Here is a 56616-nt window from a genome sequence, read left to right on the forward strand (position 1 = left end):
CCTTCTATTAGACATGGATATATCGAAAGAACATCGGGAAAGAGTTGAATTAAAAAGATGCATAGCTGCTTATTATGCTGGATTGCATAAAGCATCAAAAAAATATGCAAATCAGTTGTTAGTTGAACATCCTGAAGTAGAGTTATATAAAAATAATTTAAGATTAATGGAAGCTTATTTGAATAAAGAATATGATTATTGCCTATTTATATGTCCGAATACGTATGGTAGTTTCATAGATGTTGTACGAGCTTTGAAATGGCGATTGGAGCAGGAGGGAAATACCGTTATTCTATCAGAAACAATATTAGAAAATGCAAAGAAAACGATTGTTTTCGGAGCGCATACATATGCATTTAACCCGAATGCCCTTCCGAAAGACGCAATAATTTATAATTTAGAGCAGCTATATGAAGGAAGTCCTTATGCACATCCGCTTTATTTAATATTATTAAAAGATAGGGAGATTTGGGATTACAGTAAACAAAATATAGAATGGTTAATACAAAAAGGGGTAGGAAAAGAGATTAAACATGTAGGAATGAACTACGCCCCAACTTTGGAAATAAAGAAAGATGCATTTGAAGATGAAATTTCTGAAGATATTGATATCCTGTTTATAGGTGCTCTTAATCTGAGACGGCAAGTTATTTTCGATCAATTAAAAGTAGTTGCTCCACATTTAAATATTGTTTTTAAAAATAACGCATGGGGAATTGTTAGAAATGAGTTGATTGCAAGGTCTAAAATAATATTAAATATCCATTTTTATTTATCAGGAATTCTTGAAACACCCCGGGTTTCTTATGCTGTTGCAAATAAGAAGTTTATTATTTCGGAAAATAGTAATCCAGAGGACGAGATAGAGTGGCCTGGAATTGTATTCACACCATACGAAAAAATTGTAGAAAACGTAATGAAATATATAGAATTGCCAGAAGAGCGAACAAAATTAGCTGAAAAAGCGTTTAATCATTTTGAAGCTAAAGAAAGCATACTTACACTAAATCATAAAGGTGAAAAAAACTAATTTTGTGAGGCTCATACGAAAGTATGAGTTCTTTTTTATTTCTCATACTATTTTATGAAAGTTTTTCCCTCTTTTTACTGTGTTTTGTATAGAAATTTCTGATAATATATAAGTATAACTTGAAAACAAAGGGGAGAAATAATTATGAAACTAGTCGTAATTAACGGTACACCAAGAAAATTTGGAAGAACGCGTGTTATTGCAAGATATATCGCAGAGCAATTTGAAGGGGAGTTATATGATTTAGCAGTAGAGGAATTGCCTTTATATAACGGAGAAGAATCACAACGTGAATTAGAAGCAGTAAAAAAATTAAAAGCTTTAGTGAAAGCAGCAGACGGTGTAGTACTATGTACACCAGAATATCATAATGCGATGAGCGGAGCGCTGAAAAATTCGTTAGATTACTTAAGTAGCAGTGAATTCATCCATAAACCGGTGGCATTACTAGCGGTTGCAGGAGGCGGTAAAGGAGGAATTAACGCATTAAATAGTATGCGCACTGTTGCTAGAGGTGTTTACGCAAATGCAATCCCAAAACAAGTTGTGCTTGATGGATTACATGTACAAGACGGTGAACTTGGAGAAGATGCAAAACCATTAATTCATGATTTAGTTAAAGAATTAAAAGCATATATGGGCGTATATAAAGAGGTGAAAAAACAACTAGGAGTTGAGTGATATGTCATCTCTTTATAAAGATTCTCGTTTGTATTACATTCTAGGGGCCAATAGTTTATCTGCTATTGGTTCCGGGATTGTAATGATAACGATCCCATGGTTGTTAATTAAAGAGAGTGGAGGAGAGACAACATTCGGTTATGTTTCGATCATTTCAACTCTTATTATGTTTTTATTAACACCGTTTATCGGGCAAAGTATTGATCGTTTTTCAAGAAAATCTTTATTGTTATGTAACGAAGGTATCGGGATAGCCGTTATAGGAATGATGGCTATATGGGGATTTGCTGGGCAACCTTATCATTCTATTCACTATATTCATATTTATATAGCAGGGTCATTCTACTATCTATTATTTTATCCTACAATATTTGCGTTCAACCAAGAGATATTTCAAGCAGAACATTATAAAAGTTTAAGTGGAACGATGGAAATACAAGGACAGTTAACACAAGTTATTTCAGGAGCGGCTGCTAGCTTTCTAATTGAGATCATTTCTTTGAAATGGATCTTGTTAGTAGATATGTTAACTTTTGCAGGAGCATTCTTCCTTTTCTTATGTATACCGTACGTAAAGAAAAAAGAAGTAAAAAGGAAAGTAACATTTAAGAAGCAATTGTTCGAAGGAATTCACTTTATGAAAAAACGTCCCAAGTTCTTTTGGTTTTTACTTGCGACTTATATGCCGTTTATCGGTGTCATGATGGCAAATTATTTAATCCCGGTATATATTTCAGATATACTAAAAGCCAGTGCCTCTGTATACGCAATAGAAGGTATGATGTACGGTGTCGGAGCGGTTCTTGCAGGAATAAGTATTCCAATTATGATGAAATATATAAAGACAGAAGTTTCAATCGTCATGACGATGCTCATATATGTAATTTCAATTACCGCAATGATTATTGAACCGTCCATTATGTTATTATATGGAATTGCCATTTTTCATGCAATTGGAAACGCTGGTACAAGAGTGGCGAGAAATGTATTGATGATGGAGGAAATCCCAAATGAAGTAATGGGCCGTGTAGATAGCTTATTTCGCTTAATTGGTACAGGAATACGAATTGTATTATTAATGCTTTTTACAGCCGGTGTATCTAAAGCTGGGGTAATGCTCCCGTTTTACGTATTAAGCTGTATATTGATTCTTTCATTAGGAATCGCTATTTATTATGTGCTATCACAACGTAAAGTAGGGACGAGTGTTCCTAATAAATCAATCGTTTAAAAAGTACTTCTGCCTTCCTTTCTTTTTTTATATAATAAAAAGAAAGGGAGTGCAAACTTATTTATGAACAAATGGATCTTGCTTATAATCTTATTACTACCGCCGCTATACATCATTTATATAACGTTTCGAATGAATAAAGTTGCTCGTGAAAAATTGAGTAATCACTCTCCATACGTTCTTATATTAGGTGCAAAGTTATTTGGAGATAGACCGTCTTTATCACTCCAAAACCGTTTAGGTGTAGCGTTGGAGTATTTATATTCTCATCCTGAGGTGAAAGTAATTGTTTCAGGTGGTCAAGGGGAAGATGAAGATATACCGGAAGCTCACAGTATGAGAAACTATTTAATGGTACACGGTATAGATGAGAGTCGTATTTTTATGGAAGATCGCTCTACAAATACGTATGAAAATTTAAAGTTTAGTATGGATTTATTTGATGTAAAACATGCGGTAGTTGTAAGTAATACGTATCATTTATATCGAACGAAAATAATTGCAAAGCGTTTAGGCATGAAGATGGAGGCATTAGCTGCTGAAACACCGAGACGTTCTAAGAAAAAAATGTATGTGCGTGAATATGTTGCTATTATGAAAACAGTATTATTCGACCGTTAGAGCTCAAATATGAGCTCTTTTTTTATAGAATAATGCGTATCATTTGAAAAGAGTTCCATATTCCATCAAAATAAAGGAAACAACAATAAAGGAGTTGTGTTTGTGATTCAGTTTAATCATGTGTCAAAATCGTATGAAGATGGCGCAAAAGCAGTGGATTCATTGCATATAGAAATTAAAAAGGGAGAATTTTTTGTTCTCATTGGTCCGAGTGGTTGCGGGAAAACAACGACAATGAAGATGATTAATCGTTTAATTGAAACGACGGAAGGGTCAATTTTAATCGATGGAAAAGATATTCAACAATATAATATAAACGAACTGCGTTGGAATATTGGGTATGTGTTGCAACAGATTGCTCTGTTTCCACATATGACAATTGCCGAAAATATTGCAGTTGTCCCTGAAATGAGAAAATGGAGCAAAAAGAAAATACAAGAGCGTGTCGATGAACTGCTACATATGGTTGGATTAGATCCGGATGTATATCGCGACCGTATGCCCGATGAATTGTCAGGAGGGCAAAAGCAGCGTGTTGGTGTTGTTAGGGCATTAGCTGCTAATCCCAAAATCGTTCTTATGGATGAACCATTTAGTGCGTTAGATCCATTAAGCAGGGAACAACTCCAGAAGGATATTGTACAATTGCAAAAAAAGATTCAAAAAACGATAGTGTTTGTAACTCATGATATGCAAGAGGCATTATCACTGGGTGATCGCATTTGTATTATGAGAGAAGGAAAAGTTGTTCAATTAGATACACCAGAAGGTATTATACATAATCCGAAAAATGAGTTTGTAGAGGAGTTCATTGGAAATCGCGGACGCCCTTGGTATGAGGGGAAGCATGTAGAAGATATATTGCCGCTAGACAATAGCATACGAGTAGAAGGGAATGCTTTATCTTTAAATTCTCCTTTACAAGAAGCACTAGTTCGCTTACAAGTTGAAGAGTCAGTGTCAGTTGAAGAAAACGGTGAATATGTTGGTGCGTTAACAAGCCGCCATATAGTAAATTACATAGTTGAACAAATGAAGGAGAGAGGCTAAACAGTGACTGACTTTATTCAAACGTTCCAAGAACGAAAAGTAGAATTGCTAAGTGCGTTAAGTGAGCATTTACAAATATCGCTTATTTCATTATTTTTTGCGGTAATCATTGCGGTTCCGCTTGGTATTTTATTAACGAGAAAAGAACGAATGGCTGAATTTATAATAGGGATTTCTGCTGTTATGCAGACAGTGCCATCACTTGCTTTACTTGGACTATTAATTCCATTAGTAGGAATCGGAAAACTACCAGCTATTATCGCATTAGTTGTGTATGCACTATTACCTATTCTACGAAATACATATACAGGAATACGGGAATTAGATGAATCTCTTATAGAAGCGGCGAGAGCTATAGGGATGAATAGCTGGAGAAGATTATGGAAGGTAGAGCTTCCTCTTGCATTGCCAATTATTATGGCTGGAATTCGTACAGCGATGGTCTTAATTGTCGGAACGGCTACATTAGCAGCTTTAATAGGTGCTGGTGGACTCGGTAAGCTCATACTACTCGGTATCGACCGGAATGATCATGCACTTATCATTTTAGGGGCCTTACCAGCTGCGTTACTCGCTTTATTCTTTGATATAGTACTTCGTATGCTTGAAAGTCCAAAACGCTCTCCTAAGCGTGTTATATTGACGATATGTATCGTAATCGTAGTTGTCGTTTCACCATTTCTTTGGAATACACAAAAGAAAGATATTGTTATTGCCGGTAAACTAGGATCTGAACCAGAAATTTTAATTCAAATGTATAAGCAGCTAATTGAACAGGATACAGATTTACACGTAGAATTAAAACCAGGTCTTGGGAAAACAGCATTTGTATTTGAAGCGTTAAAGTCAGGAGAAGTAGATATATACCCTGAATTTTCGGGAACAGCTTTATCTACTTTTGTGAAAGAAGAACCGAAAAGTACAAATCGTGATAAAGTATATGAACAGGCTCGCATCGGAATGGAAAAGAAGTATAATATGGTTATGTTGAAGCCGATGGAGTATAACAATACATACGCACTAGCAATGCCGAAAAAAATGGCAGATCAATATAATATAAACACAATCTCTGATTTAGGAAATATTGCACAGGATGCGAAAGCGGGATTTACATTAGAATTTGCTGATCGTGAAGATGGTTATAAAGGCATGCAAAAATTATATGATTATAAGTTTTCAAATGTTAAAACGATGGAACCGAAATTACGTTATAGTGCAATTCAATCGGGTGATGTGAACGTAATCGATGCATATTCAACTGATAGTGAATTGGAGCAATATGGACTTAAAGTACTAAAAGATGATAAAGGATTATTCCCGCCTTATCAAGGAGCACCATTATTAAGAAAAGAGACGTTACAGAAATATCCGGAACTTGAAAATGTATTGAATAAATTAGCTGGAAAGATTACAGATGAAGAAATGCGAAAAATGAATTATGAAGTAAATGTGAATGGAAAAAGTAGTGAAGAAGTAGCGAAACAATTTTTACAAAAAGAGAATTTAATCCGTTAATTTTACAAGAAATATACAATTTTATTTGTTTGAAATGACCGTTCATTACAAAATGAGCGGTTTTTTTGTGCATACTTATACATTTTTTCAAAAAAGTATTCCATTTTTCTTCATTTTCTTTTAGAATAAGTAATGTTTTCCTGAAAAAATATAAGAGAAACGTCTATTAGAGAAAAAGGTGACTTTAATAGTTGAACGAACATAACACCTAGAATGACAGATGGGGTGGTACAAATAGAAAAGAAGTTAGGATTTTTTCCGTTAATCGCATTAGTAGTTGGAACGATGGTTGGTGGTGGTGTTTTCAGTTTACCGCATGATTTAGCAGTAGGAGCAAATAGTGGTGCAACGATAATTGGTTGGTGTATTACAGCGATGGGAATGATTCCACTTGCGCTCGTATATCAAACGTTAGCAAGACATAAACCGGAGCTTGAGGGCGGAATTTATAGTTATGCACGAGCTGGATTCGGTGAATATATTGGTTTTAACAGTGCGTGGGGCTACTGGCTGGCAGGAATTTTAGGAAATGTCGCAACAATTATGTTATTGTTTAGCACATTAGGTTATTTTTTCCCAATTTTTAAAGGAGGAAATAATATTGCTTCCATCGTTGGTGCCTCCCTTTTATTATGGACACTTCATTTTCTTATTTTATTTGGAATTCGTGAAGCTTCCATTATGAATGTTATCGCAACAATTGGGAAATTAGTTCCGATACTATTATTTATTGTTGTGATGGTAACAGCATTTCGCTGGGATACATTTACACATGACTTTTGGGGAGAAGGAACAATCTCAGTTTCCTCTGTACTTGGTCAAGTGAAAAATACAATGCTTGTAACTCTTTGGGTATTCATTGGGGTTGAAGGAGCAGTTGTATTATCAGGAAGAGCTAAAAATAGCAGAGACGTTGGAAAAGCGACAGTACTTGGATTAATTTTAGTTATGTCTATTTATATTTTAATTTCTGTACTATCAATGGGAGCCATGACGAGAAATGAACTTTCTGTATTAGAAACTCCTTCAATGGGACATGTATTAGAACATGTTGTTGGACCATGGGGGGCAGTTGCGATTAACATCGGATTAGTTGCTTCACTTGTAGGCACATTAATTGGTTGGCTTTTACTTGTTTCTGAAATTTCTCACGTAGCAGGAAAAGACGGAGTGTTTCCGAAAGTCTTTACGAAAACAAATAAGAAGCAAACGCCGCATATGGCATTATGGATTTCAAATGTCGTTGCCCAAATTATATTTATAATCGTTCTGTTCTCAGAATCGACATATCAAATTATGTATTTTATTGCGTCAACATCAATTTTATTACCGTATTTATTATCAGCCCTATTTCAATTGAAATTAGTCATTACGAAAGAGCTGAAAGCTGCGAGAGTAAAAAATGGCTTGTTAGCTTTAATTGCTTCTGTATATTCTGTATGGCTAATATATGCAGCTGGTTTAAAGAATTTATTGCTTGTTTCAATCGTATATGGTATTGGGATTATTGTGTACATGTTTGCAAGAAAAGAACAAGGGAATCGTTGTTTTACAGGTAAAGAGAGATATGTTATGTGGGGAATTGTTCTTGCAGCTATCACATCACTTTATATGCTAGTGACAGGAAATATAAAAATGTAAAAGTCCTTTTAATTTAAAGGGCTTTTTTCTTTGGTTAGAGAATATTTAATACATAAGATATTCAGGAGGGATGAAAATGGAAGAAAAAGAACAGTTGTCTAGAATTATGGATTTAGCTAGTGATTTAAGGAAAGTACTAGTGCAAGAGTCTTTTTTTAATCATCATCCTGAACTACGCGGAGTGATTGAAAATTTAGCGAGTTCTGTAGAGAATTTGGCGGAGTTGCAGCAAAATAAAGATGAAAATGCCGAAGATCGATTACGGTACGTGCTTGCTAAAATGAAAATTGCTCATAATGCCATTTTACAAGAAAAAAAAGCATTTCCTTCTCATTAATATACGTTTTATTTTTGAACCTGACGGATGACGTTAGGTTTTTTATTTCTAATTTTGGTAGTAGTTCATACACTAAGAATAGTATGAAAAAAGAAGGTGACTACGGTGAAATTACATAAAGCTCTTCATCCAAGTTTTATAAAGCGAATGTATTATATGAGGTTTATTGGGAAGTTTGCAAAAGCGGAGGGAGAGAAAAACGGGGAGAATTTCTATGTACAATGCCTTTCGCCAATACCATTAACGTTACAAGAGCTATTTACAACTGAAAACTATTTGTTTGAAGGATTATGCAGCAATAAAAAGAATAAAAAAATCTTTTCAGATTTAAAGAAGCGAAGATTAGAAAAGCAATTGGTAATGTTTCGTCTTTATTATGATAGAGGAAATTTATTTCTGGAGTTAATATGCACAGAAGAGCCGCGAGAAATAGCAACTGCATATAAACTGATTCCAACACCAAAAGTATCTAATTATAGAAAAGGTGAGTCTTTGGAACGAAAGCTTAGCAATGGTTATTTATCATTTCTTATGCCGAAATTACCAAAAGACTTTGAGTCTCCTGAATTATTATGGCATGAAGGAAGGCTATACGGAAATTTATCATTAAAATCATCAATAAGTTCAATTGCGTATTTTGAGCAAAGAAAAGAATGTAAATATATTGAAATAAATGATTGGAGGAAACATGTAGAAATAGCAGTAGAAGATCATTTATATTTTGTAAGTGAGAATGTGTATGAGCAATTAAAAAAACGAATTGCTGAAGAAGGTAAGCTAGTTGAAGTAGAAGATATAAAAGTACAAAAGGAGGATTGGGAATGGGATGAGCGTGAATCCTCTTTTTTACAGTATGTACAAAGCGTAGTTCGTAATAAAAGGTTATATTTGGATGAAACGGATATTTATAATTTTCATATTAGTGTTAAAACAAATTTGTTAACGATTCTTGGTGGTATACCAGGTGTTGGGAAATCGCGCTTTGTGCAAGCTTATGCAGAGGCACTTGGCTTACATTATGGTGAAGAATTAGTTTGGATTCCTATTTTACCATCGTATCAAGAACCACATGATTTACTCGGATATCTTCATCCGAGCGGTACTTTTATTGAAAGCGAAACGAAGTTAGTTCGGACGTTATTGAAAGCGAAAGAAAATCCAAATCAATTATATATAGTTGTGTTTGATGAAATGAACATGTCACATATTGAGCTTTGGTTTACTCCATTTTTATCTGTTCTTCAACTTGAGAAGAAAAATCGTATTTTGAATTTATATGAGAAAGTACCGGAAATAGAAAATGCAATTCCGCCTACAGTTGAAATTGGGGAGAACGTTATTTTTGTTGGTACTGTAAATTTTGACGAAACGACGAAAGAGCTCTCTGATCGATTATTAGATCGAACAAATTTGATTACACTACAAAAGATTCCATTTTGTGAGATGAGTTTAGAAAAGGAGAAAGTTGTACAGCAACCATCGCTGAAAGTAACGACGGGAGACTTTCGAATAAATTGGTTTAGGAATAAAGAAATGACCGAGGTGTTTTCTGAAGAGGAATTGGAGTTATTGGATAAGTTACATGATGTTTTATCATCACACGATGCATCAAAAGGGATTTCTTTTCGATGTGCAAGTGCAATTGCTTCGTATTTGCAAAATATACCGTTCCAAAATAATCAATCTTATATGATTAGCAGAGAAGAAGGCTTTGATTTGCAAATAAAGCAACGTGTATTAACAAAATTAAGGGGGACAGAAATGACGATTGGCCCTCTGCTTTCTGAAGAGGCGAAAAGAGGAGCAACATTAATACCGCTTTTACAGTCTTCGCTTGCAAATCGTGTATCAACATTCGAGCATTCTTTAGCGTATATAAGGCAAAAGCGTAGAGAACTGGAGTTGTATGGATATGCAAAATGAGGAGCGTTATGAAACAGCAATTGTCGATACGAAAGAAACGCTCCCGTTTGTATTAAAGCTAATCATTGGAACGGAGGGGAAAGGAGATTTTATCCTTTTAAATCGGCTTTGTACGTCTACTACAGCATTAGTTCAATGTATTTATAAAGTACAAGAATTAAAACCACTAAGATTACATTTCCATTATCAAAATCCGATGGATATTACATTCATATGGAATAAAGTATATGAGGGACAAAAGAATATAAAAGAGTCACAATATGATTTAAATGAAAAAAAACAAAGAGTATTATTGTATGAACATGGAAAAACTGAATTTTTTTATCCGTGGCGCTGTGGCTTATATCATTTTGAAGTGCGCATAGAAGACAAAACGTATTATGGTGCGTTTCAAGTCGTTCCTAAAAATTTTTTTGATGACCAATTTGGAATGATTCAAAATTATGTGAAATCAATTTTGAATGAGTTGATTTTAGATAGAAGTTATTATAAAAAAACTTTTTCAGCACTTAGTGATATTGAGGATTCTTCTTACTTAGTATTACTAAGGAAGTTGCCGCAAAAAATGAAAAAAATAAAACAAATTTTTACGAGAGTAGAATCGAATGCGAAGTTTGTTCACGAATATGAATGGGAAATGGAGGAACGGAGGACGACGAGAAAAAGTGCCATTATGGCAGAAAGAAAACTTTATACGAAATATTATAATCGCAAATTTATAGAACAAAAAAATAGTAAAGAAAATGCATTTCTTAAATTTAAAACGATGCTATTCTATAATTATTTACTTGAAGCAGAAATTTTTTTACGTAAAACTATTGAAATACTAGAAGGAGCAAAGAAAAAAAAATTAGACGAATTTCAATCTGTTAAAACAATTATGAAAACGATTGAACGAAATGGATCAGTGACAGATAGGGAAAAACAAAAATATAAAAATATACATTTGTTGAAAGAAGCAGATTTACGAAAAAGTTCTGTGAAAATACAAGAATATAAAATCTTAGCACATATCGTACATGGAAGCGTGCAATACTTTCAAAATTTGTTGTATTCTTCATTTTGGAGGGAAGTTTCTGAAACAGCCAATATTAATTCTCACTCTTTATCTATACCACATCAACAATTAATCCATCATTTAGAATTGGTACCACAACATACTGGGCAATCTCCATCTTTATTATTCGTATATAAGCCAACATTTCTAGTGTATGAGTATTACGCTTTTTTTATCGTTATTTCTATATTAGAACAAATCGGATTTGAATATAAGAATCCTATCCGTGAACAAATACAAGAACATTTTTATTTAGATGGATTACAAGATGGAACGACAGTTGTTTTACATCAAGATGAGATAAAGGTGCACGTCGCGTTTAATGATTTAATTGAAACACACCCACTTATTGCATTAAGTAAGGGAAGTAATTTTTATAATGGAGAGGACACAAAAAAGCCAGATATTCGTTTAGATTGTTATGTAAAGGAAGAAGAGAAGTATGTATACAAATCATCTATTATTGTCGAAGTGAAATATAGTCCTATGTACAATATTTTTCAGCCTGTCGGTAATACAAAAGCAGCGGAGCAAATGTATAAGTACTGGTCTATTAAATATGTAGAAGAACAGAATGGAAAACAAATTTTTCAGAGAAGTGCGATTTATGAAGTGATTTGTGTATATCCAGGTAGCCATATGCACAGTAAAAAAATTGAATCTGGTTGTGGAGTATTTTTACAACTATATCCATATAAAACGAAACAAGGAGAAGAGAAATTGGCTGGGAAGCATGGGATGATTCAAATTTTTGAGAAATGGTTAAAAAGTAATAAAATGTAAAAGAAATCCTTTTTTTAAAAGGATTTCTTTAGGTTAAGAAGAATTATATGTAGTACGGAAAGACATGTGAGACGGTTCGAACTTAAAAATTATCAGCATCTTTCAACTGAGGAATTGAATCTATTTATGTGTGCGATAGTACGTGGAAGTAAGAAATGATGCATGTGAGATAAAAGGTTATTAGTAGGAATTTAATTCATTTTGCAGAATATAATAAGACGTAAATATTTTTAGTTGCATACGAAGATTTGTTCTTATATGATATATAGTGAAAGCGTTATCAAAAACAGAGCGGCGATGGGAAAGGCGGGTAAATATGTTCCAGCGTGTTCAAACAAAGGAAGAACATTTTTGGTTCGAGCAACTGTGGGGAGATTTTTGTGAAGAAAGAAACTTAATGTTTGTAGAACGTAATTTAAATCCATCACGATTTTTATTAATAGAAGATGAACATCATATTGGTACTGTAGAATGTATTAAGTATACGGTACCTGAACAATCAAATTCTGAGTTTTTCTATCCGTTTTCTAAAAATGATTTAGTGAAAGATTTGAAAAATGTATATGAAATAGGAAAGTTAAGCATTGCGAAAACGTCTCGGGGGAGAGGGCATTTCAAAAGGTTAACAGCTATTTTATTTATGCATGCGTTAGAGACGAAAGCTGAATGGTATATTGCAGCAGTTACAAAAAGAATGTATATGTATTTACTTACACTCGGTTTTCCAATTGAACCGATTGATAATCCATTCCAGTTTCATGATAATTTACAAGGTGTACCAGTACGAATTCATGCTCGAAAAGGGGCTACACATTTGTATTCTTTGAAAGAATTCCGTGATATTATTCAAGGGAATGCTCATGCACAGGCACTTATTGCAGAATACAGTAAAAATATTATGTTAACAAAATAAAACTATATGAATATGTATAGTTTTAAGAAGGGTGTCTAATCACGGACATCTTTCTTTATACAAAAAAGTAGACCCTTATTCTTGTAATAAGGGTCTACAAGGTTATAGTCCAAATATACTAAAAATCATTTTACGACGCTTTGGTTTCTTTTCTCTTACATATGTTGGTTTTGCATCAGGAGTAATATATATTGGTTCTTCTTTCTTTAGGGCACCTTCTAGATTTTGAATTCGCTCTAACATTTCCTCCATTTCGCGGCGATGTTGTAATAGTTGGTATGTAACGACATCATTTGCTTTATCTTGCATTTGCTCTTCCATTCGATCTAGTCTTTTCGTAATTGTGTTTAGTTGAGCTGCTAATTGCTCAAAATCATTTGACGATGTTAATTGAGTAGGTGGAGTGTTGTGATATTGATCCGCTTGAGAACGATGAAATTCTAACATTTGATCTAAATCACCTTGTGTGAAAATAAAATGACCATATTTATTTTTTCCTATCGTAAGATTTAATTGTTGTGCAATCCGGACGACAGCCTTTGGGCTAACACCTAATTTCTTTGCGATAAATGGTGTTTTATATTCCAAAATAATCCCTCCTATATATATCCTGTTGAATGATTTCGAGTTATATAGTAAGTTCCCTTCAGGAGTGACAAAAGAAGTGTGGAATCGGCAAAGAAAGTGTTTTTTCACGAAATTTAGCTGTTTAGCATATACGATTTACATAAATTTATTTTTTATTTATCGAAAAATTGAAATTATTATAGTTTGACGGTGATAAGCTAATTAGATTATCATAATTATAAATATCTTTTTTATGTATGCATATAATATATAAAAAGGTGGTTGCTAATGTAGAATTTTATTAGAGTATAAGAATGCTTACTTCACTTGAATAAATTTAAGTAGGAGGTGGCTTCCTTGCTTACATTGTAAGTAAGGAAAAGTATTTGGACATATATAGTATAAGTATAGTGATTGTTTTAATTGCTTTAACGGCATTTTTCGTTGCAGCAGAATTTGCAATTGTTAAAGTGAGGAGTTCTCGAATTGATTATTTAATTGCAGAGGGAAATAATCACGCAATATCTGTCAAAACAGTCATTACAAACTTAGACGAATACTTATCAGCTTGTCAGTTAGGAATAACCGTAACAGCTCTTGGGATTGGGTGGTCCGGTAAACCTGCGCTTAAGCATATGTTTTTTGCGAATTGGAACATCCCTACTCAACTCGCAGACATTTTTGCTGTAACTTTAGTATTTTTGTTTATCACTTTTTTTCATGTAGTAGTAGGAGAGTTGGCTCCAAAAACATTCGCGATTCAAAAAGCAGAACAAGTGAGTTTTTTTGTTGCTAAGCCGCTTATTTTGTTTTATCGTATTGCATTTCCATTCATTTGGCTTTTAAATGGATCAGCTCGGTTAATTACGAAGTTTTTTGGGTTGAAGCCACCAAAAGGACATGACGAAGTGCATTCAGAAGAGGAATTGCGATTATTAGTTTCAGAAAGTTACAAAAATGGTGAAATTAATCAATCTGAATATAAATATGTAAATAAAATTTTTGAATTTGATGATCGTATTGCGAAAGAAATAATGGTACCACGAACCGAGATGAATATTTTAAACAAAGAAATGCCTGCTGAAGAGGCTTTACAAAAAATGTCTCATGAAAAATATACGAGGTATCCGGTTGTTGATGGCGATAAGGACCATGTAATAGGTTTTGTGAATTTTAAAGATATTTTTACAGATTTTGTGAAGCATCGAGCTGTTAATGAAAAGACAGTAGAGCAATATGTTAGGCCAATTATTCTAGTTATTGAATCAATCCCAATACATGATTTGTTTTTAAAAATGCAAAGAGAAAGAACACATATCGCCATATTAATTGATGAATATGGTGGTACATCAGGCCTTGTTACCGTTGAAGATATTTTAGAAGAAATTGTAGGGGATATTCAAGATGAGTTCGATACTGATGAACAGCCGGAAATCCAACAAGTTAGTGAGACGAAAACAATTTTAGAGGGAAAAGTACTTGTTAATGAAGTTAATGCATTATTAGGTCTGACTATTGACGATGATGATGTCGATACGATCGGTGGTTGGATCCTAACAAAAAATATTGAGATTTCCGAAGGTGACACCATTGAAATTGAAAATTATAAGTTTTGTGTGAAAGAATTAGATGGACACTATATTAAGAGGTTAGAAGTAACGAAACAGTCAGAACCGATCGTTATTGTAGGAGATGAAAAAAAGATTTCACTACAAGAACAAATTAGTTCGTAAACTCTGCTTTGTAGCAGAGTTTTTTTTGAGCAAAATGTTTTTTGGTAAATTTGGGCTATGATACAATTATATAAGTCAGACCTTTCACTAGGTGAAATAAACGCAATATATTATTGTATGCAAATATTCGGAAGGAGAACCATTATGAAAAAGAATTTATATATAAATGGAGAATGGAAATCAGTAGGGACGTATAAACCGTTGTATGCACCATATTCTGAAGAAACATTAGCGGAAATTGCGCAAGGAACAGAAGAGGATGTTAAGGAAGCGATTACTTCAGCTAAAAATGCAATGAAAGAAATGAAAAAATTATCAGCATACGATCGCGCAACTATTTTAGAAAAGGTTGCACAAAAAATGGATGAGAGAAGAGAAGAGTTTGCAGAGATTATTGCAAAAGAAGCTGCAAAACCGATTCGTGCTGCAAGGGGAGAGGTAGATCGCACTGTTCAAACATATAAGTTTGCAGCAGAAGAAGCAAAGCGTATATATGGTGAGACATTACCATTAGACGCTGCACCAGGTGCAGACGGGCGTATTGCATATACAATCCGAAAGTCAATAGGGGTTATCGGTGCTATTACACCATTTAATTTCCCGCTAAATTTAGTAGCGCATAAAGTAGGTCCTGCAATTGCTGCTGGAAATACAATTGTGTTAAAGCCAGCTGATCAAACGCCATTATCGTCTTACGCATTAGTTGAATTATTTGAAGAAGCAGGATTACCAAATGGTGCCTTCAACATTATATCTGGACCAGGCTCAATTGTAGGAGAAGCAATAGTAAAGAGCGATGATGTCGCTTCTATTACTTTTACAGGAAGCCCAAAAGTTGGAATTGGTATTAAGGAAAAGGCTGGATTAAAGCGAGTGACGTTAGAATTAGGGTCAAACGCTGCAGTTATTATTGATGAAGACGTGGAGTTAATGGATGAGATTATTGAACGTGTAAAATGGGGAGCTTTTGTTAACAATGGACAGGTTTGTATTTCGGTACAACGTGTATTTGTACATGAAAAGAAAATGGATGAATTTCTTACGAAGTTAAAAAAAGCGATGGAAACGGTAGTTGTAGGTGATCCGCTCAATGAAGATACAGATGTATCTGCTCTCATTTCGAAAAAAGATGTAGAGCGAATTGAATTATGGGTGCAAGAAGCTATAAAGGAAGGAGCAAATGTTTTATACGGTGGTAAAAAGCGTGATGCAAGGATATTTGAACCAACGGTATTAACAAATGTTCCAGAACATGTGTCTGTACAGTGTCAAGAAGTATTCGGCCCACTTATGACTGTAAATACATTTAAAGAATTTGATGAGGCTTTAGAGCAAGTAAATAATTCGCGCTACGGTCTACAAGCTGGTTTATTTACAAATAATTTATCTAAAGCAATGCATGCCATTGATGAATTAGAAGTCGGTGGTGTCATGATTAATGATATTCCAACGTTCAGAGTAGATCATATGCCTTATGGTGGTGTGAAAGAGAGTGGTACGGGACGTGAAGGAATTAAATATGCAATAGAAGAAATGACAGAAATGAAATTAGTTTGTATTAAAAAATAAAGTAAAAGGTACACTTGATGAAACAAGTGTACCTTTTATATTACTTCATTTCTTGTTTGAAAATATCATCTTCAACATAAATTTGTTCTTTATCTACAGCAGTGCTATGAGATAGTACTAAACCGATTGGTGTTTCTGTGCCTTTATTTTGAACAATTGTAAAAGGAACATTTTTTTCATTTGCTAATTTAATGTATTTTGATAAATGTGGGTAAGCAATGCTACCATTTAGAAATAGTTGTAATGATTGAGAAGTACGCATAATGCTACCCGTTACTTCTGTATACACATTACTTTGCATTACTTGACCGATTGTTAAAGCGACTTCTACGCGCTCACGTAATGTAGTTAAGTACATATTACGTTCTTCTGGTTTGTTTTGCTTTTGGCCATAAATGCCCTCTTGAAGATAGTCTTCCACATTTTTATTTACCATATTTTTCACACCTTTCACTTCCTATTGTACGCAAGAATTAAAAAGGATGCAAAAAAAGTCGTTTTGAATGCGAAAAAATTAAAAAAGTGGAAGGAAAAAGGGATATATGAATACAAAGTATTAAATAAGGAAGGAAAAATAAATTTTATCAACAGAAATTAACAAAATGTGACAATAATCTATTAACGAATTGTATTTTTTGTGTTAATATTCAAAATATAAAGGGTATTCGTCGTATGGAAATGGAGGGAATGGAGGTTTTTCCAATCGATAAGGATATTAAAGAAGTATTTTGTTCGCACTTGAAAAACAACAGGCACCAATTCGTAGAGAACTGGAAAAACAAAATGATAATTTCCGAAAAAGATCCATTTAAACACGAAGTAGTTCAAAATGGAGAGAATTTATTAGAGTTAATTATCGAACTTATTATGGAAGATAAAGACATTAATTATCTTCAGCCATTATGTGAGAAAATTGCCATTGAGCGTGCAGGGGCAGATGCGAATATTGGAGATTTTGTCTACAATACAAATGTAGGAAGAAATGAACTTTTTGAAGCAATGTGCGAATTGGATGTAAGCGCTCGTGAACTGAAACCGATTATGGCCAAAATACATACTTGTTTTGACAAATTAATTTATTATACCGTTTTAAAATACTCAGAAATTATATCGAGAAATTTGGAAGAAAAACAGCAATATATAAATGAAACACATAAAGAAAGGCTTACGATTTTAGGGCAAATGTCGGCTAGTTTTGTGCATGAATTTCGTAATCCACTAACTTCAATTATGGGATTTGTAAAGTTATTGAAGACGGATCATCCTAATCTATCGTATTTAGATATTATTTCGCATGAATTAGATCAATTAAATTTTAGGATTTCGCAATTTTTACTTGTATCGAAAAAAGAAATGTGGAATGAATCTGAACGATTTTGGCTTAATGACTTGTTTCAAGATATTATACAGTTCTTGTATCCGAGTTTAGTGAATGCAAATGTTTCAATTGAAAAGAATTTGCCGTACCCAATTCCGCTCGTTGGCTATCGGAGTGAAGTGAGACAAGTATTTTTAAATATTTTAATGAACTCGATTGATGCTCTTGAATCAATGAAAGAAGAGCGGAAAATTATCATTGATGTATTTGAAGAGGATACAACTATTCGCATTGTTATAAAAAATAATGGGCCTATGATTCCAGCAGAAAATGTAGAAACCATTTTTGAGCCATTTGTAACTACTAAAAAGCTAGGAACTGGTATTGGACTTTTCGTATGTAAACAAATAGTAGAAAAACATAACGGATCCATATTGTGTCGTTCGAATAATGATTGGACAGAATTTCAAATTGCCTTTCAGAAATAAACAGTCTACACCATACGAATGGTGTAGACTGTTTTAATTTGTAAGCATAACGGTCTCTAACTTTGGATCCTCAGTTGAATAACCTACTATTGAAATTGTGTAAATTGTATTTGGTTCAACTTTGAATTTCGGTATGGTTAAAAGTACTTTTTTTGTATCAGCAAGTGAAACTTCAATATCCGCTGTACCGGGGCTAACTTGTAAAAAATCTGTTATTTGTTTAAAGAGTACATTTTCAAATAAATGATCACTATCTTTTAAATCTACATTTACAACTGGGGTGTCTGGGGAAAGATGTGCAAACCGTATTTTTGCTTGACCAGATGGTAAATGAGTATTATCAAGAATAGGTTGTAATTGGAGATGATTATCGCTATTGATCGCTGCAAGGGTATAAGTGTGATTCCCCATTATTGGTACTAATGCTGAGAATATTGGAGTTTCGTTTCCGACAGGGACAATATCAATACGGTATTTTCCTTGCACTAAAGATAAATAAGGACTGAATTGTTTAAAAGAAATATTTTTAATCACCTTTTGTCCGTTTACTATAATATCAACGGCTGGTGTATGGGGAGCTGAGTGGAAAATTCTCATATGTGACGGTAAAGTCGCTTCTTGTGAATCTCTTTTTTCATATGCCTGTACAAGTTTTGTAATCGCATCATAGTATTTCATATATAGTTCTACATACTTTTTAGGATTGCGGTATTGATAGTAACGGGCGAGCTGTTCGTAACGTGTAGCCTCTTGTCCATATTTTTCAATTTCAGATTGAACCATGAACATTCCTCCTTTATCATCATTACAATTATATGCGGAGCGGGAAATGGGTTATGCGAAAAACTTGCTTTTCTAAATGAGAAAAGTTAAACTGGGGATTTTTTTATTTATAGGCAAACACACATACAAAGTGATAATTGTCCTACATAATTTATAAAGGAAAGGTAGTTTGACTTTGATGGAAGGAGTGGCACCTTGGAGGTGGATATCCCGATAGTTATGGAGGATTTCGTGCTTTAGGCTGTAGTACGAATTATGGATTTGCACTATGAGTATTTCTATAAATGTTAGTAATTGTTGTTGGATAAGGTAATAACGGATAAAAGAGCGTCGTGCCGAACTGATTAATGTGGTTAATCGGTTCTTTTTTTATTGTACTAAACAGCTGATATTAAATGTTTAAGTAAGAGTGGTTGTTATCTATGTGGCTAAGTGTATTGTCGAATTTTGTTTGAAAATATGCAATATAAAGTAATGGAATAGGAAGGAGAATAACAGGAGTTCCGTCGAAGTTTACACAATGTCAGCAAATGAGGGAAGCTGACATTATATTAAGAGAATAGTTGTTTAGTTGTTTATTTTATATAGGGGAGGGAAATGAAAGCGTATAGGCAAGGGTTGGTCTTTGATTTAAGTTCTGAATTTTCTGTTTTACACTAATATTTAGCACTCATTTGTATATTTTATAATAGTTTTTTGATATGTTCACTGCTTTTGCAGAGAATTCTTTTTTTATGAAAGAAACGTCAATTTTCTTCATATATATATACAAATTGGAGAAATGGGGGAGCGCTATGCGCGATTACTTAATTAAGCCACTTGTTGGTCAGCCGTATCCAATGATCTCACATGGAAAAGGTGTGTACTTATATGATCAAAATGGAAATAAATATTTTGATGGTTCGTCAGGAGCGATTACGGCAGGTATCGGACATGGCGTAGCAGAGATTGCGGAGGTAATTAAAAAGCAGGCAGAGGAAATTGCTTTCGTTTATAGATCACAGTTTACGAGTGAACCAGCTGAAAAGTTGGCGAAGAAGTTAAGTGACTTAAGTGTAGGCGATTTAAACTGGAGCTTTTTTGTAAATAGTGGTACGGAAGCGAATGAAACAGCTATGAAAATCGCAATTCAGCATTTTCAGGAGCGTGGTATTCAAGGGAAACATAAAATTTTGTCACGGTGGATGAGCTATCACGGTATTACAATGGGAGCTTTATCTATGTCTGGGCACCCGCTGCGCAGACAACGTTTCGTGTCTATTTTGGAAGATTACCCAACTGTTCCAGCTCCATATTGTTTTAGATGTCCTGTCCAAAAGGTGTATCCAACTTGTCAGCTTTCTTGTGCGACTGAACTAGAAAGAGCAATTGATCGAATTGGTGCAGAGCATATTGCAGCTTTTATCGCTGAACCGATTATCGGAGCAGCTGGGGGCGCGGTTGTCCCACCGAAAGAATATTATAAAGTAATTAAAGATATTTGTAGTCATTACGATATTTTATTTATTGCAGATGAAGTAATGACTGGGCTCGGTCGTACTGGTGCATGGTTTGCGATGGAGCACTGGGGTGTAGAGCCGGATATTATGACGCTTGGTAAGGGATTAGGAGCGGGTTATACACCGATGGCAGCGACAATTGTAAGTGACCGCGTTATGGAGCCGATTTTACGAGGATCACGTTCTGTTATGAGCGGGCATACGCTAAGTGCAAATCCATTGTCTGCGGCGACAGCTTTAGCTGTTATTGAATATATGGAGAAACATAATCTACCTGAAAAAACAGCGGAAAAGGGAGAATATTTAATAAAAGGGTTACAGAAAGTTCAGCAACAATCGACAATCATTGCCGATGTGCGCGGAAAAGGGTTGCTGATTGGAATAGAATTGCAACCGTTTACAAAGGCGTCGGAGCTCATTTCAGTTGCAGCTAAAAATGGACTTCTCTTATACCAAGCTGTTTCAGGGCAAGCAGGAAAAGAGGATAGTGCACTGCTTGTGGCACCACCAATGACAACTACATATTCCGAATTAGATGAATTACTTTCAATTTTTGCAAAGAGTGTGGAAGAGATGATGCAAAAAGGAGGGCATAGTATCGCATGACAACTATTACAAATACATTTGGTAAATTAAAAGAAATAGAGGAAGTAATTTCTTTGTTCCATGATGATATGACATTAATGTTTGGGGGATTTGGAGGGATCGGATCCCCTCCATCTTTAATCCAGGCTATTTTAGAAAAAGGAGTTACGAATTTAAAATTAATAGGAAATGATACTGGATTTCCCGATGTAGGAATCGGTCGTCTTGTTACGAATGAAAGAGTTAAATCTTTAGTTACTTCTCATATTGGATCAAATCCAAATGCGGGAAGACAGTTAAATGAAGGAAGATTACAAATTGAGTTTTCTCCACAAGGAACTTTAGCAGAGCGCATTCGTGCCGGCGGCGTAGGGCTTGGTGGTATATTAGTCGATGTTGGTGTTGATACGATTGTAGAAGAAGGCAAACGCACAGTTAAAATGAATGGAAAGACATATTTAGTTGAAACAGCATTAACAGCTGAAGTTGCAATTGTATATGCGAAAAAAGCGGACCCGTTTGGCAATCTTGTATTTGATAAAAGCGCTCGTAATATGAATCCTCATGTAGCCATGGCTGGGGATATAACGATTGTAGAAGCAGAAGAAATTGTTCCACTTGGAAGTTTAGATCCAGAGGAAATTGTCGTTCCAGGTGTATTCGTAAATTATATCGTGCCATCGGAAGGAGTGAATTGGAAATGGGTATGGGCGTAGAAGTGAGAGATAAGATTGCAAGACGTGCAGCGAAAGAAATTCAAAATGGCATGATTGTAAATTTAGGTATTGGGATTCCATCGCTTGTACCGAATCATTTACCAAAAGATATGAATGTTATGTTTCATGCAGAAAACGGCATTGTAGGTATGGGACCAACGCCTAGTAAAGGGAATGAAGATGAGAATTTATGTAACGCAGCGGGTTTACCAACGTCTCTTATTACAGGAGCGAGTTATTTCGATAGCTGCACAGCATTTGGTATGATTCGAAAAGGCTTACTTGATGTAACGATTCTTGGCTCATTACAAGTAAGTGAAAATGGTGATTTAGCGAACTGGATTGTACCAGGAAAACGTGTTCCAGGTATTGGGGGAGCAATGGATTTAGCACAAAAAGCGAAACGGGTCGTTGTTGTAATGAATCATGTCGATAAATATGGAAATGCAAAAATTGTTTCAGAGTGTACATTGCCATTAACTTCGAAAAAATGTGTAGATTTAATTATTACAGATATGGCTGTTATGGAAGTGACTACGAGTGGACTCGTTTTACAAGAATTAATGGGACCATACACAGTAGAAGATGTAAAACGACATACAGCGGCTGATTTTCATATAAGCTCAAATTTACTAGTAATTGAATGAGGGGAGTTGTAATCTATGGAGCAATTAAAAAAACAAGTTTGTGATTATATTGAGAGTCATGAAGAAGAAAGTGTAAAATTTTTAAAGCGATTAATTCAAGAAAAGAGCGTATCTGGTGATGAAAGTGGTGCGCAGGCAATTGTTATTGAAAAATTGCGTGAGTTAGGTCTAGACCTCGATATTTGGGAGCCTTCGTTTACAAAAATGAAAGATCATCCTTATTTTGTATCACCGCGCACAAGTTTTTCAGACAGCCCGAACATTGTAGCAACTTTAAAAGGTAGTGGTGATGGGAAATCTATGATTTTAAATGGACATATTGATGTTGTACCAGAAGGGGATGTAAATCAGTGGGACCATCATCCTTATAGTGGTGAGAAAATAGGAAATCGTATATATGGCCGTGGAACGACGGATATGAAGGGTGGCAATGTCGCACTTATGCTTGCGATGGAAGCAATTATTGAGTCTCGTATTGAATTAAAAGGCGATATCCATTTTCAAAGTGTTATAGAAGAAGAGAGTGGTGGTGCGGGTACTTTAGCAGCTATTTTACGTGGATATAAGGCAGATGGCGTTATTATTCCAGAGCCAACAAATATGAAGTTTTTCCCGAAACAACAAGGTTCAATGTGGTTTCGCTTACATGTAAAAGGAAAAGCAGCACACGGTGGTACACGTTATGAAGGAGTAAGTGCAATTGAAAAAAGTATGTTTGTTGTAGAGCATTTGAGAAAATTAGAAGAGAAGAGGAATGGTCGAATTACAGATCCGTTATTTAAAGGAATTCCGATTCCAATTCCAATTAATATTGGAAAAATTGAAGGTGGTAGTTGGCCAAGTTCTGTTCCTGATTCGTTAATTTTAGAAGGAAGATGTGGTATTGCGCCGAATGAGACTATAGAGGCAGCAAAAGAAGAATTTGAAAGCTGGATCGGTGAATTAAATGATGTGGACAGTTGGTTTGTGGAAAATCCAGTAGAAGTGGAATGGTTTGGAGCGAGATGGGTCCCTGGTGAGCTAGATGAAGAGCATGAGCTTATTAAGACGCTTCAACATAACTTTGTTGAAATTGAAGGGAACGAACCGATTATAGAAGCATCTCCATGGGGAACAGATGGAGGTTTGTTCACACAAATCGCTAATGTACCAACGATAGTATTTGGCCCAGGAGAGACGAAAGTAGCACACTATCCAAACGAATATATAGAAGTTGATAAAATGATTACTGCCGCAAAAATTATTGCATGTACATTACTAGATTGGTGTGAGGTGAAAAAATGAAATACTATGAATCTTTTAGAGAACAGACGAAGCACTATACAGTAGAAGGAGTTTTAGATTATTTTAATAAACGTATTAGAGTAGACCACTATACAGGGAATGTTGAAAGTATTATACAAACAATTGACGAATTAGCAGAGAAGCATTCTTTCACTAAATGTATTATAAAAGGAAAGGGAGAGCATGTTTCAACATGGCTCTCTTTCGGTTTCTTATTAGAAGCAACAATACCTCACTATTTTCAAGGACACGATGCGTACTTCTTCGTGAAATATCATAATGAGGAAAGACGAAATAGTATTCATTGGACTGAAGAAGATACTATTTTAAGCGGTGTAAAAGCAAAAGAAGTAAAGGGAAAAGAAATCCCAGAGAAGTTTGTGTTAAGAAAAGCGACCGAAGAAGACACAGTAGAATTAGCAACCGTCTTTGGAAAGGTATTTGAAGTTTATCCAACACCTTTAAATGAAGCGAGTTATGTAAAGCAGACGATGAAGGAAGACGATACAATTTACTACGTATATGAATTCGACGGACAAATTATTAGTACAGCGTCTGCTGAAATGAATGTGAAAGAAGGAAATGCAGAATTAACGAATTGTGCTACCTTACCTGAATATCGAAAACATGGGTTTATGAAAAGTTTACTAATTAAGTTAGAGGAAGAGCTCCAAGAAAAATCTATTTTTTGTTCCTATACAATTGCTCGTTCGCTTTCTTTTGGTATGAATGCAGCCTTTCATCAACTAGGCTATACGTACACAGGAAGACTTGCGAATAATTGTTACATTTTTGATAAGTTGGAAGATATGAATATATGGGTAAAAGATTTATCCCGCATTAACGGGCAGTAAGACTCCCACCTCAAAATTCGGAGAATGCGAGGAAGTTAGGTGGGAGATCAACTGCCCGTAAACGCCCGATTGGTGCAACTAATAATCAGTGGGGGATGAATAAAACCCCCACTGATTAAAGTTTCACTCTATCTAATTATAAATAGGTAAAAGAAATATATATAATCATAATAAAAATAATAGAACGGAATCGTCATGCTTATAATCGCACAGAGGGATGCCGAAAATTCGGCATTGAATTTGCTGAATTTTTGGCAAAAGGGGGGATGACATTGCTAGCAGTTTCGACACAGGAAGTCATTGAAGCGATTTTGGGCAGTATAGATGAGGCCATACATGCAGTAGATGAGAATGGGATTACAATCTTTTATAATACAGTTGCCGCAAAACATGATGGATCTAAAATTGAGAATGTGCTAGGAAAGCATTTATTAGAAGCATTCCCGTCATTATCAAGAGAAACAAGTACATTGATGAAAGTATTAAACACAAAAAAGCCAATCGTACATCAAGTTCAACATTACCAAAATTTAAATGGGGAAGACGTTTGTACGGTAAATACGACGTTACCTATTTTGATAGATGGAAATATTGCTGGTGCTGTAGAAATTGCGAAAGATTATTCTACAATTCAAAAGCTTACTGATACGATTGTAGATCTACAATCGAAAATAAAACGATCGACTAGCAAAAAAACGGTGAAAAAGCATGTTGCATTCGAGACAATTGTAACTGATGATTCCCGTTTTAAACAGACGAAAGAGTTAGCACAAAAAGTAGCGCCAACCGATGCGAATGTTTTAATATATGGTGAAACTGGAACGGGGAAAGAGCTATTTGTGCAAGCGATTCATGAAGCTTCTAAACGAAAAAATAAGCCGTTTATTGCACAAAACTGTGCAGCTTTGCCAGAGTCGTTATTAGAGAGTTTGCTGTTTGGCACGACAAAAGGCAGTTATACAGGGGCAATTGAACGGGCTGGATTATTTGAACTTGTGGATGGAGGGACATTATTTTTAGATGAACTTAATTCAATGCCGCTTGATTTACAAGCGAAAATGCTACGTGTATTAGAGGATGGGGTTATTCGCCGCATTGGTGATAATAAGACGAGAAAAGTAGATGTTCGTGTTATTACGGCGATGAATCAGCCACCAGAAGTATGTTTAAGAGAAAATAAAATTCGTACTGATCTATACTATCGATTAAATGTGTTTTCGTTATATATCCCACCGCTTCGCGAAAGAACTGAAGATGTATTGTTATTAGCGTCTTATTTTTTGAAAGAATATAATAAAAGTTATAAAAAAGGAGTACTTCAAATTGATAAGGAAGCAAAGGAAAGATTGCAAGCTTATCAATGGCCCGGAAATGTTCGTGAATTAAAACATACGATAGAACATGCTGTCATTATTGTGGAAGGAAGTTCATTGACAGCTAATTGTTTACCGCGTACATTTCGGAAAGAGAAAACTCCGAAGAAGAAAAGTATATTACCGCTTAGGGAAGCTCTTCATCAAACAGAAAAGGAATTAATAGATCAAGCGTTAATTAAAACGGAAGGGAATATTTTGCAAGCAGCAAAAATGTTAGGAATTCCGCGTCAAACGCTTCAATATAAACTGAGCAAGTACGACAAAACCGCCGAATAATCGGCGGTTTTTGTGTGTTTGCACCAATAAAAGAGCGTTTACATATATAAAAAGTAATGAATATGATATTATATATCGTTTTAGTACAGCACTTAAAAATATTTTTTTCCTTATGTAATAGGGTACTTCTCACATTTACTTATCAAGAATATAAAGTTGGCATAATTATTGCTTATATAAAGGATGAGCGTATAAAAAGGGGGAATAGCAATGTTACATGATGTATACAAACCAAATCGTCACTGGAAGGATATCGAATTATGGAAAGATGTTACAGAAGAGCAATGGAATGATTGGGTTTGGCAATTAACGAATACGATCAAAACTTTAGATGACTTAAAGAAAGTGATTAATTTAACACCTGAAGAAGAAGAAGGTGTTAAAATTTCAACGAAAACGATCCCGTTAAACATTACACCGTACTATGCTTGGCTAATGAATCCTGATGACCCACGCTGTCCGATTCGGATGCAATCAGTACCGATTTCGGAAGAGTTATATAAAACAAAATATGATTTAGAAGATCCTCTTCATGAAGATGAAGATTCACCAGTTCCAGGATTAACGCATCGTTATCCAGACCGCGTTTTATTCTTAGTAACAAATCAATGTTCTATGTATTGTCGTTACTGTACACGCCGTCGCTTTAGTGGACAAATTGGAATGGGTGTACCGAAGAAACAATTAGATGATGCGATTGGTTATATTCGTGAAACACCACAAGTACGAGATGTATTAATCTCTGGTGGTGACGGTCTTCTAATTAACGATAAAATTTTAGAATATGTATTAAAAAATTTACGAGAGATTCCACATGTGGAAATTATTCGTATCGGAACGAGAGCACCGGTTGTATTCCCGCAGCGTATTACAGAGAACTTATGTAATATTATTAAAAAATACCATCCAGTATGGTTAAATACACACTTCAATACTTCAATTGAAATTACAGAAGAATCGAAAAAAGCATGTGAAATGCTTGCAAATGCAGGTGTTCCAATTGGAAACCAAGCGGTAATCTTAGCTGGAATTAATGACAGCGTTCCAATTATGAAAAAACTTATGCATGATTTAGTAAAAATTCGTGTTCGTCCATATTACATTTATCAATGTGATTTATCAGAAGGTATCGGTCATTTCCGTGCTCCAGTTTCTAAAGGTCTTGAAATTATTGAAGGCTTACGTGGACATACATCTGGTTATGCGGTACCAACATTCGTGGTTGATGCACCTGGCGGAGGCGGAAAAATTGCGTTACAGCCAAACTATTTAATTTCACAAAGTGCGGATAAAGTTGTTCTTCGTAACTTTGAAGGTGTTATTACGACGTATCCAGAGCCAGAAAATTATATTCCAGGAAGAGCAGAAGGCTACTTTAAAGAAATTTATCCGACTTATGAAGAGAAACGTTCTGACGTTGGTATTGCAGGTCTAATGAGCGATAAGAAATTTAACCTTGTTCCAGATGACTTACAGCGTATGAATCGTCGTAAAGATTATGAAGATAATGAAACTCATGCATCTTTAAAAGATAAACGTGATAAGCGTGACCAACTAAAAGATAAAAAGTATCAATCGCAAATGGCTAAATTAGAAGAAAACGACAAAAAAACCGAGGGTGATGCAGTATGAATTGTATGTGGTGTGACAGTACAGAAGCGAAAGAAAGCTTGAATACTGTATATTGGGAATTACCAGATGGTACGAAAGCCATTGAAATCCAAGAGACACCATGTATTTCTTGTTCCTCATGTGGTATGGACTATCAATCAGACCATACTGTAAAAGAAATTGAAGATCAGTTATTTTTAATTTATACGAAAGACTTGCCAAAACAACTAACATATGAAGAGTTGATGGGAAGGCCACGATTATTAAAAAGGAATTATTTCGACTTTTAACCAGCTTTTATGCTGGTTTTTTTCTTTTTTGCCTTGTATAATGTACCCAAGTTAGAAAGGTAGGGAATATTTTTGAAAAAGACATTTTACCATTATATGATGAAGCACCGTGCAGCTTTATTTAGAAATGAAATATCAGATTTAGCAGAGGCGATGTATGATGATTTAAGTTTTCCGAAGCAATCTGAAGACTATGATGAAATTAGTTCATACTTAGAGTTAAGTGGAATGCTAGAAAGTATGTCTATATTTGATGAAGCATGGGATTTATACATACAAGAGAGATAACGATATTGAAGTGTTATGTAAATGAAAACATAAGGAATACATTACTTTTAGGAAGTGAAGTATTCTTTATGTTTTTTTATTTATAATACGTCTTTTTGTTAGGACATAAATGATTAATGAAAGCTAGTATAAATACTAGCTTTTTTGAGTTAAATACAAATTCTACTTGTTTATATTTTTTATCGAAAAAATTTCCGAATATAAGCTTCTGTGATAAGCGTTTTTATGTAGGTTGCATATACTGTTATCAAAATCACGACGTCAAAAAAAGGAGAGATATAGATGGCAAGAAAAAAACAACCTAAATATAACGTAGGGGACATAGTCGTGATTACGCTATATGGGACCGTTGGGAAAATTACAAATATGAAGATTTTAGATGGTGTTTATGTATACGAAGTAAATAATCATGATGGATTTTATGTAGAGCAAACTCTGCAGCATGTGACGGAGCAAGAAATGAAAAAGGGCGACACAGAGTGGATTGAATTAAATTATAACTTTACGTTTGGTGATCTCGTGCAAGTAACTGGATATGATAAAGATGTTTTTCGTATTGTTGGTTTTCGTACAGAAGTCTGGAGATATAAAAATGATGCATGGGAAGATACAATATATGAATTGTCACGAATTACTGATGGTGAATGGTTAGAGGCTGATGAGTCAGATTTAACATTACTTGCCAATGCTCAAACGGCAAATGCAATTTTGAAGAAAATGAAACAAGATAAAGCTGGTATGAATAAATTAGATTTAGGAAAATTGAAATCGATTAACAATTCGAAAAAAGTGAGTGTTAAGACGAATCGTCAAGAAATTATTGATGGGTTATTAGATATTTATAATGATTATCAATTATTATTCGATACATTTAAAGATGAAGAATATAAAATTGTAATGGATGTTGTTCATAATTATTTAGTTAAATTGACAGAGAAAAAATAGTTAACTAGAAAGAGAGAATAAATTGAACAACAACATATGCAGTGTAAGGTATGCCTACAACTATTAAAAAAATAAAAAGCCATTTAATAAGAGAGTCTGCCCATTTATCTTCATGCATGAACTCTTCTTTTGTTTGCTCTACTTCATATTGGTATTCCATTATTATTTCCCCCTTTGAATAGCTTGTACTAACATCGTATGCACCTCGTCCACATGATATGACCTATAAAAAAGAAAAACTATTTTTCTAATCTCATATACATAATTTTGAGATTTTTTCATAAAACAGAAATAAAGGAGTGATGCTCATGAAGGAAATTGAAGTCGTAATTGATACGGAAGAGATTGCGGAGTTTTTTTATGAGCAACTAATTGAAAGAGGATACGTTCCAAAAAGAGAAGAAATCGAGGACCTGGCAGATATTACATTTGAGTATTTATTAGAGAAATGCATGATTGATGAAGTATTTGATGAAGAGGAAGATTGAAAGTAACGGCGGGCTCAACTCGTCGTTTTTTACTCTTTACAAACTTGTCACAAATATAGATAAGAATTATTGGTATAATTAAAAAAAATTTTATTCAAGAGGTGAAGGGATGTTCAAAAAAATTGTTGATTCTATATTAGGAAAGAAAAAATATCGTTCGTATTCGAGTAGTGATTATCGCCATGGAGGGCGCTCTTATTCAAGTAGCGACTATAAACGACGTTCGTCTGGTTATGGGCACCATCATTATAAAAGAAAACGCAAAAGCCGTAGCTTCTTTTCAAGTAGCTGATGAAATGGCGTCGTGTACTAGCTTTATTTGATAGACCACTGCGAAAAAATACAATTGTTGCAGAGCGTTATAACATTGAATCAGTAATTGGAATGGGTAGCTATGGGGTTACATACGTCGTTAATGATTTGCAAATAAATAGAAATAAAGTCTTAAAACAATTGAGACAAAGTAAACAAAGATATGAGTCTGGTAGAAAATCATTTGAACAAGAGAAATTGATTTTACAAACATTAAATCATGCGACAATTCCTAGTCTACATGATCATTTCATATGGGAGAAAAAGAACTTTTTTGTGATGGAGTATATGCCAGGTAAGAATTTTGAAGATTATATTTTCCTAGAGGGTCATGTATACAAAGAACGTGAAGTTTTTGAAATTTTATATGAAATATTAGGGATTGTTTCGTATTTTCATAGTAAAGGTATTATTCACCGAGATTTACGCATTCCGAATATATTAATGAAAGAAAATCAAATTAGTATTATTGATTTTGGATTGGCTAAATTTAAAGGTGAAGGTGATGAGCGAGCTACCATTTATGAAGGTGAACAAGCTTTGATGCGAGAAGTTCAGTTTCGTAGCGATTTTTATGCGCTCGGTCATTTCGCGTTATTTTTATTGTATGCTGATTATGAATCTACTGCAAAACATGAAAAACCATGGTTTGAAGAGTTAGTGTTGGAAGAATATAATCGTGAAATACTTATGCGAATGTTACAAATAAAAACGCCGTATTATGAGAATGTACAAGATTTGAAAAAAGATGTAGCTTACGCTTTAGAAAGGATGGAGACCCCATGTTTCAAAAGTTTTTAGCAAGCGTTGGTATTGGTAATGCAAAAGTAGATACTGTTCTTGAAAAAGATGAACATATAGTTGGAGAAGAGATTGTAGGGAAGGTTCATATAACTGGAGGATCAGTTAGCCAACAAATTGAAAGCATTTACTTAACGTTATCGACATCGTATGTACGAGAAGTGGATGATAAAAAAGTGACGACAACATATGATTTAGAGCGAGTTCGTTTAACAGATCCATTTTCTGTAGAACCAAATGAAAAAATAGAAATTCCATTCTCGTTTCCAATGCCAATTGAAGCACCACTTACACTTGGTATGAAAACGGTTTGGGTTCATACGGGTCTTGATATTAAAAGAAGTATTGATCCTAGTGACCGTGATTACATTCAGGTGCTGCCAAATGTACTATTAAATAGTGTTTTAGATAGTGTAAATCAATTAGGTTTTAAAGCGCGTCATATAGAATGTGAAGAATTGCCGTATCGTTTACGTAATCAAGTTCCATTTGCGCAAGAGTTTGAGTTTATTCCAGTCTCAGGTGAGCATTATGGAAAATTAGATGAATTAGAATTATTAATTTTGCCACGTGCTCACAACCGATTAGAAATTATTATGGAAGTAGATAGAAAATCACGTGGACTAGCTGGTTTATTCGCAGAAGCGCTAGATCTTGATGAGAAGGTTATTCGCTTTACAGTAACAAGCGAAGATATTCCGACGATGCAGCAAAAAATTAACAATTATATTTTTTAATAAACTATGCATAAAAAAGAAATGGTGAGGAAAACTAAAACAACCGCTCCATTTTTTTGCATAGTGAGGTTATGTATGTGAAACGATATCGACATTTATACTTGTTAAGTTGTACACTACTCATTTGTTTTGTCGCACTATCACTTTCGTATCATACCGCTTGTATTGAAAAATTTGATAATGTAGTCGCACACTTTATTCAAAGTTTTCGAAACGATTATTTGACAGCCTATTTTACTTGGGTGTCCTTTATCGGTTCAAAAAGAATATATTTCCCGTTACTCATTATACTCGTAATGTATTTTCTTGTTAGAAAAAAAATATTAAGTGCGTTGCTTCTAACAATTAATTATTACGGATCTCGTTATTTGAACAGTATGCTCAAATTATGGTACGAACGAGCAAGACCGGATGTGTCACAGCTTGTTACAGCAACTGGATATAGCTTTCCGAGCGGTCATACGATGAATGCTACTGCCTTTTTAGGATTTATTGCATACGTCACAATTACAGAAGATCGTATTTCATTGCATAAAAAGTTGTTGATTATTTTTATAGCAAGCTTTGTTGTATTATCTATTTCAGTTAGCCGAATTTACCTTGGTGTTCACTATCCATCTGACATACTAGCAGGGTGGGCAGCGGGCGGTAGCTGGCTCGTTTTATGTGTTATATTTCATAAGGCGTTCATTAAAAAAGAACCTATGTCATAATAGGTTCTTTTTGCATGGGCTCCACATGAATGTGAGCATGGTAAATTTCGAATTTTTTTCGAAGCATATCTTCAATATTTTCAGTAATGCAATGGCTTTCGCTAACATCCATTTGAGCATCTACCTCAATTGTAATATCTACATACGTTTGATTCCCATACATACGAGCGCGAATATCTACAATATGTTCTACACCTGAAATATGCCCTACAGCATCAGCATATTCATCCATTTTATCAGGATCAATGCCATCCGTTAGCATATGGGAAGCTTCTACGAAAATTTCCCATGCAGTCTTACAAATAATAAGACCAACAATTAAAGCAGCAATGGGGTCTAAAATAGGCATTTTGAACTGTGATCCGACTATACCTACTACTGTACCAATACTTACGAGTGCATCGGATAAATTATCTTTTGCAGCGGCTTCTAACGACTTACTCTTTGTTTGAATTGCAATCTTTTTCGTATACTTATATACGCCGTACATAACGACAGCAGAAAATAAAGCAGCCCATGCAGCAAGTACATTAGGTGCTGCTTGTTTCGGATTGAAAAACGATTGAATGGCACTAATGACAACTTCTAATCCGACTGTTGCCATAATAAAAGAAGCAACAAGTGATGCGATTTGTTCTGCACGAGAATGCCCATATGGATGATCTGGATCACGAGGCTTACGAGAAATTTTTAGACCGATTAATATAGCTAAAGAAGCACCGATATCCGTTAAGTTATTCAAACCGTCAGCACGTAATGCGCTAGAGAGGGTAATATAACTGATGATGATTTTCATAGAGGATAAACATATGTATGCCATAATGCTGACAATAGCACCTTTATCAGCTTCTTTATGAGAAAGAGAATCCATTTTAATCACTCACCTTCCTACAAGGAATTTCTTTCTATAAATAGAGTATCAAATGAAAGTCGTGTGGGTCTATACAAACATTGTTAACGTTTTATAGCTTTTTAAGTAGGGGATAACAAAGTTTCGCTAAGGAAAAATATGTTGAAAAGTACAAAGTGGAAAGTTGTTAAACAATTAATGATGAATAGGGCATAAGGAAGGAGTGGTGCCAATAATGATTCGTATATATTTTTCTCAAAATGATGGTTTGTAATGCCCCGGAGGAAGAATATATAAGAAATGATTTCTTGAAGTAGAAGAGGAGAAAAGCATTAATATATGTTCATTTGCATGAAAAATACGAAAGAACATTGTGAAAACAAATAAAAAACCTCTGAAAAATTATCCAGAGGTTTTTTCGTTTCTTAGTAAGCTTCTAAAAACTCAGTAACTTGCTCTTCAGTTTTTGCATTTGCACTATGTAAGTGACCTAGCTTTTCGCCATTTTGGTATACAAGTAAGCTTGGAATACCCATTACTTGATACTCTTCAGCAATACTTGGTAACTCATCTTTATTAATAGAATACCATTCAAATTTATTGAACTCTTCCATTACATCTCCGATAAAGTTATCCATACGCACGCAATCCGGGCACCATGTAGTAAAGAACTTAACAACTACTGGCTCCTCGCTTGCGATGATGTCTTTGAATTCCTTGTCAGACTTGATTTCTCTCATGTTTTTGACTCCTTCCATTGTCACACGGATAAGCTAGTATTTTTATGCAAAATCCGTAATTGCAAACATTTTGCAAACATTAGTGTTTTTGAAATAGATTGTTTGCAAAATCCTCGACTGCTTTTTCTTGTAGGCCTGGTACAACATGTGAGTAGGTGTCTAATGTGATGCCTACTCTTTTATGTCCTAATCGTTCACTAACAATCTTCGGATGAATACCTTGTTTCAACATTAATGTTGCATGGGTATGTCTCAGATCGTGGAACCGAATATCAGGAACCCCACTTTTCTTTATAAGCTTTTTCCAGAGCTGTGTCAAACTTCTGAAATTACAAGGGTTACCATTATAAGTAGGGCAGACCAAATCATAATTATTATACCCATCGCCATACTGTTCTTTTTCTTCATATATTTTCTGAAGATGTTCCCGAAGTGCCTGTAGGCTAATTTCAGGTAGAACAATTAATCTCTTTCCTGTAGATGTTTTAGGTTCATGAAATTCTTTGGTGATATGAGAGAGGGAACGATTAACAGATAAAGTGCTTCTCTCAAAATCAATATCCTTCCATTGTAGCCCTAAGATTTCCCCTTTACGCATGCCGCAAGTGATAGCTAATAGGTATGCAACATAGTACCTGCTATCTTTTGCATTGTCTAAAAAGCAGAGTACATGTTCTTCTGACCATGTATTTACAGTTTTTTCTTCACCTTTAGGAGGGCTTACTACATCAGCTACATTCTTTTTCACAATTTCGTGTCTCAAAGCATAAGCAAGCGCGGTACGAATGATTTGGTGAATACTTCGAACTGTAACAGGCTTCATAGATTCAGATAAATCACTATAGAACTTTTCAAGATCTACACCTTTTAATTTTTGCATTGGAATGTTTCCGAGTTTTGGTATAATATGATTGTTAATATGTTTTCGATAGTTGTAGTACGTGGTTTCTCGAAGGTTTATCTTTCTTGCTTCAAGGTATTGAAGGAAAAACTCACGTACTCTCATTTTTGTGGGCTCAATATATGAGCCTTCTTCTATTTCTACGATTCTTTTAGCCATGTCGGCTTGTGCTTCTTTTTTCGTTTTATATCCAGAAAACCATTTTTGGCGCCTTTTTCCCGTTTCAGGATTAGGGCCAATGTCTATTATTATTGCCCACTTGGAACCTCTTTTTCGAATATGTCCTTTCATGTTAAACACTCCTTGATTTGTATTTTCCTTTGAATTTGTGTAAGACGCTGCTTACATAATTCAGGAGTAACTTGAAACACTTCAGACATATCAGCGACCATAGTATCCTTTGCAGGATTAATATATTTTAGCATATGAAAGGGGATAGCTGCATATTTGGTAAAACGTACCGCATCCCATTCTTGCAATTCGCGAAAAGCATTAGGCATAATCCCTTGTATGCCAGTGTGGCGCAGGATATGGCATAGTTCATGGAAAAATACTTCCTTTTGTTTTTCTTTAGATAAGCGTGAATCAATGACAATCATTTTTAAATAATTATTTGCTATGTAGTATGAGTCAATGTCATCTTTTAAAAGTATGATATTACAGAGTTGAGCGATTTTTTCAATACATAAGTCATTTGGTTTTAAAATCCCAAGCTGTTGATAAAATGTAGTTATCCAATCTTCTAATAGGGTAGTGTGATAAGACCAATCCATGAATTTCACCTCATTGCTAAAAAAATAGGAACGTTTGTTCTTATTTTACTGTAAAAATAAAAGCCCGTGAAGTGGGCTTTTATTGATTAGTATAAAATTCTTTAAAATTTCCATTTATATTTCTTATTTACTACGTTTTTCCGCTAATTCTACAACCATATCAAAATGACGTTTAATCATTTCCACATCCTCTGGAGAGAGGTTTTTCCATTTTTCTATATCAAAGAATCCCATGTCGTTTATACCAAGTTGTTTAACATGCCTAGAAATTTCTTTAAGGGAATCATAGTGCTTTTCATTTGTTGAAGAAGTGGGTATCGTTTCTTCCTCACCAGTAATTATAAAATGTGTTGAACAACCTAAAATGTTTGATAAAACAACTATGTCATCAGGGTCAGGATATGTGTACTCTCTTTCCCAGTTGGAAATTACTTGAGGTGATACTTTCATGTGAATAGCTAATTCTTTTTGAGTCTTATTTATTCGTTTTCTTCCCTCACGAATTCTTTCTCCAATTCCATTTTTCAAGATAGTTCACCTCTCTATGCTTTGTATATGAATAACTGTATAAGTTAGTTAGTAACACACCAATACATTAATTTTAACTAAAATTAACGGATTTCGATACATAACTAACGGAATTTGAGAAAATAATAAAAAAAGAAATTGACTATAACGGAAATCGTTAGTATATTGAATGTAACGGATAACGTTATTTAAGGTGGTGTTTAAGATATTAGTTATAGAAAATGTAGAAAAGATTCGAAAGGCAAGAAGGGTTACTAAGACTTTTATAGCAAATAAAACTGGCTTATCTCTTCAAGGATATAGACATATTGTAAACAAAGATGTTCGTTTAGATGTAGAAAGATTAAAGAAAATATCAGGCGCTTTAAATGTGCCAATATCTATTTTTTTTGATGATAAACTAACGGAATCCGTTATAAAAGAGATGGAAAGTGAGTTTGTAAAGTAACACTGATTTACGAAAGGAGAGCTAATATTATGAATCAACTCCAAGAATGGTATCGCATTATACATCTTCAAATGAAACTAATGGATATTACCTACGCATTAGATAATGATCCAAATTATAAGAAAGAAGACGCGGTTCAAGAGTTACTGGAACTAATACAAAATTTAGATTGTGAAAAAACACATATTCAAGGGAATGAGGGGAGCAAATGAGTATTGAGGAGCAAATACAACAAGCAGTGACAAAAGCAATCCAACCATTAATAGAAATTCTTCAAAACCAACAGTCATAAGTCGTCAATCAAAAGCCGTTACTTACTTTAGAGGAAGCGATGGAGATTTTGGGTGTTGGTAAAAATCGAATGTATGAAATTGTTAAAACAGACGGATTTCCTGCATTTCGAGAAGGGAAGCGTTGGATGATTCTTACTAACAAGTTTTATGAGTGGATGGAAAAACAAGCAGAAAACAAATGGATATAGGAGGTTTCAAATGAATCCATCATTGGTTGAAAGTCCATTAAGTCTTGCGATGGTTGCAGTGTTTTTCGTGGTATTTGGTGGAGGTTTGGCATTGATAGATTTCATTGTTCAAACAATCGACAAGATTGAACAGCTGGAGAAAGAAAATGAATAATTACGAAAGGGGAAAGGGGTATGAGTAATACAGCACCAGTTCTGCCAAAGGACATGAAAAAGAAAGAGGTACTTGTTAAGTTCTTACAATATTGCGAAACAATGCAAATCAAAGCAGTAAAACAACGGGATCCAATTGCACTTTGTACATGGATTAAGGAAGCGCGGCTAGCTAGAAGAGAACTTGCAACACTGTATCGAGCGAAAGAAAAGCACGAAAGGGACCGTAAGAACATTCTTAAAATCATCCAGCGGTTAAGGAGTCAGGGAATTGATGCATCAGTTGTTGAACGTGCCCATTATATAACCCTTTGTGAGGAGGTGAGTTAGTTGAAGAATAAAACAAACCGTCCCACCCCTAGAACGGTTTGCCAAAACATAATGCAGCATTATTATAACATATTGCTTATTTTCTACAAAAAAAGCATGTGGGCTGTTTGTACGAGGAGGAAAATTAATGGCTAAATACAGACATGTCAGAACAACTTTCTGGTCAGATCCAAAGGTAACAGAAGAAATGACACCGGAGGATAGATATTTTTATCTATATCTAATGACAAATGAACATACAACTCAAATAGGTGTATATACAATTACAAGGAAACAAATGGCTTTTGAATTAGGATATTCGATAGAAAGCGCTAAAGCTTTACTAGATCGTTTCACAAAACATCATGAATTGATAGTTTATAACGAGGAAACTAGAGAACTGTGCATACTGAATTGGGGCAAATATAACCTGATTAAAGGCGGAAAACCTGTCGAAGATTGTATTCAAAAAGAACTAAAGACAATTAAAGATTTATCTTTAGTAAAACTTGTATTAGATAGAACTACAAATAAATCTTTAGTTAAAAAAATAAGTATTATGGCTGGAATTGACGATACGTACAGCGATACGTTACCGTTACGTGGACAAAAAGAAAAAGAAAAAGAAAAAGAAAAAGAAAAAGAAAAATTACAACAAGAGGAAAAAAATCCGGTAGCAGAAAATCTCGCAATCGATTTTTATATAAAAAATTTCGGACATATATCTCCATTCATGGGAGAAGAAATTAATCAATGGATAGATGATCTTAACCAATCGTTAGTAGTTGAAGCAATGAAAATCACCTTAGAAAACAATAAACGTAATTGGTCTTATACAAAAGGAATTCTAAAAGATTGGCATCAACAAGGCTTTAAAAGAATTCAAGATGTAGAAGCAGCACAAGCAGAATTCCGAAGACAACAACAAAGGAAAAAGCGTACTGGTAAAGGTTATACCAAACGAACGGAAGCTGTACCAGAATGGTTACATCAGCGAGATGAACTTGAACCAATACAACAACCACAGCAAGTTCAAAGTGATGATCTTGAAGACAATCAGAAACGTTTGGATGAGATATTAAGCAAATATAAAAATACTAAAGGGGAGTAAGGTATGAGAAACACAGGTGTTGCAAGAAAAGTGGACGAGTTAGGCCGGGTAGTAATTCCAGTAGAGTTACGCAGAACTTTGGGGATTGCTGAAGGAACGGCACTCGACTTTCATGTTGATGGGGAAAACATCGTTTTAAGAAAACAGGAAAAGTCATGCTTTGTAACTGGTGAAGTTTCCGAATCAAACATGGAATTGCTGGGCGGCCGAATGTTTTTGAGTAAGGAAGGGGCAACAGAATTAATGGACTTTCTTGAAAAGAGTGGGATGGCACATGCCTAAGCAGTTAAATATTTTCGATGTAGAGCCAGCAATTTGTGAGTTTGATGTAAGGAAAGCAAATGTGAAGAAAGGAACTGGACGCGTTACATATGCTGATGTACGTGTCCGAGTTCCAAAGAATGCAAAGGGTACGGATGAATTACCGCGCACAACTAAACAAGATGATCGTTATGACATCTTTGAACAATATGTAATGGCAATTTGGAGATCTCAAAGAGCTGTAGATAAGCTTTTTAACTGGGAAACAGCGGAAGAATTGTGTAAGGCAGCAAGGGATAAAAAAGAAATAATTCCAGTAAGGGTTTATTTAGGAAGTGGCTTTAAACCGGATGTTGTCGAGTACATGAAGTGAGAAAAGGGAGATGGATATATGAAAAAGATAGAAATTGATGTTACAAGTAATAAGCTCTATATAGTTAAGGGTGGAAATGTTACAGCGGTGAATCCACCAGTGAGCGGATTCGGTGAACAAGTTGCAGTTTGGGTTAACGGTAAAGTTGATCGCGTGGATACTAAGTTTACTGAAAAGATAAAATAAATATTTTTAGAAGGTAGGTTCGCTTATGAGCGTAACAAGAAATCATGAAGCGATGAAGGAATCACGTTTGAAAATATACATCGCTTTAGAAGAAGCTAACTTCATTTGGGATGAAAGGGACGTTATACGTTTTCGTGAAATGTGGAGTCAAGGTATGAGTTTACCGAAGATGGCAAAAACGTTAAGGAGACACCAAGCAGAGGTGGCGCTCCTCGTAATAGATCAGGCTGATAAGTATATGATTGAAAATCGTCCGATAGGATTAGGGATTTGCTAAATAGGAAGGGGAAATCAAAATGAAAGCAATGGAAAACGGTGTATATGCAGCAACTAAATTAATCAGTAAATCAAAGGGAGGACAAGCTGTAATGAATATCAATCAAATTTGTGAATTAGATCAATATCAAGAAGCGACATTACGTACATGGAATACAAATAACGATTTCGGTGGACACATTTTAAATGCAGCATTAGGGCCTACGGGGGAAGCTGGTGAGGTTGCTGATATTGTAAAAAAGGCTATTTTTCATGGTCATGGTTTTGATCCGGCTCATTGTCCAGGAGAAGAAGAAGGAAATACTCATAAAATCGCTTTAGAGTTAGGGGATATCTTGTACTACATTTCAATCATGTCTCATGAAATTGGATATACCTTAGAAGATATTGCTCAAATGAATGTTGCCAAACTAGCAAAAAGGTATCCAGACGGGTTTAGCAGGGAAGCTAGCCAAAAGCGCGTTGATGTGAAGTAAGACAAAATTTGAATTTTATTAAGAACTGGGACTAAAAGCATCGCTAACTAGATGGGAAAAAGAGCATCATCACTGAAATAAAAAGGCCCTGCACACAGGGCATCTAAAAAGATAAAAGATACCTTAGCAATTACAACGATTAGGGAGACGTATTAGCTAAGGTATCTGGATGGATGGTTACATACTAAGTATGCAATCAAGAGCATTGTTGAATGTATTGGGTTATTCAACATGTTAAGAATAACACGAAATTTCTGTTAATCCATCCGGTAAATTTGTCCAAAAAGGTGCTTCTATAAAAGTTTTTCACCTAATAAATGGATTCATGGATCTTGACAAAAACGTTATTTGAATAGAAAAGAGAAACGAGAAGATAAAATAAGACCGTTCCTTTTATAGGAACGGCCGTACAAATATCATGTGCTGGAGGTCGCACTAAATGGCATAAGATGTTTTCTCTAAACAGTATGGACAGGGAATTTTACGATTATACGTAAAAACGGCAGGTAATTGACTAAGTTACCCGCCATATTTTTAAAATACACGGAGGAGAGAGCTCCGATTTGAAAGAGTGAAGCCGTGGGAAGTCGGCTTGCAGGTAGTATGTGCGATATAAAAAAGATTATTCGAAAAGGGAAATTGGATACTTAAAATCTTAACAAAATAGTTATTTAATGGGATGTTGATAATAAGCGATTATCATTAAATTGCTCATTGATTAATGATAATTGCTTATATATCGAAAAGCTATTTAGCTATTAGAAATATAGTTTCATCAGCCTTGGAAAACCCATACAACTTTCTTCCGAACTGTAAAATACCTTCTTCACTCTCTGTTAAAGTTTTAATATCATTTTCAAAATAGTGTCCAACGTTCTTTAAATAAGATAATTTTTGTTTTTCATTATTAAGTATAATTTGTTTTTCCTTAATCATTTGCTCTTGCTTATAAAGGGAGGTTTGGGCGGAAATAACCATAGGTAGCATAAAAGCTAGCGCTAGTAAAAGACGACGTCTTAGTTTTTTATTCGTTCGTTGGTGATTGTTAGTATTAATTTGGTTTTTTAGGAATGATTGTTGTGATGGTAATTTTGGGATGCTTCCCATTTTAATGCCTCCATTACTAATTATAAATTTAAAATGTTTAAAAGTATTATATATGCTAAATGGGTAATTTTGAACCTATTTTGGTAAAGATAGGTTTTGTAAAATTTAAATAAAATCCTTTTTTGACTGTAAAAAAGCCCTCACATAAACGTAAGGACTTTTCTAAAATGAAAGTTTTGGTTTTCAAATATCATTATATACCATAAATGAAGTATATTGAAGTGAAATTTTAACAAAAACGCTATTTGGCATAAATAAAAAAACAAAAGTGCTCCGTCTACTGGTCGGAAGCGCTTTTGCGAAAAGCTAGTGAGTTTCGTTCATCAATTTATTTTAGAATGCCAAATTAAAAACAATAACGAGGTAATAAAAATTTCATTTGGTAGAAATAAAAACCCTAGTTTCCTAGGGTAATGGTATAACAGCTCAATATATTTTATCCTTCTATATCGTAACGTAATATTACGTTGAAAACATCAGGTAAATGTAACCAATTACAGAAAATAAGAGCAGCTAGCAAAAGCTAACTGCTCAGGTAATGGAATATGGTTAAGAAATGGGTTGTCTACAGTATTGACGGAATATTGAGTTTTACTCGTGAAGAAATACGTTTAACTTAATGCATAGCCCACGATCAAAGTTAGTGTTAAAAACACAGATAATAATAATGTTAGTAGAACTGTTACTATGCTTCTAAGCATTGCTATCCAATTATCTACTTTAGAGAATCCTTTAATACCAGCAAAAAAAGTTCCTATTGAAAAAATGAGTACAAAAAATAAAGGGTGAAAATAAACGACGTTTATAAAAGAGGCATTCATTTCAGGTGTGCATATTTCAAGATATAAAAGAAAAAAGGCAATGCAAACGAATGAAAAAATAAAGGACCATAGATTTATATTATGCTTCATAGGTTGCTCCTTTGTTATCAAAATATTTCTATTGAATTTTAATGGAAAATTTAAGAAAAAGATAGTGATTATAAATTAGAATGATTTTTTTACAAAATAATCCTTTGAATAGAAAGCGAGGTTAATAGAAATGTCTAAATTAAAGAAAAAGAAAACCAGAAAAGCTATTGCTCGACGTGCGAAATCCTTTGAAAAATCTAGAGTTAAAAGCGCTTGGAGAAACATTTTTGTATAAGCTGGTATTTTAAAGTGAAAAGAAACTAAATATAATCCGGCTAGAAAACTAGAGGACACCAATTTTTAGAGCAGCAATCAAGCTGTTTTAAGAAATGGTGTCCTCTTTATTTTTGAAAGGGGATGTGGATAATGAAGAACTTAAAAGATCAAATACGTGAATGGAAAAAGCAATCTAAGCAAGCAAAAAAGAAACATAAGAAAAAGAGAGAAGAGAAGCTAACCACTCGTGACATTGAAAATTTAATGGGGGTTTATGGACCGCGTTATGAACGCAGACGTGGTGCATTAAGACAAAAATAATAAAAATGGAGGAATTTAATATGAATAAACAATTATCATTTAAAATGCCAATTGTAGATGGGAAAAGAACAAAACAAGAGGTTGAAAAAGTATTCGAAGATTATCGTAGATATTTAGCAACAATGCCATGTGATATGTTGCCAAAAGTGACGCCGTCATATTCAATTGTTCCTCCATCAGTTACAAATGAATTTAATAGTTCAACAGAGAATATCGCTATCGAAAGAATAGAGTATGAGCAAGAAAGAAAAGAGTTCATGGATTGGCTTTATGATGCTGTGAATCCTTTGAGAGATGATGAACGTGAAGTCATAGTGAAATTTTATATGGAAGATGAAGTTGGATATGATCCAGACATTTGGATGGATTTAGGTATAGGTAAAACAAAGTATTATAAGTTAAAAGGACGAGCTATACTACGTCTAGCATTCAATCTAAAAAAAGAGGTATATCAAAAAACGCGTAGACAAAAAGAGGTGCCAAGCGTATGAATCTCGTTCAACCAATAAGAGATAAAGAAATGTAAGACAGTGTTTTTAAAAAATATAATGACCTCCCTTATCACAGCTCAGGCAAATCACACTTGTTTATACATTATTGATTTAAAAGGCGGTTTGGAATTTGGACCATATCAAAATTTAAAACAAGTTGAATTTGTAGCAGAAAAACCTATTCAAGCATTTCAAGTGTTAAATGCAATCCTTGAAAAAATGGAAGAAAAGATGCAGTACATGAAGGAGAGGCACTATACAAATGTTGTAGAGACAGATATAAAAGAACGATACTTTATCATAGTTGATGAAGGGGCAGAGCTTTGCCCAGATAAAAGCATGATAAAAGAGCAGCAAAAATTACTAGGAGCTTGCCAACAAATGCTTTCTCATATTGCACGTATAGGCGGAGCACTTGGATTTAGACTTATCTTTTGCACACAGTATCCGACAGGCGATACATTACCACGCCAAGTTAAGCAAAATTCAGATGCAAAGCTTGGCTTTAGATTACCAACACAAACAGCTTCTCAGGTTGTTATTGATGAATGTGGATTGGAATCCATAGAAAGTATACCCGGACGTGCACTTTTTAAAACGGATAGGTTAACAGAGATACAAGTACCGTATATTTCTAATGAAAAGATGTGGGATGTACTAAAACAATACGAGGTGGAGAAAGATGAAAATACAAACGCACATCAAGTTGAATCGTCAAATGATGATTCTGACCTCGATTAGAAAGCTGAAGTTTGCGACTCGTAGGCATTTAATGGCTATTCATGATTTAGGTGGAATAAGAAATGCAAATCGTATTTTAAAGGATTTAAGTTCATTTGTTAACAGTACCGTATATAAAAAAGAGTATGTATATTATCTTAATAAAAAAGGGCGTGCGCTATTTGATGATACTGAAAAAATAGTACCAACAATTCGATTAGCACACAGCCTTATGAGAAATGAAGCGTGGCTCTATCTGTTTTATCCGGATGACTGGCAGATAGAAACACCTATACGTTATAAAGTAAATGATAATAAGAAGACAATTATTCCAGATGTGAAATTCCGAGATGAAGAGGGGATTTTAAATGCTGTTGAAATAGATCGGACTCAGATGATGAATGTAAATAGTGAGAAGATGACAAGATACGGAGAATTTACTATATATTATAAGAAGAAGTATAATGGTAAAGTGCCAATCGTTCATTTTTTTACATTGACTGAATATAGGCAAAAAACACTGGAGCAGTTCGCTGTGAAGAATGGTGTGTATGTAAAAGTACATGTTTTACCCGAATTTTAGCTTAAATAAAAACAGCCACTTTACTCGCTGATGATTCCTGAGCTTCTAATGTGAAGGCCTCGTTTAATTTTTCTAGAATATTCATTAATAATCAGTCCTTAATCTCTCTCCTTTTTGAAATTATGGATGAAAAGGGGAGGATTGTAAATATGGAAATGAAAAAACGAAGCCTATGTATATGTGAAATGATTTTTAAAACCGTCTCCTTTTAGGGGACGGTTTCTTTTATCAATGAATATACTATATTAAGAAATTTAAGAGGTGATAACAATTGGATTATTTAATTGAATTAAATCAGTGGGGTATAAAAGAAGGATTACCTACTAAACCCTATGTAGATGCAGATTATATACAAGCTGATAAGAATATCCAGGGGATAAACAATGCGCTACAATTTGCAGCATCTAATAATTACTCTGAAGTTATTCTTCCAAAAGGCAATTACGCTCTATGTTATCCACGTGAGATTGCTATGGTTTCCAATTTAGATTTTAATTTAAATGGATCAACATTAAAAGTTATATACGATTCTAATAAAAAATCGCCATTTGACAATAGAACAACTACTGATTATTACAACTTCAAAGGGAATAGTATCGTATTTAGTAAAGTCATCAATTCTAATTTATTTGGTGGAACTATAATTGGGTGTAGGGACGACAGAAGTTTTTCTAATCCTTTAGAAGTAGCAATGGAGAATACGTATGGTATTCTCTTTCAAAAAAGTTCGAATTATTGTTCCGTGAAAAATTGTAAGGTTCGCGATTATATGGGCGATAATATTTCATTTAGCTCAAACTCGATATTTGACTATGGAGAATTTGATCAAGGTCTTACTTTGAGTGCCTTAGATTACAACACTGGACAACCTATTACCTCTACTAATACACTCACAACAAAGATGTTAAATATACCTCAAGATTTAACACCAAAGATTACTTCCTTTCTTATAGCTGGAGCAGGATACGCTAGAACAACAAATTTAAATAATAAAGACTTGGATATCTTCTTTTACGATAATAACAACAATTTCATAGGGGTTATGAAGAAAAGAAGAATCTATACAGATATTTCAATCCCAGTTAACGCAATGAAATTTAGACTTCAATTTTATAATGAAAACAATGTAAATAAGAATCTACAATATACAATTATGTTTGGTGGTATCCCTCACCATAACACTGTTGAAAAATGCGAGGTTTTTAATGGGCATAGGGGTGGTATCACTTTAGGGGGGAATTACAACGAAGTTATAAATAATAAAATCCGCGATAATGGAAAAGGATTGGTTAGGTTTTTGGATGGAAAACCTATTTTCAACAATCCAACTCGTTATTCAATAAACATGGAAGATTCATACGGAGCAAGCTGTACCATAAAAGATAACGAAATTTACGGAAGTTATCACGGTATTTTAGTTGGTTGCTATGATGTCTTTATAGAACATAATCACATTTACAATATAGATTACCTAGCGATTAATCTTTATTCTTTAATGCATGCAACTATTAAAGATAATTTCTTATACAACTGTCAAAATAACATTGGACTCATGACTTCTAATTTTAGTACGGCGTTTGTGAATATTATAGACAACAGTTTCACAGGTGGTAATATGAATTTAACTAATGATTCGTATAGGGTTTCTTTATCTAACAATCAATACGTAAACCCTGATTTCGTTGCATTGGGAGATAATTGTACATTTGATAATAATTATATTATTTTTACAGAAAATCCGACTACCACACCATGGATAAAAGCAAACAAAATAAGCAAATGTACCTTTAAATCGGTTTTAACACAAAGAGAGATGACGTTTAAAGTTAAAGAATATGATAGCTGTAGATTCGAAAATTTACGAGTCAGGTCAGAAAACCCTAATACTCAAACTGTAGACGTTTGTGAGTTCACAAGGTCAGAACTTCTTAATTGCGAGTTGAGAAATCATTTGTTTAGTGGGAGTCCAATGAATATTAGAGTTACTAAATCAAAACTTATAGATACAACTTGCGAAGTTGGTATTACAAATGTGGATAATCAAGTACCATACACTACACTGGAAGACTGTGCTATTTCGATTAATACGAAAAATAATTTATTCTTATCTGATACAAATCGTCCATATACAACTTATGTAGTAGAGAAATGCAATGTTACTATTAATAATCCAGCATTCGCTTCTCTCTTAGCTTCAGGAGCAGCAGCGGGAGTAAACGAGTTAATTTTAAAAGACAATGGATTTGTTTATACAGGAACAGCACCATTGAATTTAAAATATTACACAAATAAAAATCATATTCGTAACTTCATCAATTCGAATAACACCTTTACAAATATCAATTTACCTGCTGTGAATTAAAGCTGGCTCTTTCGAGTCAGCCCTTTTTTATTTTACATCCACTAATTCATTAAGCTTAAATTCTGCATTCAATCCAAATGCATCCGTATAGTATACCGTTTATATTCTTATACATATTTGCAGTTATAATGCATGACTTTACATAGATGACAAACATACATTTTCGTGATACTTCATCTTGACAGGATAAAGATGTGGCCGTAACTGTAGATGGAGGTTTGGGATTTACTATTGATGCAAAAGTAATGGTAAGTGATTCGCCGCAATATAAGGTTCATAATAGTCGCGGTAAAACATACTTTATTACAGAAAGTCCGATATATGTAGTTGTGAATTAAGAGAACTGTCTCTATAACAAACAAAAATCCCTAATACTCGATTTAATAGAGCATTAGGGATTTTTGTTGTTTGATAGGAGGAAGGTCTTCTAATCAAACATTTCAATTTTCTTGGTTATGACATTACGAATACAAAAGTTAAATAAAAACATTACGATATAAAGATACCACATTATACAAGGTAAATGTTATGCAATTTTGCATAATCATAGTTTGATATTACGTTCCTATGAAAATCATTCTTCCACGAAATGTTTTTTTATAAAAAAACTAACTATAATCATTTAGCTATCCCCCTAAACTCATCAACTTCAAACTCTATATTCAATCCAAATGCATCCGTGTAGTATTCCGTTTATGTTCTTTTACATATTTGCAGTTATAATGTATGACTTTACTTAGATGACAAACATACATTTTCGTGATACTTCATCTTGACAGGATAAGATGGATAAAGAATTTTTTGTAGTTTGCCACCTTCAAACCTTGCCTCACTACTTGTAGTGGTATAATCGTAGTTCTCCGATTTTTTAGAACTATAAACTTTTATAGTTGCTTTTGTAGAATCAGGAATATTAGTAGATAAGGATAAATCGAGCTTATTTGTCTCCTTATTATAATCTAACTTATCAAGTTGTATGTATAGTGTTTCTTTCTTGGTTTCAGATGTAGCGTCTTTAGTATTATTAGCTGTCTCTATACTCGATGCTGTTTCTATATTTGATGATGATATATTATCAAATATAGCATGATATCTAGCGCTAAGAGATAAACAAAAAATTATTGCTATAGGGACAATTAATATAACAGTTCTAGTTTTAATCAAAACTTCACACTCTTAATTTTATTATTTATATATTTAAAATATGTCTTTAAGGAAAGCGGAGTATGTCACCAAATATGGAGAGTGTGGTAGGGTAGGGAAGGAAAAACAAAAACCGACTCATAAGGAGCCGGTTTTTTAATTTTATCTTTTTGATGCTCTATATCCAGCAGCCTTTGCATCGGCTTCTGAACAAAACATTTCTTCAGCATTTGTTTTATCATAGAACTGTTGACCAGGCATATGATAAATTTTTTCACCTTTACTATTTTTATTACCTTTAATATTGCAAGTACCATTTTGCTCTGATGCTTGATTTGTTTTTGGTTGAGGAGTAGCTTCTTTTTGTTTATTTTGATTTTGCTGCTCTTGTTGTTTCTTCAATTCTTGTTGTTTTTGCTGTTCTTCTCGTTGTTTCTGAAGTTCCTGTTTTCTTTTTTGTTCAGCTTCTTGTTTTTTGAGCTCTTCATGTTTCTTTTGTTCCTCTTGTTGCTTCTGAAGATCTTGTTGTTTTTTCTCGTCTTCCTTTACTTCTTCTGATTTCTTTGTTTCTTCTTGTTTAGTAGAAGTAGAGGCTTTGTTAGATTTATCGCTATCTGAACCTTTAGCGCAAGAACTTATTAAAATAATTAATAAAATAATGATACCTAAACAACCAAAACATCCACATCCTCGGCGCTTTTTCTCTTCTTTTTCACTTGCTGCTTTTGCCATCTTAATCCTCCTGAGTATATATTGATAACACGATTATAATTATATCAGATTAATAAGAGGGATTTTACAAAAAGTTCAGTAATAAAAAGCTTCTTGTAAGATATTTAACAAAACAAAAGCTAAGCCTATGAAAGAGCTAGCTTCGAGAATTCATCATGTTAATAAGGGTATCTCCATCGATTAACTCAATGTTTTTATTCGCGGCATATTGCCTTGCGTTCTTATTGAAATGCATCTCCAATTGTAAGACGCGATTGGAGGTGCATTTATTATTTAGAGCTAAAATAAATTTTTTGCATGCCTGTTGTTTGATATACGAATTTGAAGTCATCATTCTTTTGTATGTATTGTACAGAATATCCTTCAGCTTCAGCACCTTTAAATACTGCACTTCGTAATGGTGTTGGAATGACTGGCTGATGTTCCGTATCCATTTGATATACTTTTCCATCTTCAGAAACATATTCTGTATTGATAATATCGTTAGAATGATAAGCGAAATCAGTTGTATCTGCATCGACTACTTTAGTTTTTACCTTCACCAAAACATATTCCATATTATCGGCTGGGGCTTTATTAAACTGATTTTCTTTTTGAATTAATTTCCATGCTTGTTCACCTCGAATAATCTCTTTAATAGAAACTTCAACTTTTGCCTCATATGAATTTGAAGTTGCTGGATCAAAAATCTTGTCTTCCAAAATTGCTGATTGCCCTATAGCTAAAGGATTTGAGCGATTGCCAGCATTTGATTCCTCATTTTTTTTCTCTATTTTCATAGGTTCTGCTTTTTTCACTTCAGGTTTCGGAATTTCTTGTTTTTTTTCTTGCTTAACTTCTTTTTTAGGTTCAGTAGAAGCGGTTTTCACTTCTTCTTTTTGAACGCTATTTTTCCCACCAACTACAGCAATAATTACTAAAGCGGCAATCCCCCAAAACCACCACTGACTATAAAACGGTTTCTGCATAGTTTACCCCCTGAATATGTATTAGTATTTCAAATATAATTATATCAAATAATTCGGATAATTTTACGGGGAGGTAATTAATAAAAATTTTTTTGTAAGAAATACTACCTTTAAGGAGGTGCGTATATGTTATATGTTTTTCTAATAATAACAGGTATACTTTACATTTCATGGTATGTCTATAAGAGAAGAGAAGACCATCATTTATACCAGCTCATTGCTCGTTTTAATAAAGATGAAGAATTTAAACATACACTAGCAATGGGGCTTTATTATCGATTTATGAAGCCGTTAGAAAATGAAAAATGCTCATCAGTATTTATACGTCAAACACCGTTGGAATTTGAAATTTTCGTAGCAGATGTTATCGAGAGGTATTATGGTGGTTCTGCTTTTGTAACGACAGCTACAGGAGATTATGGTGTAGACTTTGAACATACAGTAAACGGCGAATTATATCTTGGCCAGGTCAAGTGTTTATGTAGTGACATGTCCTATAAAGCAGTTGCCCTGGTGCATAGTAACATTGCGAAAAGAGGGGCAAAAGGCGGTTATGTAGTATCAACAGGTGGCTTTTCAAAAAATGCAAAGCACTATGCTGAAGAACTGAATGTACAGCTAATTGATGGATTGAGATTGGCTGAAATGTATATGGAGTCTATTGAGGGACATCCGTTACCTCAATACGCGCTAAACCCTGCTAGTAATTAATCAGCAGGGTCTTTTTCTTGTACCTCGTATAAATCATCGACTGTACAGTTAAAGATACGGGCTAATTCAAATAATCGATGAGCATTAGGGAAAGAAGAACTGGTTATGTAATTGTTTAGTTGTTTAACGGTTATTCCTAGTTTCTTCGCTACGAAATCTTTTCTATATCCACTTTTCTTTATCCATTCCTCAATATTACTTTTCAAATGAATATTCATTTTTATCACCTGCAAATTATTTCAACACTTCTAGGATAAACACCTTTTAATAAATTATTTTCTCAAAAAAGGAAATTATTTTTCTTGATATAGGCAATTTAATTTCTTCTAGGTCATATACCTATGTCAAGACCACGAGGAATACCAAGTGGAATCAAGGACATCAAGAAGGGAGAGGGAACGTATGCGATGGCAGTATGCACATTTGAATGAAACACCTTATCTCTATTCTTCGGTTCATCTAAAGCAAATGCATAAGCAATCCCGTTCAAAGGCTGAAGCGGAAGCGATTTGGATATACATGCATCATCACGAGGTTGATGATTATGAATACAAAGGCTATTACAACTTAGCTCGGAAAATACAAGAGGAATTACATGGTGAGGAAACAGTTGATATGGAGTGGGAAGACATATTCGAAGATTATAAACCAGTTATGACTAAAGACGGTTTGAAATTCGAAAAAAGGAGGAAACAAAGATGACAATTGTAGGAGAAGCGGTAGTGGTATGGACGGCAACAGGTTTGTCAGTTATTACAATGAAAGTCGCTGAGAAAATGGGGCGGGGTGTTCCACATTGGCTTCCACGTATGACCATGTACACAACGCTCACTGGCTCGTTCTTATATCTTCTACGTTACGTTCTCTTTGTGTTTCTATAAAGGAATAAGGTGATGGAATTTAAGTTACTAGAGATAACAAGGAGATTCGCTTGTACGTTTACGGTTGAGTGTCGTGGGAGTTTTATACCCAATAAAGGGTATAAAAAGGGGGAGAAAAATGATTGAATTATTGTTGGTTCCAGCTGCAGGTTTAACAGTGGCATTGTTCGGTGATAAGTTCCAACGTAAAGATAATGATAAGCGAAAAATACAAGTGTTTTTTGAAGTGTCGGGAATTGCAATCAAAAGAGAAGATAAGCTACATTATCCAAAGTTTCAAAAGCAAGTCGATGATGATCGTAGTACAACATTTATTTATACCTTACCCGTCGGAATGCCGAGTAAAATTATTCAAAAGGTTGAGGATGTTGTGAGCGAAGGATTAAATAAGCCTGTTCGAATTAAATACGATAATTATAAATTAAGGATTCGTGTTTTCCATAAAGAAATACCGAAGAAATGGGATTGGTCTGCACGTTTAGTGACAAAAGGAAAATGGTGTGTCCCTATTGGTCAAAGTCTAGAAAGAATTATTTATCATGATTTTGATGAAACGCCACATATGGCAATTGGCGGCTTAATTCGTATGGGGAAAACGGTGTTTTTAAAGAATATGTTTACTACCTTGTCATTAGCTAATCCTGATTTTGCACATTTCTATTTAATCGATTTAAAAGAAGAAGGATTGGAATTTAGCAAATATAAGAAACTGCAGCAAGTTGAAATGATAGCAGAAACACCGCAGCAAGCACATGCGATGCTTATAAAAGTCATGGAGAAGATGAGTGAGCGCGGAAAGTTTATGAAAGAACGTGGTATCAAGAATATTGTTCATACAAAAGAAAGGGATCGATATTTTATCGTTATCGATGAAGGGGCGGTATTAGCTCCAGCAAAAGGATTACCAAAACCACATAATCAAATGTTAGAAGAGTGTCAATATATGATCAGCCACATTGCGCGAGTAGGTGGAGCGCTAGGTTTTCGGATTGTTTTTTGTACGCAATATCCAACTAGCGATTCACTACCAAGAGTAGTAAAGCAAATGTCTAATGCAAAACTTGGATTTAGATTGCCTACACGTACCGCATCTGAAGTTGTAATAGATCAGCCAGGTTTAGAAGAATTGCCATCCATTCCAGGAAGGGCCATTTACATGAAAGATATCTTCACACAGTTACAAGTCCCGTTTATCGAAGATGAGATCATGTGGAAACATCTTAGAGAATATGAGGTGGAGAAGGATGAGCACATTGGAACAACTGAAGAGGGAACGACAGATGATGATACTTGCGACGATTAGAAAGCTTCAGTTTGCGACAAGAAGGCATTTGATGTGTGTGCATAATATGGGTGGTATACGGAATGCAAATCGAATCATGAAAGATTTAACTCCTTTTATTAGTCGTGTAACTTACTATAAAGAATATGTTTACTACTTAAACAAAGAGGGGCATGCATTATTAGGGGAAGGAAAGGTTGTTTCAAGAAATAGAATGGAGCATGCACTATTGAGAAATGAAGCCTGGTTAAATTTATATTGTCCTGATGATTGGCAAATAGAAACAGAAATAAGATATAGAAAAAATGGTGAGAAGAAAAGAATTATTCCTGATGTGAAGTATCGTGATGAAGAAGGAGTACTTCATGCAGTCGAGGTAGATCGATCACAGAAAATGAAAGTGAATGAAGAGAAGTTAAAAAAGTACGAAGAGTTCACACAAATATATAAACAAAAATATAATGGGAAAATGCCAATCATTCATTTTTTTACGGTAACAAAATATAGGGAAGAGAAGTTAGAAGAGTTAGCAGCTAAGTATGACGTATTTGTGAAGGTATATGTAGTAGGAGAAATATAAAAAAATGCTAACAAGTTTGCAAACCAGATTGCAAACGAAAATGCAAACTAAACGAATACTTCTTAGTAATGGTAAGAGGGAAATGGTCGCTGGTATGTCCTCTAAACCCTTATATATTAACGTTTATCAGCGTTGCATAATCATGCATAAAACGTACTACTTCACCCGCACGCAATCCGGGCACCATGTAGTAAAGAATTTAACAACTACAGGCTCCTCGCTTGCGATGATGTCTTTGAATTCCTTGTCAGACTTGATTTCTCTCATGTTTTTGACTCCTTCCATTGTCATGCGGATATGCTAGTATTTTTATGCAAAATCCGTATTTGCAAACATTAGTGTTTTTGAAATAGATTGTTTGCAAAATCTTCGACTACTTTTTCTTGTAGGCCTGGTACAACATGTGAGTAGGTGTCTAATGTGATACCTACTCTTTTATGTCCTAATCGTTCACTAACAATCTTCGGATGAATACCTTGTTGCAACATTAATGTTGCATGGGTATGTCTAAGATCATGGAACCGAATATCAGGAACCCCACTTTTCTTTATAAGCTTTTTCCAGAGCTGTGTCAAACTTCTGAAATATAATTGCCATCCTTATTGGGAAATTGCTTATTTCGATGATGAGGGTAATGCGGTCCGGAGCTACCAAAAAGGAGAGTACGCGATGTAAAGAAAAAAGGACAAGCAGTCGTACCTGCTGTCCTTTAATAGGAGAAAAATTATTCTGGTTTAGAACTACGAATAAACAGAAAATCTGCTTATAACCAGTGTTGTCAAAGATGTAAAAATCTATGCAACAAAAAAGCTTAGTCGGAATTCAAAACACCAAAATGGCTTGCATTGGTAAACAGGCTCAAAAGTAGTATATGTAAAATGAAAATTCTCATACAAAAAGCAGACAATAATTTTTGTTGTCTGCCAGCGATTCGAATGAGCTAGTCAATTGTGATAAATTGCTGTCCCATTACAAGAAGAGTGAAGCTGCTAGTTCAAACAGCTTGTAGGTAGTGTTTTCGATACTTTAAAAAATATACAGAGAAAGCAGATAAGTGATAAACCTACCTGCTTCTGCTGTAATATAAGAAAGAAGTACCAGCCGTGGATTAAGCGGCTTGGAAATAGTATGTATTGATTTCAAAATATTATTCAAGGAGTGAAGTCAGGTGGAATGTATCGTAAACGGTGTATATGAAATCACTCAGTTATTTTGTGAAGCAAAAGAGAAAAATAATGAATAAAAGAGAAAATCCCTGCGGGGACAGGGATTTTATAGGAGAGATATTGTTGTCGTGCAATGTCGAAATTTGGCGTATTCGACGAATTAATATTATCACGAGTTTTCAAGTGATAGTGATGGTTGATGTGTCAAAAATGTGTACGACTTTCATATAAAGGCGTTATTTGAATAGAATGTGACAGCTGAAATATTCAGTAGATATACTTTAACATTTCAGCTGGTACTAAGCGTTATAGGTTCTAGAAGCCAATTTTTTAAACCTCATCCAATATGTTATTCCAAGGACAGTTTGTGCAATTAGGAATAGTGAACCAGTAAATAATTTGAGGTTATGATCTAGTGCACCTAATATTGCCATAACTAATCCAGTTACGATGAAAATCACACTTAGGAAAGGTGTAATTTTCATTAATATCTTAAGTCTTTTATTCATACGTCAACCTCCTATTTACGATGTATTCTAACTATTAAATACATTTTACTACATTATGTTTTTGAAATGTAGGGGGGATTCAAAGGATTAATAGTATAAAACTAAACAAAAACGCTATTTGAATAAAAGCTAGTGGACTATGTTTTAACACTCACTGAAATTAATACGCATAACATACTTTGTAATAACTTATTTGGAAGTGAGTTGAATAATAATGTTTTATTCATATTTTAGTCCCCGAGCTAGTATGCGTCCGGCGTATGGTACTACTGGTATAACATATAGTGGGGCACAAAGTACAATTCAAGCTGTTCAACAAGCGTTACAAGCACAGCAACAAATGCAACAAGGTATACAACCGTATTATTCATTTATGGAGTATTATCACCCAGTGCATCATATTACGCCATACGGAATTTCTTTTTCAACAATTCCATATGGAACTGTATACAATTTATAAAAATATGCGGCGTAATAAAGTTGAGTATTTAAATAAGGGCGCAAGTAAAGAGCGACCTTATAAGAAATGATTCGTGTCTGATGAATTAGTATTCAATATATAATTCCTAATTTTTAATGTGTGACAAAGATTAATATAAAAATTTCATTTTGTATTAGTTTGGAACACAAAAAGAGCACTTAATAAAGTGCTCTCGTGACGAGACTATTTTCTCAAAGAAAGGAATACGCCATATCATACGAATCTATTTTTGAAATGTGCTTGGATAAATTAATTAGTATTTGCAAAAAAGTAGCTAGCAAAAGCTAACCACTCATCTCCAAGGGGGAATCGGAGAAAATATAATGTTGTCTACAATATTGACGGAATATTGAGTTTTATTTAGGGGAGGAAGAGGAAAATGAGTAATTTTAGACTGTTCCAACTTGGTTTTGGTCTGCAACATCAGAATCGAATGTGTTTGTTGCACTAACACCGCTAAAGGTATTGGCAACAAAAGCAACATTGGATGATCCTGAACCATTATAAGCCTTCGTATTTTCCTTTGGAGAAACGTTGTAAAAATCGCCTAAGTTGAAAGAACCGTTACTATTTTGTACAACCAGATTTCCAACAACAGATGGCATAGTTTTCACCTGCTTTATTACTAAGTATTTAAATTAGTATATGGTGTATGCGTCTAGAGGTTCATCTGGATCTGAAAATTTTGAAATGAAGTTTGTTAGAAAACATAACAAAATAATCCTTTCACACATCTTAGCATCTATTGACGTGGATGCTCTTTTTATTGAACGAAATGTGCATTCGGATAGACAATCTTCCTTCTCTTAAAATAACCTTAAATAAATTATAGGTTTAAGAATATTCAGAAAATAAATGGTATAATTTTCTAAAACAATTTAAATAAAGTTGATTGTAGAAAAGGAGTAGAGGGAAAGTGTTTCA

At 34.3% G+C, this 56616-nt stretch carries 69 protein-coding genes and 5 pseudogenes (2 of these 74 only partly in view); 54 read left to right on the forward strand and 20 right to left on the reverse strand.

Annotated features, from left to right (window positions below; genetic code table 11):
• The 11 genes from MR109_RS13685 to MR109_RS13735 form a co-directional block, all read left to right on the forward strand.
• Window positions 1–1030: the 3' portion of a glycosyltransferase family 1 protein gene (locus MR109_RS13685; RefSeq protein ID WP_242272420.1), read on the forward strand. Its footprint begins 125 nt before the window's first position; the window shows 1030 of its 1155 coding nt (coding positions 126–1155); the start codon falls outside the window, past its left edge; its stop codon occupies window positions 1028–1030.
• Between the two features lie 144 nt (window positions 1031–1174).
• Complete coding sequence (locus MR109_RS13690) at window positions 1175–1711, forward strand: NADPH-dependent FMN reductase (RefSeq protein ID WP_025150939.1); 537 nt, start codon at window positions 1175–1177, stop codon at window positions 1709–1711.
• A 1-nt stretch (window position 1712) separates the two neighbouring features.
• Complete coding sequence (locus tag MR109_RS13695) at window positions 1713–2942, forward strand: MFS transporter (protein WP_242272422.1); 1230 nt, start codon at window positions 1713–1715, stop codon at window positions 2940–2942.
• Between the two features lie 63 nt (window positions 2943–3005).
• Window positions 3006–3563, forward strand: coding sequence for a YdcF family protein (locus tag MR109_RS13700; RefSeq protein ID WP_242272424.1), 558 nt, complete (start codon window positions 3006–3008; stop codon window positions 3561–3563).
• A gap of 102 nt (window positions 3564–3665) precedes the next feature.
• Window positions 3666–4613, forward strand: a complete 948-nt coding sequence (locus MR109_RS13705; RefSeq protein WP_002171796.1) for an ABC transporter ATP-binding protein — start codon at window positions 3666–3668, stop codon at window positions 4611–4613.
• Between the two features lie 3 nt (window positions 4614–4616).
• Window positions 4617–6128 (forward strand): ABC transporter permease/substrate-binding protein, encoded by a 1512-nt coding sequence (locus MR109_RS13710; RefSeq protein ID WP_242272425.1) that lies wholly within the window; start codon window positions 4617–4619, stop codon window positions 6126–6128.
• A 213-nt stretch (window positions 6129–6341) separates the two neighbouring features.
• On the forward strand, window positions 6342–7769 hold the full coding sequence (locus MR109_RS13715; RefSeq protein ID WP_242272427.1) for a basic amino acid/polyamine antiporter: 1428 nt from the start codon (window positions 6342–6344) through the stop codon (window positions 7767–7769).
• Between the two features lie 76 nt (window positions 7770–7845).
• A complete protein-coding gene (locus tag MR109_RS13720; RefSeq protein WP_002171799.1) occupies window positions 7846–8106 on the forward strand; it encodes a hypothetical protein in 261 nt (86 codons plus the stop codon).
• 105 nt (window positions 8107–8211) lie between these two features.
• A complete protein-coding gene (locus MR109_RS13725; RefSeq protein ID WP_242272429.1) occupies window positions 8212–10029 on the forward strand; it encodes an AAA family ATPase in 1818 nt (605 codons plus the stop codon).
• On the forward strand, window positions 10019–11869 hold the full coding sequence (locus MR109_RS13730; protein ID WP_242272431.1) for a hypothetical protein: 1851 nt from the start codon (window positions 10019–10021) through the stop codon (window positions 11867–11869). Before MR109_RS13725 ends, MR109_RS13730 begins: the two co-directional genes overlap by 11 nt.
• A gap of 316 nt (window positions 11870–12185) precedes the next feature.
• Window positions 12186–12782: a hypothetical protein gene (locus MR109_RS13735; RefSeq protein WP_071719930.1), complete on the forward strand. Its 597-nt coding sequence runs from the start codon at window positions 12186–12188 to the stop codon at window positions 12780–12782.
• 102 nt (window positions 12783–12884) lie between these two features.
• Here MR109_RS13735 and MR109_RS13740 read toward each other — a convergent pair whose 3' ends face one another.
• Complete coding sequence (locus MR109_RS13740; RefSeq protein ID WP_242272433.1) at window positions 12885–13370, reverse strand: chromosome segregation protein; 486 nt, start codon at window positions 13368–13370, stop codon at window positions 12885–12887.
• Between the two features lie 365 nt (window positions 13371–13735).
• Between MR109_RS13740 and MR109_RS13745 the strand changes: the two genes are divergently transcribed.
• Both MR109_RS13745 and MR109_RS13750 read left to right on the forward strand, forming a co-directional pair.
• Entirely contained in the window at window positions 13736–15082 is a 1347-nt protein-coding gene (locus tag MR109_RS13745) for a hemolysin family protein (RefSeq protein ID WP_242272436.1), read from the forward strand.
• A 144-nt stretch (window positions 15083–15226) separates the two neighbouring features.
• Window positions 15227–16651: an aldehyde dehydrogenase family protein gene (locus MR109_RS13750; protein WP_242272438.1), complete on the forward strand. Its 1425-nt coding sequence runs from the start codon at window positions 15227–15229 to the stop codon at window positions 16649–16651.
• Between the two features lie 40 nt (window positions 16652–16691).
• Here the strand turns inward: MR109_RS13750 and MR109_RS13755 are convergent, their stop codons facing one another.
• Window positions 16692–17087 carry a YueI family protein gene (locus MR109_RS13755; protein WP_002171806.1) on the reverse strand — a complete coding sequence of 132 codons (396 nt, stop codon included), beginning with the start codon at window positions 17085–17087 and terminating at the stop codon, window positions 16692–16694.
• A 236-nt stretch (window positions 17088–17323) separates the two neighbouring features.
• On the opposite strand from MR109_RS13755, the gene MR109_RS13760 reads away from it, so the two are divergent.
• Entirely contained in the window at window positions 17324–18457 is a 1134-nt protein-coding gene (locus MR109_RS13760) for a BA2291 family sporulation histidine kinase (protein WP_098306826.1), read from the forward strand.
• A 33-nt stretch (window positions 18458–18490) separates the two neighbouring features.
• Here the strand turns inward: MR109_RS13760 and MR109_RS13765 are convergent, their stop codons facing one another.
• Window positions 18491–19240 carry a DUF4397 domain-containing protein gene (locus MR109_RS13765; RefSeq protein WP_242272440.1) on the reverse strand — a complete coding sequence of 250 codons (750 nt, stop codon included), beginning with the start codon at window positions 19238–19240 and terminating at the stop codon, window positions 18491–18493.
• A 794-nt stretch (window positions 19241–20034) separates the two neighbouring features.
• Between MR109_RS13765 and MR109_RS13770 the strand changes: the two genes are divergently transcribed.
• The 10 genes from MR109_RS13770 to MR109_RS13815 all read left to right on the forward strand — a co-directional run bounded on the left by MR109_RS13770 (window position 20035) and on the right by MR109_RS13815 (window position 29611).
• Window positions 20035–21345 (forward strand): aspartate aminotransferase family protein, encoded by a 1311-nt coding sequence (locus tag MR109_RS13770; protein WP_002171809.1) that lies wholly within the window; start codon window positions 20035–20037, stop codon window positions 21343–21345.
• Complete coding sequence (gene atoD, locus MR109_RS13775; protein ID WP_242272442.1) at window positions 21342–22040, forward strand: acetate CoA-transferase subunit alpha; 699 nt, start codon at window positions 21342–21344, stop codon at window positions 22038–22040. The genes MR109_RS13770 and atoD overlap by 4 nt, the downstream gene beginning before the upstream one ends.
• Entirely contained in the window at window positions 22025–22687 is a 663-nt protein-coding gene (locus MR109_RS13780; RefSeq protein ID WP_002171811.1) for a CoA transferase subunit B, read from the forward strand. Before atoD ends, MR109_RS13780 begins: the two co-directional genes overlap by 16 nt.
• 15 nt (window positions 22688–22702) lie before the next feature.
• Window positions 22703–23971: a peptidase gene (locus MR109_RS13785; RefSeq protein WP_242272444.1), complete on the forward strand. Its 1269-nt coding sequence runs from the start codon at window positions 22703–22705 to the stop codon at window positions 23969–23971.
• A complete protein-coding gene (gene ablB / locus MR109_RS13790) occupies window positions 23968–24825 on the forward strand; it encodes a putative beta-lysine N-acetyltransferase (RefSeq protein ID WP_242272446.1) in 858 nt (285 codons plus the stop codon). The genes MR109_RS13785 and ablB overlap by 4 nt, the downstream gene beginning before the upstream one ends.
• 266 nt (window positions 24826–25091) lie before the next feature.
• Window positions 25092–26477 carry an arginine utilization transcriptional regulator RocR gene (rocR, locus tag MR109_RS13795; protein ID WP_242272449.1) on the forward strand — a complete coding sequence of 462 codons (1386 nt, stop codon included), beginning with the start codon at window positions 25092–25094 and terminating at the stop codon, window positions 26475–26477.
• A 210-nt stretch (window positions 26478–26687) separates the two neighbouring features.
• A complete protein-coding gene (kamA, locus tag MR109_RS13800; protein ID WP_071719922.1) occupies window positions 26688–28109 on the forward strand; it encodes a lysine 2,3-aminomutase in 1422 nt (473 codons plus the stop codon).
• The gene (locus MR109_RS13805) at window positions 28106–28378 is read left to right on the forward strand and encodes a YokU family protein (RefSeq protein ID WP_000995763.1); all 273 of its coding nucleotides are present in this window, start codon (window positions 28106–28108) and stop codon (window positions 28376–28378) included. The genes kamA and MR109_RS13805 overlap by 4 nt, the downstream gene beginning before the upstream one ends.
• A gap of 72 nt (window positions 28379–28450) precedes the next feature.
• A complete protein-coding gene (locus tag MR109_RS13810; RefSeq protein WP_002171816.1) occupies window positions 28451–28666 on the forward strand; it encodes a YozE family protein in 216 nt (71 codons plus the stop codon).
• 282 nt (window positions 28667–28948) lie between these two features.
• Window positions 28949–29611: a hypothetical protein gene (locus tag MR109_RS13815; RefSeq protein WP_002171817.1), complete on the forward strand. Its 663-nt coding sequence runs from the start codon at window positions 28949–28951 to the stop codon at window positions 29609–29611.
• Between the two features lie 4 nt (window positions 29612–29615).
• Here the strand turns inward: MR109_RS13815 and MR109_RS13820 are convergent, their stop codons facing one another.
• Complete coding sequence (locus MR109_RS13820) at window positions 29616–29771, reverse strand: DUF3930 family protein (RefSeq protein WP_002171818.1); 156 nt, start codon at window positions 29769–29771, stop codon at window positions 29616–29618.
• Window positions 29772–29919: 148 nt separating this feature from the next.
• Here MR109_RS13820 and MR109_RS13825 point away from each other — a divergent pair, with 148 nt between their 5' ends.
• From MR109_RS13825 to MR109_RS13845, 5 genes are all read left to right on the forward strand, one after another.
• Entirely contained in the window at window positions 29920–30099 is a 180-nt protein-coding gene (locus MR109_RS13825) for a YozD family protein (protein ID WP_000658452.1), read from the forward strand.
• A 109-nt stretch (window positions 30100–30208) separates the two neighbouring features.
• Complete coding sequence (locus tag MR109_RS13830; protein WP_071719921.1) at window positions 30209–30391, forward strand: hypothetical protein; 183 nt, start codon at window positions 30209–30211, stop codon at window positions 30389–30391.
• Window positions 30391–31212: a serine/threonine protein kinase gene (locus tag MR109_RS13835; protein ID WP_242272451.1), complete on the forward strand. Its 822-nt coding sequence runs from the start codon at window positions 30391–30393 to the stop codon at window positions 31210–31212. The genes MR109_RS13830 and MR109_RS13835 overlap by 1 nt, the downstream gene beginning before the upstream one ends.
• The gene (locus MR109_RS13840; protein WP_098306815.1) at window positions 31194–31949 is read left to right on the forward strand and encodes a sporulation protein; all 756 of its coding nucleotides are present in this window, start codon (window positions 31194–31196) and stop codon (window positions 31947–31949) included. The genes MR109_RS13835 and MR109_RS13840 overlap by 19 nt, the downstream gene beginning before the upstream one ends.
• A 77-nt stretch (window positions 31950–32026) precedes the next feature.
• Window positions 32027–32662 carry a phosphatase PAP2 family protein gene (locus tag MR109_RS13845; protein WP_071719918.1) on the forward strand — a complete coding sequence of 212 codons (636 nt, stop codon included), beginning with the start codon at window positions 32027–32029 and terminating at the stop codon, window positions 32660–32662.
• Here the strand turns inward: MR109_RS13845 and MR109_RS13850 are convergent.
• From MR109_RS13850 to MR109_RS13870, 5 genes are all read right to left on the reverse strand, one after another.
• Window positions 32652–33533 (reverse strand): cation diffusion facilitator family transporter, encoded by an 882-nt coding sequence (locus MR109_RS13850; RefSeq protein WP_071719917.1) that lies wholly within the window; start codon window positions 33531–33533, stop codon window positions 32652–32654. The two genes, MR109_RS13845 and MR109_RS13850, sit on opposite strands and share 11 nt — an antisense overlap.
• 404 nt (window positions 33534–33937) lie before the next feature.
• On the reverse strand, window positions 33938–34252 hold the full coding sequence (locus MR109_RS13855) for a thioredoxin family protein (protein ID WP_025150916.1): 315 nt from the start codon (window positions 34250–34252) through the stop codon (window positions 33938–33940).
• Window positions 34253–34331: 79 nt separating this feature from the next.
• On the reverse strand, window positions 34332–35444 hold the full coding sequence (locus MR109_RS13860) for a site-specific integrase (RefSeq protein ID WP_242272454.1): 1113 nt from the start codon (window positions 35442–35444) through the stop codon (window positions 34332–34334).
• The gene (locus MR109_RS13865; RefSeq protein ID WP_242272458.1) at window positions 35441–35926 is read right to left on the reverse strand and encodes an ImmA/IrrE family metallo-endopeptidase; all 486 of its coding nucleotides are present in this window, start codon (window positions 35924–35926) and stop codon (window positions 35441–35443) included. The genes MR109_RS13860 and MR109_RS13865 overlap by 4 nt, the downstream gene beginning before the upstream one ends.
• A gap of 123 nt (window positions 35927–36049) precedes the next feature.
• A complete protein-coding gene (locus MR109_RS13870) occupies window positions 36050–36454 on the reverse strand; it encodes a helix-turn-helix domain-containing protein (RefSeq protein ID WP_098306807.1) in 405 nt (134 codons plus the stop codon).
• 196 nt (window positions 36455–36650) lie between these two features.
• Between MR109_RS13870 and MR109_RS13875 the strand changes: the two genes are divergently transcribed.
• The 11 genes and pseudogenes from MR109_RS13875 (at window position 36651) to MR109_RS13925 (ending at window position 40528) form a co-directional block, all read left to right on the forward strand.
• Window positions 36651–36902, forward strand: coding sequence for a helix-turn-helix domain-containing protein (locus tag MR109_RS13875; protein WP_242272460.1), 252 nt, complete (start codon window positions 36651–36653; stop codon window positions 36900–36902).
• Window positions 36903–36931: 29 nt separating this feature from the next.
• On the forward strand, window positions 36932–37114 hold the full coding sequence (locus MR109_RS13880; protein WP_242272463.1) for a hypothetical protein: 183 nt from the start codon (window positions 36932–36934) through the stop codon (window positions 37112–37114).
• Between the two features lie 110 nt (window positions 37115–37224).
• Window positions 37225–37383, forward strand: a pseudogene (locus MR109_RS13885) (helix-turn-helix domain-containing protein); the annotation flags it as partial.
• A gap of 10 nt (window positions 37384–37393) precedes the next feature.
• The gene (locus MR109_RS13890; protein WP_179885166.1) at window positions 37394–37537 is read left to right on the forward strand and encodes a hypothetical protein; all 144 of its coding nucleotides are present in this window, start codon (window positions 37394–37396) and stop codon (window positions 37535–37537) included.
• A gap of 20 nt (window positions 37538–37557) precedes the next feature.
• Entirely contained in the window at window positions 37558–37866 is a 309-nt protein-coding gene (locus MR109_RS13895; RefSeq protein ID WP_098306801.1) for a hypothetical protein, read from the forward strand.
• Window positions 37867–37993: 127 nt separating this feature from the next.
• Window positions 37994–38956, forward strand: a complete 963-nt coding sequence (locus MR109_RS13900) for a DnaD domain-containing protein (protein WP_242272466.1) — start codon at window positions 37994–37996, stop codon at window positions 38954–38956.
• A gap of 3 nt (window positions 38957–38959) precedes the next feature.
• A complete protein-coding gene (locus MR109_RS13905) occupies window positions 38960–39238 on the forward strand; it encodes an AbrB/MazE/SpoVT family DNA-binding domain-containing protein (protein WP_242272469.1) in 279 nt (92 codons plus the stop codon).
• Window positions 39231–39590 carry a cell division protein SepF gene (locus MR109_RS13910; protein ID WP_212090785.1) on the forward strand — a complete coding sequence of 120 codons (360 nt, stop codon included), beginning with the start codon at window positions 39231–39233 and terminating at the stop codon, window positions 39588–39590. Before MR109_RS13905 ends, MR109_RS13910 begins: the two co-directional genes overlap by 8 nt.
• Window positions 39591–39608: 18 nt before the next feature.
• Complete coding sequence (locus MR109_RS13915) at window positions 39609–39776, forward strand: DUF3954 domain-containing protein (RefSeq protein WP_242272471.1); 168 nt, start codon at window positions 39609–39611, stop codon at window positions 39774–39776.
• Window positions 39777–39801: 25 nt separating this feature from the next.
• Window positions 39802–40053, forward strand: a complete 252-nt coding sequence (locus tag MR109_RS13920; RefSeq protein WP_098306793.1) for a helix-turn-helix domain containing protein — start codon at window positions 39802–39804, stop codon at window positions 40051–40053.
• A gap of 19 nt (window positions 40054–40072) precedes the next feature.
• The gene (locus MR109_RS13925; RefSeq protein ID WP_242272472.1) at window positions 40073–40528 is read left to right on the forward strand and encodes a nucleoside triphosphate pyrophosphohydrolase family protein; all 456 of its coding nucleotides are present in this window, start codon (window positions 40073–40075) and stop codon (window positions 40526–40528) included.
• A gap of 747 nt (window positions 40529–41275) precedes the next feature.
• Here the strand turns inward: MR109_RS13925 and MR109_RS13930 are convergent.
• On the reverse strand, window positions 41276–41635 hold the full coding sequence (locus tag MR109_RS13930) for a hypothetical protein (protein WP_025148789.1): 360 nt from the start codon (window positions 41633–41635) through the stop codon (window positions 41276–41278).
• A gap of 611 nt (window positions 41636–42246) precedes the next feature.
• Window positions 42247–42546 carry a hypothetical protein gene (locus MR109_RS13935; protein ID WP_242272474.1) on the reverse strand — a complete coding sequence of 100 codons (300 nt, stop codon included), beginning with the start codon at window positions 42544–42546 and terminating at the stop codon, window positions 42247–42249.
• A 130-nt stretch (window positions 42547–42676) separates the two neighbouring features.
• Between MR109_RS13935 and MR109_RS13940 the strand changes: the two genes are divergently transcribed.
• From MR109_RS13940 to MR109_RS13970, 7 genes and pseudogenes are all read left to right on the forward strand, one after another.
• Window positions 42677–42781 carry a DUF3983 domain-containing protein gene (locus tag MR109_RS13940; protein WP_242272475.1) on the forward strand — a complete coding sequence of 35 codons (105 nt, stop codon included), beginning with the start codon at window positions 42677–42679 and terminating at the stop codon, window positions 42779–42781.
• A gap of 131 nt (window positions 42782–42912) precedes the next feature.
• Window positions 42913–43083 (forward strand): hypothetical protein, encoded by a 171-nt coding sequence (locus MR109_RS13945; protein WP_242272476.1) that lies wholly within the window; start codon window positions 42913–42915, stop codon window positions 43081–43083.
• Between the two features lie 20 nt (window positions 43084–43103).
• The gene (locus tag MR109_RS13950) at window positions 43104–43574 is read left to right on the forward strand and encodes an ArpU family phage packaging/lysis transcriptional regulator (protein ID WP_242272477.1); all 471 of its coding nucleotides are present in this window, start codon (window positions 43104–43106) and stop codon (window positions 43572–43574) included.
• A 33-nt stretch (window positions 43575–43607) separates the two neighbouring features.
• A pseudogene (locus tag MR109_RS13955) lies at window positions 43608–44315 on the forward strand (FtsK/SpoIIIE domain-containing protein); the annotation flags it as partial.
• On the forward strand, window positions 44257–44877 hold the full coding sequence (locus MR109_RS13960) for a replication-relaxation family protein (protein WP_242272479.1): 621 nt from the start codon (window positions 44257–44259) through the stop codon (window positions 44875–44877). The pseudogene MR109_RS13955 and the gene MR109_RS13960, both read left to right, overlap by 59 nt.
• 271 nt (window positions 44878–45148) lie before the next feature.
• Window positions 45149–47239: a right-handed parallel beta-helix repeat-containing protein gene (locus tag MR109_RS13965; protein ID WP_242272480.1), complete on the forward strand. Its 2091-nt coding sequence runs from the start codon at window positions 45149–45151 to the stop codon at window positions 47237–47239.
• A gap of 182 nt (window positions 47240–47421) precedes the next feature.
• Window positions 47422–47577, forward strand: a pseudogene (locus MR109_RS13970) (N-acetylmuramoyl-L-alanine amidase); the annotation flags it as partial.
• 394 nt (window positions 47578–47971) lie between these two features.
• On the opposite strand, the gene MR109_RS13975 reads toward MR109_RS13970, so the two are convergent.
• From MR109_RS13975 to MR109_RS13990, 4 genes are all read right to left on the reverse strand, one after another.
• On the reverse strand, window positions 47972–48403 hold the full coding sequence (locus MR109_RS13975; protein WP_242272482.1) for a hypothetical protein: 432 nt from the start codon (window positions 48401–48403) through the stop codon (window positions 47972–47974).
• Window positions 48404–48544: 141 nt separating this feature from the next.
• A complete protein-coding gene (locus tag MR109_RS13980; protein WP_242272484.1) occupies window positions 48545–49114 on the reverse strand; it encodes a sunset domain-containing protein in 570 nt (189 codons plus the stop codon).
• A gap of 136 nt (window positions 49115–49250) precedes the next feature.
• On the reverse strand, window positions 49251–49448 hold the full coding sequence (locus MR109_RS13985; RefSeq protein ID WP_308197276.1) for a restriction endonuclease: 198 nt from the start codon (window positions 49446–49448) through the stop codon (window positions 49251–49253).
• A complete protein-coding gene (locus tag MR109_RS13990; RefSeq protein WP_242272487.1) occupies window positions 49384–50082 on the reverse strand; it encodes a hypothetical protein in 699 nt (232 codons plus the stop codon). The genes MR109_RS13985 and MR109_RS13990 overlap by 65 nt, the downstream gene beginning before the upstream one ends.
• A gap of 126 nt (window positions 50083–50208) precedes the next feature.
• Here MR109_RS13990 and MR109_RS13995 point away from each other — a divergent pair, with 126 nt between their 5' ends.
• A complete protein-coding gene (locus MR109_RS13995) occupies window positions 50209–50793 on the forward strand; it encodes a restriction endonuclease (RefSeq protein WP_242272490.1) in 585 nt (194 codons plus the stop codon).
• On the opposite strand, the gene MR109_RS14000 is transcribed toward MR109_RS13995, so the two are convergent.
• Window positions 50790–51011 carry a helix-turn-helix transcriptional regulator gene (locus MR109_RS14000; protein ID WP_242272493.1) on the reverse strand — a complete coding sequence of 74 codons (222 nt, stop codon included), beginning with the start codon at window positions 51009–51011 and terminating at the stop codon, window positions 50790–50792. The genes MR109_RS13995 and MR109_RS14000 overlap by 4 nt on opposite strands.
• Before the next feature lie 184 nt (window positions 51012–51195).
• Between MR109_RS14000 and MR109_RS14005 the strand changes: the two genes are divergently transcribed.
• From MR109_RS14005 to MR109_RS14020, 4 genes are all read left to right on the forward strand, one after another.
• Entirely contained in the window at window positions 51196–51495 is a 300-nt protein-coding gene (locus tag MR109_RS14005) for a hypothetical protein (protein WP_242272496.1), read from the forward strand.
• Window positions 51492–51674 (forward strand): hypothetical protein, encoded by a 183-nt coding sequence (locus MR109_RS14010; protein ID WP_242272497.1) that lies wholly within the window; start codon window positions 51492–51494, stop codon window positions 51672–51674. Before MR109_RS14005 ends, MR109_RS14010 begins: the two co-directional genes overlap by 4 nt.
• 118 nt (window positions 51675–51792) lie before the next feature.
• Window positions 51793–52977, forward strand: coding sequence for an FtsK/SpoIIIE domain-containing protein (locus MR109_RS14015; protein ID WP_242272499.1), 1185 nt, complete (start codon window positions 51793–51795; stop codon window positions 52975–52977).
• Complete coding sequence (locus tag MR109_RS14020) at window positions 52919–53536, forward strand: replication-relaxation family protein (protein WP_242272501.1); 618 nt, start codon at window positions 52919–52921, stop codon at window positions 53534–53536. Before MR109_RS14015 ends, MR109_RS14020 begins: the two co-directional genes overlap by 59 nt.
• Window positions 53537–53698: 162 nt before the next feature.
• Here MR109_RS14020 and MR109_RS14025 read toward each other — a convergent pair.
• The 3 genes and pseudogenes from MR109_RS14025 to MR109_RS14035 form a co-directional block, all read right to left on the reverse strand.
• Window positions 53699–53803, reverse strand: a pseudogene (locus MR109_RS14025) (thioredoxin domain-containing protein); the annotation flags it as partial.
• A 68-nt stretch (window positions 53804–53871) separates the two neighbouring features.
• Window positions 53872–54120 (reverse strand): annotated as a pseudogene (locus MR109_RS14030) (site-specific integrase); the annotation flags it as partial.
• An 881-nt stretch (window positions 54121–55001) separates the two neighbouring features.
• Window positions 55002–55211 carry a hypothetical protein gene (locus tag MR109_RS14035; RefSeq protein WP_178940052.1) on the reverse strand — a complete coding sequence of 70 codons (210 nt, stop codon included), beginning with the start codon at window positions 55209–55211 and terminating at the stop codon, window positions 55002–55004.
• Between the two features lie 214 nt (window positions 55212–55425).
• Here MR109_RS14035 and MR109_RS14040 point away from each other — a divergent pair, with 214 nt between their 5' ends.
• On the forward strand, window positions 55426–55671 hold the full coding sequence (locus MR109_RS14040) for a DUF3947 family protein (protein ID WP_033718933.1): 246 nt from the start codon (window positions 55426–55428) through the stop codon (window positions 55669–55671).
• 410 nt (window positions 55672–56081) lie between these two features.
• On the opposite strand, the gene MR109_RS14045 is transcribed toward MR109_RS14040, so the two are convergent.
• Complete coding sequence (locus tag MR109_RS14045; RefSeq protein ID WP_002158195.1) at window positions 56082–56297, reverse strand: spore germination protein; 216 nt, start codon at window positions 56295–56297, stop codon at window positions 56082–56084.
• Between the two features lie 311 nt (window positions 56298–56608).
• Between MR109_RS14045 and MR109_RS30215 the strand changes: the two genes are divergently transcribed.
• Window positions 56609–56616 carry the 5' end (the start) of a hypothetical protein gene (locus tag MR109_RS30215; RefSeq protein ID WP_242272503.1) on the forward strand. 217 nt of this gene lie beyond the right edge of the window, so 8 of the gene's 225 nt are visible here — the first part of the coding sequence; it begins with the start codon at window positions 56609–56611; its stop codon lies beyond the right edge, outside the window.

The organism is Bacillus cereus group sp. BfR-BA-01310, assembly GCF_022664325.1.
GTDB classification, from domain to species: domain Bacteria; phylum Bacillota; class Bacilli; order Bacillales; family Bacillaceae_G; genus Bacillus_A; species Bacillus_A paramycoides.

Coding starts and splice junctions, on each gene's coding strand:
- MR109_RS14045 (WP_002158195.1), bottom strand. CDS start 56,297: ATGCCATCTGTTGTTGGAAATCTGGTTGTACAAAATAGTAACGGTTCT.
- MR109_RS13760 (WP_098306826.1), top strand. CDS start 17,324: ATGGAAATGGAGGGAATGGAGGTTTTTCCAATCGATAAGGATATTAAA.
- MR109_RS13830 (WP_071719921.1), top strand. CDS start 30,209: ATGTTCAAAAAAATTGTTGATTCTATATTAGGAAAGAAAAAATATCGT.
- MR109_RS13935 (WP_242272474.1), bottom strand. CDS start 42,546: ATGAAGCATAATATAAATCTATGGTCCTTTATTTTTTCATTCGTTTGC.
- MR109_RS14000 (WP_242272493.1), bottom strand. CDS start 51,011: ATGAATATTCATTTGAAAAGTAATATTGAGGAATGGATAAAGAAAAGT.
- MR109_RS13940 (WP_242272475.1), top strand. CDS start 42,677: ATGTCTAAATTAAAGAAAAAGAAAACCAGAAAAGCTATTGCTCGACGT.
- MR109_RS13900 (WP_242272466.1), top strand. CDS start 37,994: ATGGCTAAATACAGACATGTCAGAACAACTTTCTGGTCAGATCCAAAG.
- MR109_RS13750 (WP_242272438.1), top strand. CDS start 15,227: ATGAAAAAGAATTTATATATAAATGGAGAATGGAAATCAGTAGGGACG.
- MR109_RS13715 (WP_242272427.1), top strand. CDS start 6,342: ATGACAGATGGGGTGGTACAAATAGAAAAGAAGTTAGGATTTTTTCCG.
- MR109_RS13960 (WP_242272479.1), top strand. CDS start 44,257: ATGAAAATACAAACGCACATCAAGTTGAATCGTCAAATGATGATTCTG.
- MR109_RS14010 (WP_242272497.1), top strand. CDS start 51,492: ATGACAATTGTAGGAGAAGCGGTAGTGGTATGGACGGCAACAGGTTTG.
- MR109_RS13910 (WP_212090785.1), top strand. CDS start 39,231: ATGCCTAAGCAGTTAAATATTTTCGATGTAGAGCCAGCAATTTGTGAG.
- MR109_RS13920 (WP_098306793.1), top strand. CDS start 39,802: ATGAGCGTAACAAGAAATCATGAAGCGATGAAGGAATCACGTTTGAAA.
- MR109_RS14040 (WP_033718933.1), top strand. CDS start 55,426: ATGTTTTATTCATATTTTAGTCCCCGAGCTAGTATGCGTCCGGCGTAT.
- MR109_RS13730 (WP_242272431.1), top strand. CDS start 10,019: ATGCAAAATGAGGAGCGTTATGAAACAGCAATTGTCGATACGAAAGAA.
- MR109_RS13895 (WP_098306801.1), top strand. CDS start 37,558: ATGAGTAATACAGCACCAGTTCTGCCAAAGGACATGAAAAAGAAAGAG.
- MR109_RS13700 (WP_242272424.1), top strand. CDS start 3,006: ATGAACAAATGGATCTTGCTTATAATCTTATTACTACCGCCGCTATAC.
- atoD (WP_242272442.1), top strand. CDS start 21,342: ATGACAACTATTACAAATACATTTGGTAAATTAAAAGAAATAGAGGAA.
- MR109_RS13880 (WP_242272463.1), top strand. CDS start 36,932: ATGAATCAACTCCAAGAATGGTATCGCATTATACATCTTCAAATGAAA.
- MR109_RS14005 (WP_242272496.1), top strand. CDS start 51,196: ATGCGATGGCAGTATGCACATTTGAATGAAACACCTTATCTCTATTCT.
- MR109_RS13735 (WP_071719930.1), top strand. CDS start 12,186: ATGTTCCAGCGTGTTCAAACAAAGGAAGAACATTTTTGGTTCGAGCAA.
- MR109_RS13835 (WP_242272451.1), top strand. CDS start 30,391: ATGAAATGGCGTCGTGTACTAGCTTTATTTGATAGACCACTGCGAAAA.
- MR109_RS13840 (WP_098306815.1), top strand. CDS start 31,194: ATGTTTCAAAAGTTTTTAGCAAGCGTTGGTATTGGTAATGCAAAAGTA.
- MR109_RS13865 (WP_242272458.1), bottom strand. CDS start 35,926: ATGGATTGGTCTTATCACACTACCCTATTAGAAGATTGGATAACTACA.
- MR109_RS13825 (WP_000658452.1), top strand. CDS start 29,920: ATGAAGGAAATTGAAGTCGTAATTGATACGGAAGAGATTGCGGAGTTT.
- MR109_RS13805 (WP_000995763.1), top strand. CDS start 28,106: ATGAATTGTATGTGGTGTGACAGTACAGAAGCGAAAGAAAGCTTGAAT.
- MR109_RS13860 (WP_242272454.1), bottom strand. CDS start 35,444: ATGAAAGGACATATTCGAAAAAGAGGTTCCAAGTGGGCAATAATAATA.
- MR109_RS13950 (WP_242272477.1), top strand. CDS start 43,104: ATGAATAAACAATTATCATTTAAAATGCCAATTGTAGATGGGAAAAGA.
- kamA (WP_071719922.1), top strand. CDS start 26,688: ATGTTACATGATGTATACAAACCAAATCGTCACTGGAAGGATATCGAA.
- MR109_RS13695 (WP_242272422.1), top strand. CDS start 1,713: ATGTCATCTCTTTATAAAGATTCTCGTTTGTATTACATTCTAGGGGCC.
- MR109_RS13980 (WP_242272484.1), bottom strand. CDS start 49,114: ATGGCAAAAGCAGCAAGTGAAAAAGAAGAGAAAAAGCGCCGAGGATGT.
- MR109_RS13890 (WP_179885166.1), top strand. CDS start 37,394: ATGAATCCATCATTGGTTGAAAGTCCATTAAGTCTTGCGATGGTTGCA.
- MR109_RS14035 (WP_178940052.1), bottom strand. CDS start 55,211: ATGAATAAAAGACTTAAGATATTAATGAAAATTACACCTTTCCTAAGT.
- rocR (WP_242272449.1), top strand. CDS start 25,092: ATGACATTGCTAGCAGTTTCGACACAGGAAGTCATTGAAGCGATTTTG.
- MR109_RS13785 (WP_242272444.1), top strand. CDS start 22,703: ATGGAGCAATTAAAAAAACAAGTTTGTGATTATATTGAGAGTCATGAA.
- MR109_RS13905 (WP_242272469.1), top strand. CDS start 38,960: ATGAGAAACACAGGTGTTGCAAGAAAAGTGGACGAGTTAGGCCGGGTA.
- MR109_RS13690 (WP_025150939.1), top strand. CDS start 1,175: ATGAAACTAGTCGTAATTAACGGTACACCAAGAAAATTTGGAAGAACG.
- MR109_RS13850 (WP_071719917.1), bottom strand. CDS start 33,533: ATGGATTCTCTTTCTCATAAAGAAGCTGATAAAGGTGCTATTGTCAGC.
- MR109_RS13780 (WP_002171811.1), top strand. CDS start 22,025: ATGGGTATGGGCGTAGAAGTGAGAGATAAGATTGCAAGACGTGCAGCG.
- MR109_RS13815 (WP_002171817.1), top strand. CDS start 28,949: ATGGCAAGAAAAAAACAACCTAAATATAACGTAGGGGACATAGTCGTG.
- MR109_RS14015 (WP_242272499.1), top strand. CDS start 51,793: ATGATTGAATTATTGTTGGTTCCAGCTGCAGGTTTAACAGTGGCATTG.
- MR109_RS13945 (WP_242272476.1), top strand. CDS start 42,913: ATGAAGAACTTAAAAGATCAAATACGTGAATGGAAAAAGCAATCTAAG.
- ablB (WP_242272446.1), top strand. CDS start 23,968: ATGAAATACTATGAATCTTTTAGAGAACAGACGAAGCACTATACAGTA.
- MR109_RS13765 (WP_242272440.1), bottom strand. CDS start 19,240: ATGGTTCAATCTGAAATTGAAAAATATGGACAAGAGGCTACACGTTAC.
- MR109_RS13995 (WP_242272490.1), top strand. CDS start 50,209: ATGTTATATGTTTTTCTAATAATAACAGGTATACTTTACATTTCATGG.
- MR109_RS13990 (WP_242272487.1), bottom strand. CDS start 50,082: ATGCAGAAACCGTTTTATAGTCAGTGGTGGTTTTGGGGGATTGCCGCT.
- MR109_RS13930 (WP_025148789.1), bottom strand. CDS start 41,635: ATGGGAAGCATCCCAAAATTACCATCACAACAATCATTCCTAAAAAAC.
- MR109_RS14020 (WP_242272501.1), top strand. CDS start 52,919: ATGAGCACATTGGAACAACTGAAGAGGGAACGACAGATGATGATACTT.
- MR109_RS13755 (WP_002171806.1), bottom strand. CDS start 17,087: ATGGTAAATAAAAATGTGGAAGACTATCTTCAAGAGGGCATTTATGGC.
- MR109_RS13985 (WP_308197276.1), bottom strand. CDS start 49,448: ATGATGACTTCAAATTCGTATATCAAACAACAGGCATGCAAAAAATTT.
- MR109_RS13820 (WP_002171818.1), bottom strand. CDS start 29,771: ATGGAATACCAATATGAAGTAGAGCAAACAAAAGAAGAGTTCATGCAT.
- MR109_RS13915 (WP_242272471.1), top strand. CDS start 39,609: ATGAAAAAGATAGAAATTGATGTTACAAGTAATAAGCTCTATATAGTT.
- MR109_RS13770 (WP_002171809.1), top strand. CDS start 20,035: ATGCGCGATTACTTAATTAAGCCACTTGTTGGTCAGCCGTATCCAATG.
- MR109_RS13855 (WP_025150916.1), bottom strand. CDS start 34,252: ATGAGAGAAATCAAGTCTGACAAGGAATTCAAAGACATCATCGCAAGC.
- MR109_RS13720 (WP_002171799.1), top strand. CDS start 7,846: ATGGAAGAAAAAGAACAGTTGTCTAGAATTATGGATTTAGCTAGTGAT.
- MR109_RS13925 (WP_242272472.1), top strand. CDS start 40,073: ATGAAAGCAATGGAAAACGGTGTATATGCAGCAACTAAATTAATCAGT.